The organism is Halomonas huangheensis (assembly GCF_001431725.1).
Classification (GTDB): Bacteria; Pseudomonadota; Gammaproteobacteria; order Pseudomonadales; family Halomonadaceae; genus Halomonas; species Halomonas huangheensis.
Window position 1 is genome coordinate 3,568,528 of the sequence record NZ_CP013106.1, and the last position, 57,671, is coordinate 3,626,198.

The 57,671-nt window shown below is 59.2% G+C and carries 46 protein-coding genes (2 of these 46 only partly in view); 11 read left to right on the plus strand and 35 right to left on the minus strand.

What is annotated here, in order from left to right; genetic code table 11:
• Positions 1-516 carry the 3' portion of a DUF3047 domain-containing protein gene (locus tag AR456_RS15415; protein ID WP_021818450.1) on the plus strand. 153 nt of this gene lie to the left of the window's left edge, so 516 of the gene's 669 nt are visible here — the last part of the coding sequence; its start codon lies off the left edge, out of view; the stop codon is at positions 514-516.
• Between the two features lie 27 nt (positions 517-543).
• On the opposite strand, the gene AR456_RS15420 is transcribed toward AR456_RS15415, so the two are convergent.
• The 10 genes from AR456_RS15420 to AR456_RS15465 form a co-directional block, all read right to left on the minus strand.
• Positions 544-897: a TfoX/Sxy family protein gene (locus AR456_RS15420; protein WP_021818449.1), complete on the minus strand. Its 354-nt coding sequence runs from the start codon at positions 895-897 to the stop codon at positions 544-546.
• The gene (locus AR456_RS15425; RefSeq protein ID WP_021818448.1) at positions 885-1,568 is read right to left on the minus strand and encodes a haloacid dehalogenase type II; all 684 of its coding nucleotides are present in this window, start codon (positions 1,566-1,568) and stop codon (positions 885-887) included. The genes AR456_RS15420 and AR456_RS15425 overlap by 13 nt, the downstream gene beginning before the upstream one ends.
• A gap of 119 nt (positions 1,569-1,687) precedes the next feature.
• Entirely contained in the window at positions 1,688-2,572 is an 885-nt protein-coding gene (gene purU / locus AR456_RS15430; RefSeq protein WP_021818447.1) for a formyltetrahydrofolate deformylase, read from the minus strand.
• Positions 2,569-3,264, minus strand: coding sequence for a sarcosine oxidase subunit gamma (locus AR456_RS15435; RefSeq protein WP_021818446.1), 696 nt, complete (start codon positions 3,262-3,264; stop codon positions 2,569-2,571). Before AR456_RS15435 ends, purU begins: the two co-directional genes overlap by 4 nt.
• A complete protein-coding gene (locus AR456_RS15440; protein ID WP_021818445.1) occupies positions 3,257-6,295 on the minus strand; it encodes a sarcosine oxidase subunit alpha family protein in 3,039 nt (1,012 codons plus the stop codon). Before AR456_RS15440 ends, AR456_RS15435 begins: the two co-directional genes overlap by 8 nt.
• Complete coding sequence (locus tag AR456_RS15445) at positions 6,292-6,645, minus strand: sarcosine oxidase subunit delta (protein ID WP_021818444.1); 354 nt, start codon at positions 6,643-6,645, stop codon at positions 6,292-6,294. The genes AR456_RS15440 and AR456_RS15445 overlap by 4 nt, the downstream gene beginning before the upstream one ends.
• A gap of 20 nt (positions 6,646-6,665) precedes the next feature.
• Complete coding sequence (locus tag AR456_RS15450; RefSeq protein ID WP_021818443.1) at positions 6,666-7,916, minus strand: sarcosine oxidase subunit beta family protein; 1,251 nt, start codon at positions 7,914-7,916, stop codon at positions 6,666-6,668.
• A 115-nt stretch (positions 7,917-8,031) separates the two neighbouring features.
• The gene (gene glyA / locus AR456_RS15455) at positions 8,032-9,330 is read right to left on the minus strand and encodes a serine hydroxymethyltransferase (RefSeq protein ID WP_021818442.1); all 1,299 of its coding nucleotides are present in this window, start codon (positions 9,328-9,330) and stop codon (positions 8,032-8,034) included.
• 431 nt (positions 9,331-9,761) lie between these two features.
• Entirely contained in the window at positions 9,762-10,817 is a 1,056-nt protein-coding gene (locus tag AR456_RS15460) for a GlxA family transcriptional regulator (RefSeq protein WP_021818440.1), read from the minus strand.
• 259 nt (positions 10,818-11,076) lie between these two features.
• Positions 11,077-12,183 carry an FAD-binding oxidoreductase gene (locus AR456_RS15465; protein ID WP_031207488.1) on the minus strand — a complete coding sequence of 369 codons (1,107 nt, stop codon included), beginning with the start codon at positions 12,181-12,183 and terminating at the stop codon, positions 11,077-11,079.
• Between the two features lie 450 nt (positions 12,184-12,633).
• Between AR456_RS15465 and AR456_RS15470 the strand changes: the two genes are divergently transcribed.
• Positions 12,634-13,917 (plus strand): aromatic ring-hydroxylating oxygenase subunit alpha, encoded by a 1,284-nt coding sequence (locus tag AR456_RS15470; RefSeq protein WP_021818438.1) that lies wholly within the window; start codon positions 12,634-12,636, stop codon positions 13,915-13,917.
• A 27-nt stretch (positions 13,918-13,944) separates the two neighbouring features.
• Here AR456_RS15470 and AR456_RS15475 read toward each other — a convergent pair whose 3' ends face one another.
• The 3 genes from AR456_RS15475 to fdhA all read right to left on the minus strand — a co-directional run bounded on the left by AR456_RS15475 (position 13,945) and on the right by fdhA (position 19,428).
• The gene (locus AR456_RS15475; protein ID WP_081694622.1) at positions 13,945-17,430 is read right to left on the minus strand and encodes an EAL domain-containing protein; all 3,486 of its coding nucleotides are present in this window, start codon (positions 17,428-17,430) and stop codon (positions 13,945-13,947) included.
• Positions 17,431-17,825: 395 nt separating this feature from the next.
• Positions 17,826-18,065 carry a hypothetical protein gene (locus tag AR456_RS15480; protein WP_021818436.1) on the minus strand — a complete coding sequence of 80 codons (240 nt, stop codon included), beginning with the start codon at positions 18,063-18,065 and terminating at the stop codon, positions 17,826-17,828.
• 169 nt (positions 18,066-18,234) lie between these two features.
• Positions 18,235-19,428, minus strand: coding sequence for a formaldehyde dehydrogenase, glutathione-independent (gene fdhA / locus AR456_RS15485; protein ID WP_021818435.1), 1,194 nt, complete (start codon positions 19,426-19,428; stop codon positions 18,235-18,237).
• Positions 19,429-19,800: 372 nt separating this feature from the next.
• Between fdhA and AR456_RS15490 the strand changes: the two genes are divergently transcribed.
• The gene (locus AR456_RS15490; RefSeq protein ID WP_021818434.1) at positions 19,801-21,372 is read left to right on the plus strand and encodes a BCCT family transporter; all 1,572 of its coding nucleotides are present in this window, start codon (positions 19,801-19,803) and stop codon (positions 21,370-21,372) included.
• Between the two features lie 310 nt (positions 21,373-21,682).
• On the opposite strand, the gene AR456_RS15495 is transcribed toward AR456_RS15490, so the two are convergent.
• The 10 genes from AR456_RS15495 to AR456_RS15540 form a co-directional block, all read right to left on the minus strand.
• Positions 21,683-22,564 carry a hypothetical protein gene (locus tag AR456_RS15495; RefSeq protein ID WP_021818432.1) on the minus strand — a complete coding sequence of 294 codons (882 nt, stop codon included), beginning with the start codon at positions 22,562-22,564 and terminating at the stop codon, positions 21,683-21,685.
• Positions 22,554-23,900, minus strand: a complete 1,347-nt coding sequence (locus AR456_RS15500; protein ID WP_021818431.1) for an electron transfer flavoprotein subunit alpha/FixB family protein — start codon at positions 23,898-23,900, stop codon at positions 22,554-22,556. The genes AR456_RS15495 and AR456_RS15500 overlap by 11 nt, the downstream gene beginning before the upstream one ends.
• Positions 23,897-25,897: a (Fe-S)-binding protein gene (locus tag AR456_RS15505; protein ID WP_021818430.1), complete on the minus strand. Its 2,001-nt coding sequence runs from the start codon at positions 25,895-25,897 to the stop codon at positions 23,897-23,899. The genes AR456_RS15500 and AR456_RS15505 overlap by 4 nt, the downstream gene beginning before the upstream one ends.
• Before the next feature lie 168 nt (positions 25,898-26,065).
• Positions 26,066-28,138 (minus strand): dimethylglycine demethylation protein DgcA, encoded by a 2,073-nt coding sequence (gene dgcA, locus AR456_RS15510; RefSeq protein WP_021818429.1) that lies wholly within the window; start codon positions 28,136-28,138, stop codon positions 26,066-26,068.
• Between the two features lie 24 nt (positions 28,139-28,162).
• Positions 28,163-28,723, minus strand: a complete 561-nt coding sequence (locus AR456_RS15515; protein ID WP_021818428.1) for a 4-vinyl reductase — start codon at positions 28,721-28,723, stop codon at positions 28,163-28,165.
• Positions 28,724-28,825: 102 nt separating this feature from the next.
• Positions 28,826-29,857 (minus strand): dipeptidase, encoded by a 1,032-nt coding sequence (locus AR456_RS15520; protein WP_021818427.1) that lies wholly within the window; start codon positions 29,855-29,857, stop codon positions 28,826-28,828.
• Between the two features lie 303 nt (positions 29,858-30,160).
• Positions 30,161-30,859: a monofunctional biosynthetic peptidoglycan transglycosylase gene (gene mtgA / locus AR456_RS15525; RefSeq protein WP_021818426.1), complete on the minus strand. Its 699-nt coding sequence runs from the start codon at positions 30,857-30,859 to the stop codon at positions 30,161-30,163.
• 162 nt (positions 30,860-31,021) lie between these two features.
• A complete protein-coding gene (gene gbdR / locus AR456_RS15530) occupies positions 31,022-32,158 on the minus strand; it encodes a choline metabolism transcriptional regulator GbdR (protein WP_021818425.1) in 1,137 nt (378 codons plus the stop codon).
• A 392-nt stretch (positions 32,159-32,550) separates the two neighbouring features.
• Positions 32,551-33,408, minus strand: a complete 858-nt coding sequence (gene fghA / locus AR456_RS15535; RefSeq protein ID WP_021818424.1) for an S-formylglutathione hydrolase — start codon at positions 33,406-33,408, stop codon at positions 32,551-32,553.
• A gap of 37 nt (positions 33,409-33,445) precedes the next feature.
• Positions 33,446-34,555 carry an S-(hydroxymethyl)glutathione dehydrogenase/class III alcohol dehydrogenase gene (locus tag AR456_RS15540; protein WP_021818423.1) on the minus strand — a complete coding sequence of 370 codons (1,110 nt, stop codon included), beginning with the start codon at positions 34,553-34,555 and terminating at the stop codon, positions 33,446-33,448.
• Positions 34,556-34,886: 331 nt separating this feature from the next.
• Here AR456_RS15540 and AR456_RS15545 point away from each other — a divergent pair, with 331 nt between their 5' ends.
• Positions 34,887-35,789, plus strand: coding sequence for a LysR family transcriptional regulator (locus tag AR456_RS15545; RefSeq protein WP_021818422.1), 903 nt, complete (start codon positions 34,887-34,889; stop codon positions 35,787-35,789).
• Positions 35,790-36,024: 235 nt separating this feature from the next.
• Here AR456_RS15545 and AR456_RS15550 read toward each other — a convergent pair whose 3' ends face one another.
• From AR456_RS15550 to AR456_RS15575, 6 genes are all read right to left on the minus strand, one after another.
• Entirely contained in the window at positions 36,025-37,008 is a 984-nt protein-coding gene (locus tag AR456_RS15550; RefSeq protein ID WP_021818421.1) for a branched-chain amino acid ABC transporter permease, read from the minus strand.
• 4 nt (positions 37,009-37,012) lie between these two features.
• Positions 37,013-37,900 carry a branched-chain amino acid ABC transporter permease gene (locus AR456_RS15555; protein ID WP_021818420.1) on the minus strand — a complete coding sequence of 296 codons (888 nt, stop codon included), beginning with the start codon at positions 37,898-37,900 and terminating at the stop codon, positions 37,013-37,015.
• A 52-nt stretch (positions 37,901-37,952) separates the two neighbouring features.
• Positions 37,953-39,170 (minus strand): ABC transporter substrate-binding protein, encoded by a 1,218-nt coding sequence (locus tag AR456_RS15560; RefSeq protein ID WP_021818419.1) that lies wholly within the window; start codon positions 39,168-39,170, stop codon positions 37,953-37,955.
• 81 nt (positions 39,171-39,251) lie between these two features.
• On the minus strand, positions 39,252-39,998 hold the full coding sequence (locus tag AR456_RS15565) for an ABC transporter ATP-binding protein (protein ID WP_021818418.1): 747 nt from the start codon (positions 39,996-39,998) through the stop codon (positions 39,252-39,254).
• On the minus strand, positions 39,995-40,768 hold the full coding sequence (locus AR456_RS15570; protein WP_021818417.1) for an ABC transporter ATP-binding protein: 774 nt from the start codon (positions 40,766-40,768) through the stop codon (positions 39,995-39,997). Before AR456_RS15570 ends, AR456_RS15565 begins: the two co-directional genes overlap by 4 nt.
• A gap of 345 nt (positions 40,769-41,113) precedes the next feature.
• Positions 41,114-42,493: an L-serine ammonia-lyase gene (locus AR456_RS15575; protein ID WP_021818416.1), complete on the minus strand. Its 1,380-nt coding sequence runs from the start codon at positions 42,491-42,493 to the stop codon at positions 41,114-41,116.
• A gap of 264 nt (positions 42,494-42,757) precedes the next feature.
• Here AR456_RS15575 and AR456_RS15580 point away from each other — a divergent pair, with 264 nt between their 5' ends.
• Both AR456_RS15580 and AR456_RS15585 read left to right on the plus strand, forming a co-directional pair.
• A complete protein-coding gene (locus AR456_RS15580; RefSeq protein WP_021818414.1) occupies positions 42,758-43,684 on the plus strand; it encodes a LysR substrate-binding domain-containing protein in 927 nt (308 codons plus the stop codon).
• Between the two features lie 116 nt (positions 43,685-43,800).
• Positions 43,801-44,451 (plus strand): hypothetical protein, encoded by a 651-nt coding sequence (locus AR456_RS15585; protein WP_021818413.1) that lies wholly within the window; start codon positions 43,801-43,803, stop codon positions 44,449-44,451.
• A 379-nt stretch (positions 44,452-44,830) separates the two neighbouring features.
• On the opposite strand, the gene rpoD is transcribed toward AR456_RS15585, so the two are convergent.
• The 3 genes from rpoD to rpsU form a co-directional block, all read right to left on the minus strand.
• Entirely contained in the window at positions 44,831-46,675 is a 1,845-nt protein-coding gene (gene rpoD, locus AR456_RS15590) for an RNA polymerase sigma factor RpoD (protein WP_021818412.1), read from the minus strand.
• Between the two features lie 318 nt (positions 46,676-46,993).
• Positions 46,994-48,829, minus strand: coding sequence for a DNA primase (gene dnaG / locus AR456_RS15595; protein WP_021818411.1), 1,836 nt, complete (start codon positions 48,827-48,829; stop codon positions 46,994-46,996).
• 186 nt (positions 48,830-49,015) lie between these two features.
• Positions 49,016-49,231 (minus strand): 30S ribosomal protein S21, encoded by a 216-nt coding sequence (gene rpsU / locus AR456_RS15600; protein WP_013333229.1) that lies wholly within the window; start codon positions 49,229-49,231, stop codon positions 49,016-49,018.
• A 280-nt stretch (positions 49,232-49,511) separates the two neighbouring features.
• Between rpsU and tsaD the strand changes: the two genes are divergently transcribed.
• From tsaD to AR456_RS15620, 4 genes are all read left to right on the plus strand, one after another.
• Complete coding sequence (gene tsaD / locus AR456_RS15605) at positions 49,512-50,552, plus strand: tRNA (adenosine(37)-N6)-threonylcarbamoyltransferase complex transferase subunit TsaD (RefSeq protein WP_021818410.1); 1,041 nt, start codon at positions 49,512-49,514, stop codon at positions 50,550-50,552.
• A gap of 291 nt (positions 50,553-50,843) precedes the next feature.
• Positions 50,844-52,052, plus strand: coding sequence for an amidohydrolase family protein (locus AR456_RS15610; RefSeq protein WP_051995715.1), 1,209 nt, complete (start codon positions 50,844-50,846; stop codon positions 52,050-52,052).
• Positions 52,049-53,257: a cyanate transporter gene (locus AR456_RS15615; protein ID WP_021818407.1), complete on the plus strand. Its 1,209-nt coding sequence runs from the start codon at positions 52,049-52,051 to the stop codon at positions 53,255-53,257. Before AR456_RS15610 ends, AR456_RS15615 begins: the two co-directional genes overlap by 4 nt.
• A gap of 4 nt (positions 53,258-53,261) precedes the next feature.
• Positions 53,262-54,110: a LysR family transcriptional regulator gene (locus AR456_RS15620; RefSeq protein WP_021818406.1), complete on the plus strand. Its 849-nt coding sequence runs from the start codon at positions 53,262-53,264 to the stop codon at positions 54,108-54,110.
• 149 nt (positions 54,111-54,259) lie between these two features.
• Here AR456_RS15620 and AR456_RS15625 read toward each other — a convergent pair whose 3' ends face one another.
• Genes AR456_RS15625 through zwf form a run of 3 tightly spaced genes read right to left on the minus strand, consistent with a single transcriptional unit; the run spans position 54,260 to position 57,120 of the window.
• Entirely contained in the window at positions 54,260-54,922 is a 663-nt protein-coding gene (locus tag AR456_RS15625) for a bifunctional 4-hydroxy-2-oxoglutarate aldolase/2-dehydro-3-deoxy-phosphogluconate aldolase (RefSeq protein ID WP_021818405.1), read from the minus strand.
• A 19-nt stretch (positions 54,923-54,941) separates the two neighbouring features.
• Complete coding sequence (pgl, locus tag AR456_RS15630; protein WP_021818404.1) at positions 54,942-55,619, minus strand: 6-phosphogluconolactonase; 678 nt, start codon at positions 55,617-55,619, stop codon at positions 54,942-54,944.
• Between the two features lies 1 nt (position 55,620).
• The gene (zwf, locus tag AR456_RS15635; RefSeq protein WP_021818403.1) at positions 55,621-57,120 is read right to left on the minus strand and encodes a glucose-6-phosphate dehydrogenase; all 1,500 of its coding nucleotides are present in this window, start codon (positions 57,118-57,120) and stop codon (positions 55,621-55,623) included.
• Between the two features lie 291 nt (positions 57,121-57,411).
• Here zwf and AR456_RS15640 point away from each other — a divergent pair, with 291 nt between their 5' ends.
• A protein-coding gene (locus tag AR456_RS15640) for a MurR/RpiR family transcriptional regulator (RefSeq protein ID WP_021818402.1) crosses the window boundary here: on the plus strand, positions 57,412-57,671 show its start. 598 nt of this gene lie beyond the right edge of the window; the window shows 260 of its 858 coding nt (coding positions 1-260); its start codon is at positions 57,412-57,414; the stop codon falls past the right edge of the window.

Sequence of the window (57,671 nt, forward strand, 5' to 3'; positions counted from 1 at the left end):
GTCCAGCGTGATGGTGTCGCGGTCCTGCAGTCACGCGCCAACGGTCAGGCCTCGGCGCTCTACCTGGAGCGCGAGATCGATCTTCAGCGTACGCCCTGGTTGAAATGGTGTTGGCAGATCTCCGGCGTTCACCCCCAGCTCAACGAACGCACCAGGGCCGGCGATGACTACCCTGCGCGGGTTTACGTTGCACGCAGCACAGGGTTACTGCCGTGGCAGGTGGAGTCGGTCAACTACGTCTGGTCTTCCAACCAGCCCAGCGGTACCAGCTGGCCCAATGCCTTTACCGATAAGGCACAGTTGCTGGCGGTGGAAAGTGGCAGCGAGCGTGTCGGTCAATGGATGTCAGTGGTGCGCGATGTCAGGGCTGATTTCCGCGCCCTGTTCGGTAGCGATCCGCAAACCATTGACGGTATTGCACTGATGAGTGATGGCGACAACGCTGGTGTGGATGCCAGCGCCTGGTTCAGCCGATTGGCCTTCTCATCCGATGCCAGACCTCTGAGCTGCCCCTGATATGAAGACAGGACCAGCAACAACCAGCTAGCCCCCGACATTGCGCGAAGATCGAGTCTCGGGCGCGCGAGCTGCGGCCTCCAACCCCTGACGCGCCCAATCGAGCAGCTCATCCTGATCGTCGAATACCGTTTCCGGTGGTTCGTAATACGACAGTGCGACCTGTCGTCCACGAGTCACATAGGTAAAGGGAGGGCAATCATGCTCGGCAAAGCGAGCGACGTTATCCGCGTCCGCCTTGACATAAAGACGTCCATCGCCACTGATCAAGGCAAACATGCGTCCGTCCTGAAACAGCCCCGCGCAGCCGAACATACGCCGCCTCGAGACAGGGCCCAGCGGCGCCAGTTGGTCAATGAGGAAATCGGCTAGTTCAGACATTCCGCCAACTCCACCAGATTGGCCACCGTCATATCAGGCTCGATCCCCCAGGGATCAAAGGGGGCATCCAACGAACGCCGTACCCACACCGCATGCAGCCCGGCATGACGTGCACCGATCACATCGAAGGGATTACTGGAGATCAACCAGCAATCTCCCGATGCGACCTCCAGCCGCGTGCGCAACAGCGCGTACACGGCAGGGTCTGGTTTGAAGCGTTTAACTTCCTCGACGCTGATGATGTCGTGGAAATAGTGGCGAATACCGGCCTGCACCAACAAGCCATCGACCGCGGCAAAACCACCGTTGGAGAAGGCAACACAGGTCACACCCGCTTCGCGCAGTTGCTCGAGCGCCTGCTTTACCTCGGCAAAGGCCGGCAGACGCGCATATAGCGACATCAGGTGTTCCTTGTCGGTTTCGGACAACCAGGTCTGCAAGGCGCGGTCGGTGAACTCCAGTGCTGCACGGGTGCACTCGGAGAAATCCACCCAGGCGCCCATCAGCCCTCGGCGAAAGCTATATTCGAGCTGGCGTTCACGCCAGCGTCGCGAAAACTCCTGCGCCAGCCCCTCCGGGCCATCGGCAGGCAAACGCTCCTCCAGTTCCGCCACCACGCCATGGGTGTCAATCAGCGTGCCATAGACATCGAATGCCAATACCGTCGCCATCGTCCTCTCCCGGTCTGCATGAAAGTGCACATGACTTCACTATACCAGGAGTAGATTAGACGGCGACGGAGCTCAACCCACACCTGGCTTTCGTTGTGCCTCTCGCGCCAGGCATGGCATCAACGCTGGAACACCACCGTCCGTGCCCCGTTCAGAAACACCCGACGCTGAACATGCAGCGACACCGCCCTCGCGAGGGTCAGGCACTCGATATCCCGACCCCGTGCGACGAGATCATCTGCTGAATCAGCATGACTGACCGGCTCCACCCCCTGGCTGATGATCGGGCCTTCATCCAGGTCATCGTTGATGTAATGCGCGGTGGCCCCGACCAGCTTGACGCCTTTCTCGAAGGCCTGATGGTAGGGTTTGGCCCCCTTGAACCCCGGCAGTAGCGAGTGATGGATATTGATCGCCCGCCCCGACAACCGCTCGCACATCTCGCTGGACAGCACCTGCATATAGCGGGCAAGGATCACCAGCTCAGCGCCACACTCCTCGACAATGCGCCATACCGCCTGCTCCTGCTCGGGCTTGGTCTCGGCAGTAATCGGCAGATGGTGATAGTCGAGACCATGCCATTCGGCCAGCGGCGCCAGGTCAGGGTGGTTGGACACCACTGCCTTGATGGTGATCGGCAACTGCCCTGTGCGATAGCGATACAGCAGATCATTGAGGCAATGGTCGGCCTTCGACACCATGATAACCACCGGGGTCAGACGCCCCGGCGGAATCAGTTCAAATGTCATGCCGAACTCACTGGCTCGAGGTGCAAAACCGGCCTCGAAGCTGGCGATGTCCAACGCTTCATCGCCTTCGGGACGAAACTCGACGCGGATGAAGAACTGCTGCGATGCTCGGTCATCGAAAGACTGGTGCTCGGTGACATAGCAGTTACGCTCACGCAGATAGCGCGTCACCACATCCACAGTGCCCAAACGGCTTGGGCACTGTGCAGTCAGAATCCAGTTTTCGGTAACGGAGGGAACACAGGTCATGCTCATGCCGCCGCTCCCCGCTGTTCACCACCTTTCACGACACCGATGGCAAACTCATCACCGGCATCCAGCAACCAGCGATAGACATAGTCAGCAAAGCTGCGCCGTACCACCAACTCCCAGCGTGCTTCATCGGGGCGACGCAGAATCACGTTGGTCTTGGCAAACACGGTTGTTACACCCTTGCCAGGCGTGAAGTGCTGCGGATGCACGTCGTAGATCACCGACTTCATCAGTAGTTCCTGCAATGCTTGCGCATTACCTTCCAGCTCAAGCAATGTCTGGCCGCCACTGACTTCGCTGATGGCTACCGAGGCATCTCCCAACGCACTACGCAACTCATTCTCGATGCGGAAAGCTGTACCGAACGGCAGGATCACCAGCCATTCATCCGGCGATAGCCACTGCACGCTGCTGATGCCATCCTCGCACAGCGTCAACTGCTGAGGACGTGCAGGCAAGCCCACATCCAGCACCTGGCGTACGGCTTCATCAAGGACAATCGCTCCACCACGCAGGATCAGGTGGTCACGATCGGACAGCTCACGCAGCGTCACCCGACTATTGGGTCCGGGAGCCGGAGCCCCCACATTGTGGTATGACCAGGCCAGCGGCGACTCCAGAGCGATCCCGGTATCCGGGCAGGCGTCCCAGGTATTGGCACGCCCGGTGTTATCGGCGATGTGTTGTTCAGACATTCTGACGCTCTCCCTTGGGATCGACGAAGATCGGGCTGACGATCTCGGCTTCGTGCACCTTGCCATCGACCATCGGCAGATAAACGGTCTGGCCCATGCGCTCATGACCACCCTTGACTACCGCCAGGGCAAAACCGGATTCCAGAGTCGGGCTGTAGTAACTCGAGGTCACATGCCCCACCATCGGCATCGGAATCGCATGCTGAGGATCGAGAACGATCTGCGCCCCTTCCTCCAGCACCACACTGGCATCCTTCGGCCGCAGGCCCACCAGTTGCTTGCGATCCTTGCGTGACGTGTCAGAGCGAGTCAGGGCACGCTTGCCAATCCACGAGAACGGCTTGTCATACCCCACTGCCCACTGCATGCCAAGATCTTCAGGTGTCACCGAGCCGTCGGTGTCTTGACCGGCAATGATGAAGCCCTTCTCGGCACGCAGTACGTGCATGGTTTCGGTGCCGTAGGGCGTCAGATCATATTTCTCGCCATGTTCGAACAACGCTTTCCACACATGCATCGCTGCACGAGCCTGGACATTGATCTCGTAGGCCAGCTCACCGGTAAAGGAGATCCGGAACACCCGCGCCGGAACACCCGCGACCTTACCTTCACGCCAATCCATGAAGCGGAACGCCTCACGATCGAGATCGATATCGCTCAGTTCACTGAGCAGGTCCCGAGCCTTCGGCCCAGTAATGGTCATGGTCGCCCAGTGGTCGGTGACCGAGCTGAAAGTCAGATCGAGTTCCGGCCATTCAGTCTGGTGCCACAGCTCCAGCCATTCGAGTACCGCTGCGGCGCCGCCGGTCGAGGTGGTCATCAGGAAGTGGTCTTCGGCGAGGCAACTGGTGGTACCGTCGTCCATCACCATGCCGTCGTCCTTGCACATCAAGCCATAGCGAACCTTGCCAACCGGCAGTTTGGCCCACTTGTTGGTGTATACCCGGCCCAGGAATTCGCGGGCATCCGGCCCCTGGATATCAATCTTGCCAAGGGTCGAGGCATCGAGAATCCCGATCCCTTCGCGCACCGCCAGACACTCACGAGCCACTGCCTCGTGCATCGTCTCGTGCTTGCCATTGATGGTGCGTGGAAAATACCAGGGGCGCTTCCACTGCCCGACGTCCTCGAACTCAGCCCCATGCTCCATATGCCACTGATGCAGTGCGGTGTAGCGCTCAGGATCGAACAGCTCGCGACAGTGGCGCCCGACGATGGCACCGAAGGTCACCGGTGTGTAGTTGGGACGGAACACCGTGGTGCCGACTTCGGGAATCGAGCGGCCCAGACAACGCGCAGCAATCGCCATGCCGTTGATGTTGCCGAGCTTGCCCTGATCGGTACCGAAGCCCATGGCGGTGTAGCGCTTGACGTGCTCGATGGACTCGAAGCCCTCACGCGTGGCCAACTCGATGGCCGCCGCGGTGACGTCGTTCTGCAGATCGACGAACTGTTTAGGCGCACGCAGGGTCGGCTTGTCGTGGGGCACCTGGAACAGTGCCATCGCTGCGCCCTCGTACAGAGATGCCACCTGAGGTACCTCAAGCGGCTCAGCGTCAAGCTCCAGCTCACGCGCCGCACGAATACCCGCTTCCGCGCCATCGCGCAGCACCGCACCCAGCTCGTAGATGCCCAGCGCACCGCCGGCAGCCAGCATGCCTTTCGGAAAACTGGGTACAAAGCCGATGATATCGTCACTCCAGCTGGGGCGAGAGCCGGTATGCGAAGCCAGGTGGATAACCGGGCTGAACCCGCCGGAGCTGGCCACGGTATCGCACTTGAGCATCTCGATATTGCCGCTGATACGGAATGCCGAGGCATCGATCGGCGCAACGCGTACCGAAGACACGCGATTCTCGCCGTGTGCTTCGATCACCGCCGCGCCTTCGATGATGCGTATTCCGCGACTGCGTGCCGCTTCGACCAGCGCCCCGTCGGGTGCGTGGCGTGCATCGGCGATGGCCACCACTTCACGCCCCGCATCCAGCCAGTCGAGCGCGGCACGATAGCCATCATCGTTGGCGGTGGACAGCACCAGTTGATTCCCCGGCACCACCGCATAACGACGGATATAGGTGGAAACGGCACCGGCGAGGAAGTTGCCGGGAATATCGTTGCCCGCATACACCAACGGACGCTCATGAGCGCCGGTCGCCAGAATCACCCGGCCGGCACGCACCCGATGCAGGCGTGCGCGCACCTGGCGACGGCCATTTAGGGCAGGCGCGGTATCGGCAAGATGCTCGGTGCGGCGCTCGTGCAGCGTCACAAAGTTGTGATCGTGATAGCCATTGGCAGTGGTGCGCGGCAGCAAGGTCACATTGGCATTGGCTTCCAGTTCGGCCAATACATCGCGCACCCAGTCGCTGGCCGGACGCTCATCCAGCGTCTGGTGACTGGCGAGCAGCGAGCCACCCATCTCTTCCTGCTCGTCGCAGACAATCACCCGCGCTCCGCTGCGAGCCGCCGCCAGCGCACTGGTCAGTCCCGCAGGGCCAGCGCCGATGACCAACACATCACAGTGGCGATTGAAGTGATCGTAGATATCCGGATCCGCTTCGCTGGGACTGCGCCCTAAACCTGCGCTCTTGCGGATATAACGCTCATAGGTCATCCACATCGAGGCGGGAGCCATGAAGGTCTTGTAGTAGAAGCCGGGTGGCATCATCTTGCCGCCCAGCTTGCCGATCAAGCCCATCAGGTCGCGCTGGACATTCGGCCAGCCATTGGTCGAACGCGCCGTCAACCCTTCGTAGAGTGCCTGTTGGGTGGCACGCACATTGGGTACCTGAGCGGCTTCCGTCGCCCCCAGCTGCACTACCGCATTCGGCTCTTCGGCACCGGCAGCGACGATGCCGCGCGGGCGTGAATACTTGAAGCTGCGATTGACGACATCCACGCCATTGGCCAGTAGTGCCGCGGCCAGGGTATCTCCGGCATAGCCTTCATAGCTGTTGCCATTGAAGGTGAACGTCAGGCGACGGGAGCGTTCGACGCGTCCGCCCTGCTTCAGACGATTGGGCTGTCTCATGCGCGAACCTCCTCGGTCTTTTCATTGGCTACACTGGCTTCCGCGGTGGCAGCACTCGGCAGCACCGACTCTGCGGTCACCGAAGGCAGCTCACCCATACGGTAAGTCTCGAGAATCTCGTAGCTCTGGGTATGGCGAGTAATGTTGAAGAACTTGCGGCAACCCACGGAGTGAACCCACAGCTCGTGGTGGATACCGCGCGGGTTGTCGCGGAAGAACAGGTAGTCCCCCCACTCTTCATCGGAGCAGGTTTCCGGATCAAGTGGCCGCTGAATATGCGCCTGGCCCCTGGCATGGAATTCCTCTTCCTCACGCCACTCTTCGCAGTAGGGGCAATAGATATGAAACATTCAGGTTCTCCTCTGCGAACTCAGTGGGCGACGCCAGCTGCGCCGTGCTCATCCACAAGCGCGCCGCTGTGGAAACGATCGATCGAGAAGGGAGCAGCCAGCGGGTGCATTTCACCCTTTGCCAGACTGGCAGCAAAAACATGCCCAGAGCCCGTTGTGGCCTTGAACCCTCCGGTACCCCAACCGCAGTTGAAGAACAGGCCCTTGACCGGCGTCTTCGACAGGATCGGACAGGCATCCGGGCAGGTATCGACGATGCCGCCCCATTGGCGATTCATGCGCACCCGCGAGAAGATCGGGAACATCTCGACGATGGCCTGCAGAGTGTGCTCGACGGTCGGGTAGCTGCCGCGCTGACCATAACCGTTGTAGCCATCGATACCGGCACCGATGACCAGATCGCCCTTATCCGACTGGCTGATGTAGCCGTGGACATGGTTGGACATCACCACGGTATCGAGAATCGGCTTGAGCGGCTCGGAGACCAGCGCCTGGAGCGGATGTGATTCCAGCGGCAAACGAATGCCCGCCATACCGGCCAGCACACCGGAGTTACCGGCAGTGACACAGCCAACGGTCTTCGCTTCGATATCACCACGATTGGTATGCACACCGAGAATACGGCCGTCACGAATCTTGAGGCCGGTCACTTCGGTCTGTTGCAGGATATCAACGCCCAGTGCATCGGCACCGCGCGCGTAGCCCCAGGCCACCGCATCGTGACGAGCGACACCGGCGCGCGGCTGCCAGGAGGCACCCATCACCGGATAGCGAGCACGCTTCGAACAATCGAGAATCGGCACAATTTCCTGCACACCGGCAGCGTCCAGCACTTCACCGTCGATACCGTTCAGACGATTGGCGTTGACCCGACGCTGAATATCGCGCATGTCCTGCAGCGTGTGACCGAGGTTAAGCACGCCACGCTGGGAGAACATCACGTTGTAGTTGAGGTCCTGGGAGAGTCCTTCCCAGAGCTTCATGGCGTGCTCGTAGAGTGCCGCCGCCTCATCCCACAGATAGTTCGAGCGCACGATGGTAGTGTTACGCGCGGTATTACCGCCGCCCAGCCACCCCTTCTCGATCACCGCTACATTCCTGACGCCAAACTCCTTCGCCAGGTAATAGGCCGTGGCCAGGCCATGACCGCCGCCGCCGACGATGATGACGTCATAGGCCTTCTTCGGCGTTGGATTGCGCCACTGGCGTTGCCAGTTCTCGTGATGGCTGAGTGCGTGCCGTGCCAGAGCAAAGCCGGAATAGCGTTGCATAGTGCTGCCTCCCCTCCTCGATGGCTCGGCAGCCTTGCTGCCGAGCCTCTTGTTCATGCTTGTCGTTTCGCATGCCCGTATTTCATTTGTCCGAGCATGTCACTGTAGAGTGGAGTCAGGCTGTTTCAGCCGCGCTCTGCTGCTGAGCTACCTGCGGATAGACCGGATGACGGCCACACAGTGTGGCAACCTGCTCACGCACGCGGCCCTCGATGTCGGTGGTATCGCGTCCTGCCGCCAGTTCATCGATAACATCGCAAATCCAGCCCGCCAGCGCCTCACAGTCATCGCCATCGAAGCCTCGAGTGGTAACGGCAGGAGTGCCGATCCGCAGGCCTGAAGTGACGAACGGGCTCTGCGGGTCGCCCGGCACAGCGTTCTTGTTGACAGTGATATGGGCGCGGCCCAGCGCGGCATCCGCATCCTTACCAGTGACACCCTGCTGGATCAGCGACACCAGGAACAGGTGGTCCTTGGTGCCGCCGGAAACCACGTCATAACCACGCTCGAGGAACACTTCAGCCATACGCTGGGCGTTGGAGACGACACGTTCCTGATAGCGCACGAACTCCTGGCTCATCGCCTCACGGAAAGCCACAGCCTTGGCGGCGATCACATGCATCAGCGGCCCCCCCTGCTGCCCGGGGAAGACTGCGCCATTGAGCTTGCGGTAGAGCGTTTCATCACCCGAGGCAGACAGGATCAATCCGCCACGCGGACCGCGCAGGGTCTTGTGAGTGGTGGTGGTAACCACATGGGCATGGGGCAGCGGGCTGGGATACAGACCGGCAGCCACCAGGCCTGCAACGTGGGCCATATCGACCAACAGCCAGGCACCCACGCTATCGGCAATGTTGCGGAAGCGACGCCAGTCGACAATCTGCGAATAGGCGGAGAAACCGGCGACGATCAGCTTGGGCTGATGCTCATTGGCAAGACGCTCAACCTCGGCGTAATCGATTTCGCCAGTGGCTTCGTCGAGACCGTACTGGATAGCGTTGTAGTGCTTACCGGAAAAGTTCGGCGCGGCACCGTGGGTCAGGTGGCCGCCATGGGCGAGGCTCATACCAAGCACGGTATCGCCTGGCGATACCAGCGCCATGAAGGCTGCAGCATTGGCCTGGGCGCCGGAATGAGGCTGCACATTGGCGTAATCACAGCCAAACAGTGCGCAGGCACGATCCATGGCCAGTTGCTCCACCACATCCACATGCTCACAACCACCGTAGTAGCGCTTGCCGGGATAGCCTTCGGCATACTTGTTGGTCAACTGCGTGCCCTGCGCCTCCATCACGGCCTGGCTGGCATAGTTTTCTGAGGCAATCAGTTCGACATGCGCCTGCTGGCGGTCTTCTTCGTCCGAGATGGCTGCAGCGACCTGCGGGTCAAACTTGGCGAGGCGGGATATTGTCATGGGGAAGTCTCCACGGTTGTCAGCTTATGTTGTTGGCTTGCAGGGCTGGCGGTTCGAGGACCCGCTCATCACCGAAAGTCCGGTTTCCGGCAATACCGCTGCCGAGAACGCTGTTGTCAGGCTGCTGAATTGTTGGGCTATTGGATTGTTGGTGTCAGTTCACTGAACCGCTGGCGCCGGCTACTGAAAAAGGATCCGATACTGCCTTGCGGTAATGTCTGCCACGTTAGGCAAATTGCGACAGAGGGACATTCTGGAAACGACATCAACATCACCGGTGAAGACATGCCCAGACCATTTCACTGCGGTCTTTTCAGCACAACGCCATGCACGCCCTCATTCAAGCGCCTTCTTGCGGCCAACGCTTGAACAAATGCGACAGATTTGTTGGATGATTTCGCTGTGAGCGCTATTTCAGTCAGCGGCTGACGTCAGTTCTGACGTGCTTCAACGTAGAGAAAGAAGGGATCAACCAGCCGTTCATGCAGCGTGTCGGGGTGACGTCGCAATTCAGAAGGCGCCGCACCGAAGGCGGTGCGAAAGTGACGAGAGAAATGCGCAGTATCTGCGAAGCCACAAGCTTCGCCGATCTCGGTGATGCTGCGCTCGGTGTAGTGCAGTAGCCACAGGCCGTAGCGCAGGCGTAGATCGCGCTGGAACTTCTGAGGGCCAACGCCCAGCGTGGCCCGAAAGCGACGCTCCAGACCACGGCGTGAGGTGCCGACCCGCTCGGCCAGAGCATCGACGCTCAGTGGATCGCCGAGCTGTTGCTCCAGAACCCGGATGGCCTTGCGCACCAGGCGATCACTGACCCGATCAAATACCACTGGCTGCGGCTGGCCACGCTCACCGCCACGATGCTCATCGAACAGCATGATCGCCAGGCTCTTGCGCGCCCAGGCGCGCCCCAGATGACGCTCGACCAGATAAGCCGCCAGGTCGGCGGCTGCCGCGCCGCCTGCGCAGGTCAAACGGTCGCCATCATCGAGATAGAGACGATCCGCCACCGGTTCGATATCGCTGAAGCGGCTGGCCAGATCGCCATGATGGTACCAACTGACGCAACAGCGCCGATGGCGCATCAACCCCGCCTGAATCAAGGAGAACACCCCGGTACAGACACCTACGAGAGGAATCCCCTGGTCGGCAGCACGACGCAGGTAGTCGATGGCCGCCTGGTCGGCATCGCCAGGTTCGTGCAGCACTCCACCGATTACCACCAGATAATCGAACTCCGAGGGATCAGCAAAGGGCTCACAGGCTGTCATCACCGCCCCACAGCTGGAGATGGCATCGCTACCATCATGGGTCATGAAGCGCCAGCGACAGCGCAACTGGCGACTGCGGTCGCCATCATCCGCTGCCAGTCGCAGGCAATCGACAAAGGCGGCAAAAGGCATCAACGTGAACTGTGGCAACAGCACGAAGCCTACCGACAGCGCGGGGGCTGTCGGCAGCACAACATCAGGAGACAGCGCTGGCGCCATGGGACCGGAACCGGATAGAAAACCAGTCGTCAGCATAACAGGGAAAAAGAGCGAGGAAAGAAGCGCGAAGAAGACAGAAACAAGCCATATGATTCAAGCACGTCAGACTTTCCCTGCTATGTCCCCGATTCCGTAGACTCGGGGACCATGAGTTAGCGGCTTGAGCCGGTGTCTACTTTTTCAGGGGCACACCACCTCTTCCCTCTTCCCTCTTCCCTCTTCCCTCTTCCCTCTTCCCTCTTGATTTTTGATTCTTGAATCAAAAATCAATCACCACATCCCCCAGCGGCCGGCTACAGCACGAGAGGATATAACCTTCCTCGATATCATCGTCAGTAATCCCGCCATTATGGTCCATTTCCACCTGGCCAGAATTCAGTGCTACGCGACAGGTGCCGCAGATGCCCATACCACAGGCCTTGGGAATGTGAAGGCCGAGCTTGGCTGCTGCGGAATGTACGGTCTCACTGGGCTGGATACGCACGCTCTTGCCCGAGGCAATGAACTCGACACTGTGCATCTCCTCGGTATCGACCTCATTGGCGGCGACCTCCGCCTGCTCGGCCAGCTCCCGTACATCTTCCTGTACCGCACGTGGCGTCGCACCAAACGACTCCTCATGATAGTGATCCATGTCGAAGCCGCGCTGCTCAAGAATGCGCTTGATCGCTTCCATGTAGGGCGTCGGTCCACAGCAGAAGATTTCTCGCTCCAGGAAGTCCGGCACCATCATCTCGAGCATTGCCTCGGTGAGGAAACCTCGATATCCGGACCAGGCCTGATTCAGTTCTCCATCCCGCTCACAGACAATATGCAGGTTGAAGGACGGAATACGTGAGAAGACATGCTCCAACTCGCGGTGATAGATGATGTCACGTGGGGTACGTGAACTGTGGATGAAGTCCAGGTCTACACTAGCATTGGTGTCAAAGAACCAACGAGTCATCGACATCAGTGGCGTGATACCAACGCCTCCAGACAGCATCAGCACCTTGTCGGCCGGGAAGTCGATGGCATTGAAGTTGCCAACCGGACCATGCACCGCCAACTCATCACCCTCACCGAGGTTGTCATGTAGCCAGTTGGAAACCCGCCCGCCGGGCACGCGTTTGACAGTGATCGAGAAGCTATAGGGAATCGAAGGTGAACTGGAGATGGTGTAGGAGCGCATCACCTGTTCGCCATTGATATCCAGCTCCAGAGTTACGAACTGACCGGGCTTGAAGAAATACAGCACCGGTTGTTCGGCCATGAAGCAGAAGGTACGCACATCCCATGTTTCCTGAATTACCTTGACGCAGCGCACCACGTGCCGGCCGTTGGTCCAGGTCTGGGTAGTCACCGGATTGAGAAAGTTCATGGACATGGCAGTATCGCTCGTCAGGGTCATTCATCAGAAAAATCTGGGCTGGGTTCACGGCACGTACCGTGATTGCCCGCATTCTGCCCAGTGCCAGAAGCAGGCCACTTATCTGATCACGACATCAGCATGCCCAAATTCCCCGCCATCGCCCCTTTCTCCTGCCTTCAAGTCGCAACGACATCATCCAGTGTCGCCAATGGATATCTCACGGCGCAGTGCTTGCCGCAGAATTCGCCCATAAATTCGAGGAGTTCTGTTCCTTCAGGTTGAGCGGAATTCCCATAACCAGCCTCTGATGGCGTGCCATATAGGCCGGAGACCAGTCGTCGCCTTCAGCTGGCTTTGAAGATGACGATTGCCACTATGGCAACCGGCTAGCTGTGAGGCGCTACAAGACCACCGTTGACCTGCCGTTGAGCCAGTGCTCACCGCCACAATGATGAGGAACCCCCCATGGATGCCGTGAAGAACCTGAGTCTGGATGACCCACTGGGAGCAGCCCGCGAGGCAACTCTGGAAATGCTGGCCCAACACCCCCAGGGGATGTCGTTGCCACAGCCGTTCTACAACGATGAACGCCTCTTCCAGCTCGATATCCAGGGCATCTTCGAGCGCGAATGGTTGTTTGCTGCCATGAGCTGCGAGATCCCCGCCAAGGGCAATTTCATCACCCTCTCCGTCGGTGATAACCCGATCATCATCGTGCGCGGCGATGGCGGAACCATCCATGCCTTCCACAATGTCTGCCGTCACCGCGGCTCACGTTTGTGTTCAACCGAACGTGGCAAGGTCGCCAAGCTGGTCTGCCCCTACCATCAATGGACCTATGAGCTGGATGGGCGCCTACTGTTCGCCGGAACAGATATGGGCACCAATTTCGATCTGAGCCAGTATGGGCTCAAGCCGATAGCCATCACCGAAGCTGGCGGTTTCCTGTTCATCTGTCTGGCCGAAAACCCACCAGCCATCGACGAACTCAAGGCCACTTTCGACCATTATCTGGCACCCTACGATGTCGAGAACCTCAAGGTAGCGGTGACTTCCTCGATTGAGGAACAGGCCAACTGGAAGCTGGTCATCGAGAATAACCGCGAGTGCTACCACTGCAATGGAGCTCACCCGGAGTTGCTCAATTCGCTGCAGGAATTCGATGACTCCGATGACCCGCGTGCCACCCCGGCCTACCGCGAACTGGTTGAACGCAAGCAGGCCGATTGGGACGCAATGAATGTTCCCTGGCAATTGACCCGTATCGGCAAGCGTAACCGTCTAACCCGCACCCCACTGCTGCATGGCACAGTATCAATGACCATGGACGGAAAGCCCGCCTGCAAGCGCCTGATGGGACGACTGACCAGTGCCGACATGGGGTCATTGCGCATCCTGCATTTGCCGAACTCATGGAATCACTTCATGGGCGATCATGCGGTGGTATTCCGAGTACTGCCGCTCGGCCCACAGCGCACTCTGGTAACCACCAAGTGGCTGGTGCACAAGGATGCAGTGGAAGGTGTCGATTACGACCCGGAACAGATGCGTAAGGTATGGGACGCCACCAACGACCAGGACCGCCGTCTGGCCGAGGAAAACCAGCGTGGCATCAATTCACAGGCCTACCAGCCAGGTCCCTATTCTGCGACCTACGAATTCGGCGTGATCGACTTCATCGACTGGTACAACGAGACCCTGCAGAACAACCTCAGCAACGCACCCAACCTGTCCCTGGCACAGGCCTGAGCGACACAACGCAAGAGCCGCTTCAGCTCACAGTCTGGGCTGAAGCGGTTTTCCAGGACCATCCTGCAGCAGCTTGCAAAGCGCCGAGAACGGCATCGGACGAGCAAACAGGTATCCCTGAAACTTCTCGCAACCGAGACCAAGCAGGCACTCATACTGCGCCCGAGTCTCAACGCCCTCTGCCAGTACCTCCAGTTCAAGCTCCCGCCCAAGCACGATCACACTCTTGCACACCGCCGCATTGCAGTCCCCATGATCGATGGCATGAACGAAGCTCTTGTCGAGCTTGATTCTGGTCACCGGCAGGCGTTGCAGATAATCCAGACTCGAGCAGCCCTTGCCGAAATCGTCGATGGCAGTGGTGATTCCCATCTCCGCCAGGCTGTTGAGCGTATCAATCGAACTTCGAGTATCACGCATCAGGGTGCCTTCGGTCAGTTCCAGCTCCAGCCAGTGAGCGTCCAACCCCACTTCTTCCAACACTGAGCCCAGGTCCGCGAGAAAGTCGGAGCGATAGAACTGCAGTGGCGACAGATTCACCGCGACCCGCCCCGGCATCAAGCGGGACTGGACCAGGCACTGCGCATCATTGCAGGCGCGCCACAGCACCCAGCGACCAAGCTCGACAATCTGCCCGGTCTGTTCGGCAATGGTGATGAAGTCTTCTGGTGATACCCAACCCAGGTCGGCATGCAGCCAACGCAGCAATGCTTCGCAGCCACAGATATGACCAGACTGATTGATGACCGGCTGGTAGTAGAGCTGCAGATCATGCTGGTCCATAGCGATCCGCAGTTCGTTGCGCAATGTCAGGCGCCGGTGGAGTTTCTCATCGAACACTTCACTGAAACGCTGATATTGATTGCGGCCCTTCTGCTTGGCCCGGTACATGGCGATATCGGCACGCTGCATCAGCAGACCCGGGGACTCGGCGGTTTCGCTGTCGAGCTCTGCAATACCAATGCTGGCGGTGACATGCAGCTGCCAACCATCCATCATATGTGGTCGCTCGAGGGCTCCGAGAAGACGTAAAGCCACACGCTCCACGGCTTCCCCGTTCTCCAGTCCGGCAAGGATCAGGACGAACTCATCTCCTCCCATCCGTGCCAGACTATCGCTGTCCCGCAACTCCTGTTCCAGACGCCGGGCCACACTGACCAGTAGACGATCTCCAACCTCATGCCCAAGGCTGTCGTTGACCGATTTGAACTCATCGAGGTCAATGAACAACACCGCCAGAATCCCCGGCTGACATCTAGCCTGACGTATCGCATGACTCAAACGTTCAGCCAGCATCGTGCGATTTATCAATCCGGTCAGCGCGTCATGGGTCGCCTGATAAGCCAGTCGCTGTTCATGCTGCCGGCGCAGGGAAATGTCATCGATGATGGCCACGTAGTGGGTGAGTACTGCATCTTCATCCCGCACTGGTGACAGGGATATCTGGCACCAGAAGGTGTCGCCGTTACGACAGCGCGCCTGAGTAGTGACCGAACAAGGGCGATGCTCGGCCATTGCACGATGCAGCCTCACCAACTCAGGCACTATCGTGCCTCCTTCCGCCAGCAGAAACAGTGTCTTTCCCGTCAACTGTGATGAGCGATAACCGGTCATCTCGCGAAAGGCGACATTGGAGTACAGAACGGGATTTCCCGGCAGCGTTGCGTCCAGTATCACCACTCCATTGCTGCTTTCCTCCAGGCAGCGCTCCATGATCGTTAGACGCACCAGGGTTTCTGTCCAGGCCGAGACATCCTCGAAGACGGCAAACACTCCGACGATGCTGTCATCGACCACAATCGGCACCATGCGCACGTTGTAACAACGCGCCTCGCTCCCCCTTCCGGCAACACGACAGCAGCATCCGCGCCCCCCAGATATAGCCGTACGCCAGGTATGCAAAAGCTCCGCGCTGAGACTCAACCAACCCAGCAGACGGCAGGCCAACGCAGAGAACTCCATACCAGCAATGTCGTCGACCTTTTCCTCCAGCAAGGCCTCGGCGACGGCATTGACCTCGCGCACGGTGCCATCGGGCAGCACATGAAACACCGCTGCTGAGCTATGGCTGAACAGCGAGCGATATTGCTGTTCGCGGACTTCCAGCACAAAAGCGTGCCGAGTGCGTCTGCGGGGCAGCGATACCCAGATCGCCAGTTGATAGGTTGCGAAGAGCCCCACAAACACCAGCAACAACGGCAAGAGGGCACCGGGTGACATCAAGCCACCGACCATCAGACGCGCCTCAAGCACCAGTCGGGTACCATCGGCCAGCACCAATGAGTCACGCCGCAGCGCCGTTACCTGATGGTCCTCTACGACGCCAGCCCGCCCGACTCTGGCCAGTTCGCGCCCTTCATGCAACAGATACAGGGTGGTCTCACTCGGTACCGAACCACTGACCTGCTGTAACCAGCTCTGTACATCAATCAATGTCAGCAGGCGACCATCGGGCTCGGCATCCAGCATGATCGCCAGGATCGCGTAGACCTTCCCCTCCTCGGTCATGAAATGCCAGGCAACGGATGAGGCCTGACCCGCAGCCAACCAATTCCGAACACCCGGCTTGTTCAGCAACTGCTGCAGCCGTGGTGCGCCATCCGCTGTCAGCCCCGGATAGTTGCGCAGCGGATTCATGCCACGCAACAGCGCCAGCGCTTCAATTTCATTGAGGTGCCACAAACCATCAGAGTCGCCATTGGGATCAATGAGCCTGTCGGCCTCCAACAAGCCAGCCACCGTCATACCACTCCAGCGAGCACGCCAGGTGCGCTGCCATTGTTTCACTGCCGTCTCGACATCAATGAGGTGACGCAATGCCGTATCGCGTAGCTGACTCTGGTAAAACATGGTGACGCTGAACCAGATCAAAAGACTGACCGCCAAACCAATCACCGCGACTCGTATGCTCCCTCCCTCCAGCCGCGGCGGGTCCATTTGCCATTGCCCCACCAGTGCAAGCACGATGCCATGGATAAAGATCCAGAGGGCACCACCAACGCGAATTTCGACTAGAGCAGGCCACCACGCCGATCCCAGCATGGCCTTGATGACCAACATCACCAGCAATCCCAGGCCTGCCGCCATCGCCGCCCAACCCAGACACTCCCAATATCGGCGGCCACCTGCTGAAGCTGTCCCCACCCAGCAGCACAAGGCAAACCAGCCGAGCAGAAAAGTCGACGGCAGCGACATGCAGCCTGATGCCATAGTTACCTGCCACCAGCTCCAGCCACACATGGCCAGCTGATAGAGGGCGACCAGCAGAATAGCGATCGCCAGCATCCTGAGTGCAACTCGAAGCTGAAGGCAGTTAGCGAGAATTCCTGCGGCAACCAGCAGCGTGGCGTATGCCTCCTGTCGGTTCAATATCAGGACGCCGAGCTGCCATGCCTCAAAGACATAGGATACGAGCAGCGTATTGAGTGCCATCAATACGTTACAGACCATCAGCAGAACAAGGATGACAGGAAGCACTACTCCATATCGCGCCGAAACCAAAAGGGACATCATCACCTCACCGACTGCTCAAGCAGTGAATGACCGAGCGGCACCAGCGACCTGATCCACTGATCCTGTTCAGCCGTGGTAAGGCGCCATTGTCAGAGTCGCACGCGAGTGACGTCAGGAAACGGCACGAACCACCTCGTGCGTCTTCGCACAGCATGCATAACGCAGCAACCACCAGGCATCGGCATATTTCGTAAATTAATGTAAGAAATATGCCAAATATGTAACAACAAGTATTCTGCAGAGTATGGGTTGTCCAGCAACCGGCTTGTCCACATACCGCAAAAACGCCTGTCCAGCACATACGAAGAAAAGCCGCTGACGTATACGTCAGCGGCGATGGGCTGTCTGGAGTTCTGGAAAGTAGCGCACTTCTGGAAAGTGACGAACTCTCGGTATCAGTCAGGTAACGACGATAGGTGATCCTGAATGGCGCGGTGCACCGACGGTAGCAACACATCACTCTTGTCCATCAATTCCTGAACAAGCTCGGCAAGGCCCGGCACCCCGGTCTCCCGGGCTTTGAGACGTGCCATACGCGCACAGGTTTCCGGGCAGGCATCATCGGGAATGCGCACCCCCAGAGCAACAAGACGCTCGCGAAAGTCGGCACCATCGATCAGTTCGGCAATCATCATGGTGATTATCTCCTCCGGCAATGGCATCTGATGATACCCATGCTCGCTACGAAACGGACATGTCCACTCAACAGAGCATAGTTCGATTCGGTGGCGAAAGGGGCAACGAGCACTCAGTACGGTAATACCATCGCTTCGCAAAGGCCCCGCTTACGCGGGGCCTCCGTCATCAGGCGGCCACACTGCCGTGGGGGTCAATGACGAATTTCTTCGCCGCACCGCCGTCGAAATCTGCATAGCCCTGCGGGGCCTGGTCAAGGTTGATCATCTGGACGTTGATCGCATCGGCGATATTGACCTTGCCGAACAGGATCGCCTGCATCAGCGGACGGTGATACTTCATCACCGGGCACTGGCCGGTATGCAGCGAGTGAGACTTGGCCCAGCCGAGTCCGAAACGCATACTCAGCGCGCCCTGTTTGGCGGCGTCATCGGCGGCACCTGGGTCTTCGGTCACGTACAGCCCCGGGATGCCGATCTGGCCGCCGGCACGGGTCAACGCCATCGCGGAATTGAGTACGGTGGCAGGCGCTTCCTTGCCGTGGTTGCAGCCACAGGCATGGGCTTCGAAGCCGACACAGTCAACGAAGGCATCGACTTCACGCTCACCGAGGATCGCCTCGATTCGGTCAGCCATATCGCCTTCCTGGGTCAGATCGATGGTTTCGCAGCCGAAACTACGCGCCTGAGCCAGACGGTCCTCGATCATATCGCCAACGATGACACAGGCCGCGCCCAACAGATGAGCGGAGACTGCTGCAGCAAGGCCAACAGGTCCGGCACCGGCGATGTAGACGGTGCTGCCCGGACCTACGCCAGCGGTGACACAGCCGTGGAAACCGGTAGGGAAGATATCGGACAGCAGCGTCAGGTCACGAATCTTCTCCATGGCCTGGTCGGCGTCCGGGAACTTGAGCAGATTGAAGTCAGCGTAGGGCACCATGACATATTCAGTCTGACCGCCACCCCAGCCGCCCATATCGACGTAACCGTAGGCCGCACCCGGGCGAGCCGGATTGACGTTGAGGCAGATACCGGTCTTGCCTTCCTTGCAGTTACGGCAGCGACCACAAGCGATATTGAACGGTACTGAGACCAGGTCACCAGGCTTGATGAATTCAACATCGCGACCACACTCGATCACCAATCCGGTGATCTCGTGACCCAGTACCAGGCCAGAGGGTGCCGTGGTACGGCCACGCACCATGTGCTGGTCACTGCCGCAGATGTTGGTGGTGACAACTTTCAGGATCACTCCGTGATCGCACTTGCGATCACCAAGCGCGAGTTCAGGATACTCGATTGACTGAACCTCAACCTTGCCGGGGCCCATATAGACCACTCCGCGATTGGTACTACCCATGGCGGAAGACCTCCTCTTGCCGTGCTGGCGATATGTAGTGGCCACCGTTTCGAAACGTCCGGCAGCCTTGGATGCATCTTTTATTCGAGTACTTCTCTTGCCACGAACATAACGCGTCGAGCCTTGCCGACTGTTCTGGTTGAGGCATCGACGTATCTGATCAAGACACAGCCGCACTCCACGCCCCGTAGCGGGGGCAAGCAGACAGTTGGAGGTCGCTTTCACGACAGCCGTTGCTCCAATAGCGCCGAAAAATGATCGCGGCGCTCTCACTGCAGAACCGAGCCGCCACCCCACAACAACATCAGAACCGTGACTCCACTCCATCCTTATACGACCGGAGCGGCGAGTTGCGGGCGTGAGGAAAACGCAATGAGTCATGAGCAGGAACCGGTACTGACTCCGGGCCAGGACAATACCCAACGCTGGGGCCTGGATTTCCATTCCCCTGTCTTTCCACTGTCGGCGTTATGCATCCTGGGTTTCATCATCTATGCATTGATCGCACCACAAACCGCCAATACCCAACTTACTGCCGCGCGCGGCTGGGCTATCACTCACTTCGACTGGCTGTTCATGGCCGCCGGCAACTTGTTTGTACTGCTGTGTCTGATACTGATCGTGTTGCCCCTCGGACGCATTCGTCTCGGTGGTGCCGACACTCGCCCAGAGTACTCAACGCTATCGTGGTTCAGCATGCTGTTTGCCGCAGGCATGGGCATTGGCTTGATGTTCTGGAGTGTCGCCGAGCCGGTGGCCTACTACACCGACTGGTACGGCACCCCTTTGAATGTTGCTGCCAACACTACCGAGGCAGCACGTGCGGCGATGGGGGCCACGGTATTCCACTGGGGACTGCATCCCTGGGCGATCTATGCGGTGGTCGGACTGTCGCTGGCATTCTTTGCCTACAACCGTGGTCTGCCGCTGACGCTGCGATCCGCCTTCACCCCGTTATTCGGGCAGAAGGTCCGAGGCTGGCCGGGGCATATCGTGGATATTCTCGCGGTACTGGCGACGATCTTCGGGCTCGCCACATCGCTTGGACTCGGTGCGACTCAAGCGGCCACCGGCTTGAACTATCTGTTTGGCCTACCCAATACCATCGTCACTCAAGTGGCGATCATCGTTGTGGTCACCGTCATCGCGCTGTTCTCGGTATGGCGGGGCATCGATGGCGGCGTCAAACTGTTCTCCAACATCAATATGGTGATTGCCCTGGCGCTGTTGCTGTTCGTGATGATCGCCGGCTCGCTGACCGTGTTCATGCATCACTTGGGCAGCGCCAGCCTGGCCTATCTCGAATACCTGCTACCGCTGTCGAACTGGATAGGCCGTGACGATGAGAGCTGGTACCACGGCTGGACGGTGTTCTACTGGGCCTGGTGGATTTCCTGGTCACCCTTCGTCGGCATGTTCATCGCGCGGGTGTCACGCGGGCGGACCGTACGCGAGTTCCTGATCGCAGTACTGATGGTCCCCACGCTGGTAACGCTGGTATGGATGGCCGCCTTCGGTGGCAATGCCATCGATCAGGTGCAGATGGGCCTTGGTGGGCTGGCTTCGGGGATCAGCGATGTTTCACTGGCGATGTTCCAGATGCTCGAACAGTTGCCACTGACGACCCTGACCTCCAGCTGTGCCATTGTGCTGGTACTGGTGTTCTTCATTACCTCCTCGGACTCCGGATCACTGGTCATCGACAGTATCACCGCTGGCGGCAAGACCGACGCCCCCAGAGGGCAACGTGTGTTCTGGGCAACACTCGAAGGTGCCATCGCCGCCATTCTGCTCTACGGCGGAGGCAGTGAAGCTCTCACGGCCCTCCAGGCCGGCGCCGTGGCAACAGGTCTCCCCTTTACCCTGGTGCTGGTGGTGATGAGCGTGGCGCTGGTCAAGGGATTGGTCGAGGAAAGTCGTCGGCCAGGCCTGTCCCGCGCCTGATTCCTCTTTAGCGCCCATACGTTCCACTGAAACAAACACAGCCGCCCTTCTGGCGGCTGTGTTTGTCTATCGTGATATCAAGCATCAGTCGTGCCACATATCATCAACAAGCGCCTGCAGACGACGATCGCTGGCCCCAACGCTATTCGAAGGCATGATCATCGGCCATGGCCATCGGAACCCATCTGCTCATGGCGATCACCACACCCCTTCCAGAAAGCGACGAGCCCAGCCCAGTACGCAATGGTACCGGGCTGGGCATCGGAGTCATCAACTTGAATACAGCAACAACACTTTCCACGTCCCAGCGCTATTGCGACCGGCTCGAGCCTCCACGCCATACCCCTTCTTCCCGCAGCAGAGCAAGGATCGCTTCGGCGCCCTGCTGTGGAGTGACGTCCTTCAGCAACTTGCCACCACCACTGTCGGCCTTGGCCGCAGCGGCCTTGAAACGATCCCGCGCATTACTGGCGGTGACAATCTTCAAGCGCTTGGGACGAGGCCTGGCTGGCATCAGCGGCCACTCGAGCAGGTTGGCATCGGGCTGCAATTCTCCGACGGGCTCAAGCCGCTCAAGGCGTCCTCGACGAGCGGGACCAAAAGCACTTTGACGAGGCGTTGGTGCCGCAACATCGACGCTCAGCACAGCCGGTAACCGAACCTTGAGACGCCGCCGCTGACCACGTGGCAACGCCTGCAGCAATTGGGCATACCAGTGATCCGCCTCACGCTTTATCGACTCCACCGCCACCACACCGGGCACACTCGCCCAACCCAGCTCGTGGGCCAACGCTACGGGCACCAATCCAGAGCCTTCACCTTCTTCGGCACGCATGCCGCACAGTACCAGGCGAGGGCCGGAGGACACGTCATGTTGACGCAGGTAATCTCGCAGCAGGGGAAGCACATCTGTGCTGCTCTCGGTCTGAATCCAGTTGAGCGCATTCAGCCCCATGCCCAGATAATCGCGCAGCGCGCCTTCGGTTTCCGAATTGTCACAACCGGCATGGCAGGCCTCAAGAATCAACTGACGACCGCCTTCACCCAATCCCAGAGCCAACTCCAGTGCCCGAGCATCCAGATCGGCTCGCCGTGCTCGTTCGGTGAGGCCATGTCTTCCCACTGATACCAGCACATCGACCCGCAGTGCTCCCTTGGCCGAATCACCGGCACTACGCTCATCAAGCGACATCTCGGCTCTCCTCGGAAGTATCTCCACGCTCGGCTCGCGCCAGTTCCACCAGCGCGTCGAGCACAGCAGCAGAATCGGCGATCACCGACAGATCGGCGCGCTTGACCATATCGCACCCGGGGTCGGCATTGATCGCCACCACTCGATCACAGCGCTGTATTCCCTGCAGGTGCTGGATAGCCCCACTGATGCCCACAGCCACATAGACTCTGGCACTCACCCAGGTGCCGGTCGCCCCAACCTGGCGATGGCGTGGCATATGGCCGTCATCTACCGCTACCCGCGAGGCCCCTTCTGTCGCCCCCAACACCTCGGACGCCAGATGGAAACCATCCCAGTCACGTACACCGTTGCCCGCCGAGAGGATGAACTCGGCTTCGTCCAACGCAATGGCGGCAGGATCCACAGCCACCGCTCCCAGATCCTCGATGCGCGTCAAGGCAGATGGCAACTCACCACCCAGCACCTCGGAAAGCGCCAATTGCCTGGCCTCGTGACGCGTCTCGACGACCGGCTCACCACATTCGGCAAGGGCCAGTACGACCCTCGGCAACGAACGTGCCTGATCACGCCGACCGGAGCCGGACCGACACAGGCATTGCCACCCGGAGTCATCATCCGGATCAGCTCGCCAGACACCACAGGCCGGGCGTTCACCGAAGCTGATTGCCATGCGCCGCCCGAGATCTCCGCCACCAAGTGCGGTATCCGGCAACAGCCAATGCTGCGGTACTAGACTCGCATCCAGCGCACGCAAGGTGGACAGTCGCTCTTCCGGGACATAGCCATCACCAGACATCGGCAACAGAATGACTCTGTCTACACCGGCCTCATCCAGTCCCGGTGGCGGCTGATCGGCGAAGATCACCGCCAGGACCGCGCCCTGTCGCTTGAGGTCAGACTGCTGCGGATCATGGTCCGCCAGACGCCGCGCCAGGCCAAGCAGGTCACGATCATGAGACGTCAGGCGACCGCCGGAGGTGTCTGGCACTACTGCGATATGGAAGGCCGGGGCCTCGATGTAAACCTGGCTACGGTTATCCTTGACCGCCTTATGGTTCGTTGCGCTGGCCGCTCCGGTCTGCGCGCCACTGCGATCAATACGCTTGCGGCCATTGGCACCGACAAAGCCAATAGCGCGGGGATTGCGGCGAATACGGCCATTGGGGCCCATCCACTCGGCCTGAGCCTGTTCGCTCTGACCCAGGCCATTCAACCCCTGCTTTCCCAAACCCAGTGCCGCCAATGCCTGGGCATGCTCCGGATGCAAGCGATTGCGCGCCATCCACTCCAGGCGTGGATTACGGCGATTGAGCTGGGATTCTCCATGACTCATGTCGTCACCTCCACAGCAAGGTTGTCAGCCGACCGACCAGCGGCACGAACCGGAGTGGCCCGATCGCCGATCACCAGTGCATCGGCCACCAACTCGGCGATGTCACGTACCTCAGCAGTGGCATCAACCACACCTTCCAACATGGCAGTACACTGCGGACATCCGACTGCGACCAATTCCGCACCGCTTTCACCAACATCCTGCATACGCATATCGGGAATCCGCCGTTCGCCGGGGATATCAGTGATGGGCGCCCCACCACCTCCACCGCAGCAGCGCGAACGGAAACCGGAGCGCTCCATCTCACGCACTTCGATACCCAGTGCCGCAAGCACCTTGCGTGGCGCTTCATATTCACCGTTGTAGCGGCCCAGATAACAAGGGTCGTGGTACGTCACTGAGCCACCGTTCCAACCGCCCAGCGTCAAATATCCCGCATCCAATAGTTCGCTGATGAAGGTACTGTGATGACGCACGCGATAGTCGCCTCCCAGCGCGCCATACTCATTGGCTAGCACATGGAAACTATGGGGGTCGCAGGTAACGATGGTCTGGAAACGATACTGGGACAGGGTAGCGATATTGGCCCGTGCCAGGCGCTGGAATGTCGCCTCGTCACCAAGACGTCGCGCTACATCACCACTGTCGCGCTCTTCATCTCCCAGCACCGCGAAGTCGACACCACCGGCACGCAGTACCTTGACCAGTGCACGCAGGGTACGTTGGTTGCGCATGTCAAAGGCGCCATCACCCAACCACAGCAACACGTCCACCTGTATCAGGTCACGCATCAGCGGCAACTCAAGATCCGCCGCCCAATGCATGCGGGCAGCCGGGGCGTAGCCATTGGGGTTGTCGGTGGCGATCAGATTGTCGATCACTTCCGCACCCTTGCCCGGTGTCTTGCCCTGCTCCAGGGTCAGATGACGACGCATATCGACGATGGTATCGACATGCTCGATCATCATCGGGCACTCCTCGACGCAAGCCCGACAGGTCGTGCACGACCACAGCGTATCGGCATCCAGCAGCGCGCCACCGGCCTCGACCACAATCGGCCCGCCGGGTTGCCCTTGATGCTCACCCAGCGGCTTGCCGGGATATGGCGATCCAGCGAACTGCGCATCGCTGTTGCCGGTCATGCCCAGCACCATGTCCTGAATCAGCTTCTTGGGATTGAGCGGCTGCCCCGCAGCAAAAGCTGGGCACACAGCTTCGCAACGGCCGCACTGCACACAAGCGTCGAAGCCGAGACGCTGGTTCCAGGTAAAGTCCTCGGGGTTGGCCACGCCCAATGGCGCCTGAGGATCATCCAGATCCAGTGCCTTGAGGCCGGTCGAGCGATGTACCTTCCCCTCGCGATCGGACTGACTGGTGGAGAAGCGTTCAGCACGGCGGTGGAATGCAAGGTGCAAGGCTCCGGCGAAAGCATGCTTCATCGGCCCGCCCCAGGTCATGCCGAAGAACATCTCGCCGAGGCCCCAGACCAGCACCACAACCAGTACGATGGCCAGGATCCAGCTACCGAAGTCTTCCGGCAACAGACCGACCGTCGGCAGCGTGATCAGGAAAACGCTCAGCGAGAAGGCCATCAGGCTCTTCGGCAGGCGCATCCAGGGGCCCTTCGACAGCCGCGCCGGTGGGTTGCGCCGACGCCGGGCCACGAACAGGCTGCCCACGAACATGCAAGTGCTGGCCGCCAGCAACAGCCAGCCGAGCACGCCCTCGGCCAGGCCCAGGCCATGGACCAGGATCATCAGCACCGCCGCCGCGACGAAGCCGCCAGCGGTGGCCACGTGGGTATTGGACATCACCTTGTCGCGGCCGACCACATGGTGCAGATCCACCAGGTAGCGACGCGGCATGGCGGCGAGGCCCTTGAGAATGGGTACGGGCGAAGGTCGCCCCTGGCGCCACAGGCGGACACGCCGCCCGGCGCCGATCACCGCCAGCGCGAGCGCGGCGAAGATCAGGATCGGCAATAGCGTCTCGAGCATGGTACTCACCTCTCCTCGATGAGGAGCCGTAAGCCTCGAGCTGTAAGCGGTAAGTCACCTCACCCCTCCTGGAAACCCGGTCGACGAGATGAGCCGCTCCAGTGCTCATCTCGCCATACGTTGGGAAAGAAGTTCCTACAGCTTCCGGCTTACAGCTTATGGCTGGGGTTAAAAATCCTTGCAGAGGCGCAGGGCGTCGTAGATCGCCGCGTGGGTATTGCGCGGTGCGGTGCAGTCACCCAGCCGGAACAGCAGCGGTCCGTCGCCTTCCTCGGCGAGGCAGGGCTGGGGCTCGATGGCGTAGAGAGCCTCCAGGTCCATCTGTCCCTTGTTGCGAGACCCGGGCTTCAAGGCGTAATAGAGTGCCTCGTCGGGACGCACGCCGTTCTCCACCACCACCTGGTCGACGACCCGCTCCTCCTGGACACCGGTGTACTCGTTCTCGAGCACCGCCACCAGAGAGTCGCCCTCCCGGTAGACCTTGTGCAGCATCAGGTCAGAGGTCATGATCACCTCCTTCTCGTAGAGGCTACGATAGTAGGTCGGGAAGGTGGTGCCCCCCACCGCCGCACCAGGCTTGATGTCGTCGGTGACGATCTCGACCTTGGCGCCCTTGTCGGCCAGGTAGTCGGCCGCAGACATGCCTGAGAACTCACACGGGGCATCGTAGATCAGCACGTTCTTGCCAGGCTCCACCTTGCCGTTGAGCACGTCCCAGGTGCTGACCACCAGACTCTCCTCGGGATTCTCCGAGTAGCCCCACTCCGGGTACTGGTCCAGGTATGGTCGGCCACCGGTAGCCAGCACCACGATGTCCGGACGCAGGTCGAGGAGAGAGGCCTCGTCGGCTCGGGTGCCGAGGCGCAGATCGACCTTGAGGCGCGTCAGCTCGAGCTGGTACCAGCGGGTGATACCAGCGATCTGATCACGCTGCGGGGCCTTGGCAGCGGTGGTAATCTGTCCGCCCAGCGCCTCATCCGCCTCGAACAGCGTCACATCATGACCGCGCTCGGCGGCCACCCGCGCCGCCTCCATGCCACCGGGACCGCCACCAACCACCACCACCTTGCGCCTGGGTCCCTCAGAACGCTCGATGATATGCGGCAGGCCCATGTATTCCCGGGAGGTGGCAGCGTTCTGGATGCACAATACGTCCAGACCTTGATACTGGCGGTCGATGCAGTAGTTGGCACCCACGCACTGCTTGATCTGGTCGATCTGGCCCATCTTGATCTTGGCGATCAGGTGCGGGTCTGCGATATGCGCCCGGGTCATGCCTACCAGATCCACGTAGCCACCCTCCAGGATACGTTCGGCCTGATTGGGGTCCTTGATGTTCTGGGCATGGATCACCGGGACGGAGACCACTTCCTTGATGCCCGCCGCCAGGTGCAGGAAGGGCTCCGGCGGGAAGGACATGTTAGGGATGACGTTGGCCAGGGTGTCATGGGTGTCGCAGCCTGAACCCACCACACCGAAGTAATCCACCTGACCGGTGGCGTCGTAGTAGGCGGCGATCTGCTTCATATCCTCGTGGGACAGGCCGTCCGGGTGGAACTCGTCGCCACAGATGCGCATGCCGACCACGAAGTCGTTGCCGACTTCCTCACGTACGGCCTTGAGCACTTCCATGCCGAAGCGCATACGTTTCTCGAAGCTGCCGCCCCACTCGTCCTCACGCTTGTTGACGCGCGGACTCCAGAACTGGTCAATCAGATGTTGGTGTACAGCGGACAGCTCGACGCCGTCGAGGCCGCCCTCCTTCGCCCGCCGCGCGGCCTGGGCGAAGTCACCGATGATCCGCCAGATCTCCTCTTCCTCGATGGCCTTGCAGGTGGAGCGGTGGACCGGCTCGCGGATGCCGGAGGGCGACAGCAGGGTCGACCAGTCGTAGCCGTCCCAGCGCGAACGACGCCCCATATGGGTGATCTGGATCATGATCTTGCCGCCATGCTTGTGCACGGCATCGGCCAGATTCTGGAAATGGGGGATGATGCGGTCAGTGGACAGGTTGACCGAGCTCCACCAGGCCTGAGGACTGTCGATGGAGACTACGGATGAACCGCCGCAGATGCACAGCCCGCAGCCACCCTTGGCCTTCTCCTCGTAGTACTTCACGTAGCGGTCGGTGGTCATGCCGCCATCGGTGGCATAGACCTCGGCATGAGCGGTACTTACCACTCGGTTGCGAATAGTCTGGCTGCCGATCTTGATCGGCTGGAAGATCGCGTCAAAGGCCATGATGAGACTCCTCGGTCCGGTGGATCAGCCCTGATGAGGGGCGCTGCTGGACACAGATTGCGGGTGGACTTCGAAACGGCCCACATCGCAGCCTTCCTCGGCAGCACTCTGAACCTGCACGGCAACCGTGCGTAGGTCTGTTCCGCGTGCGGAGAGAATCTGATCCATGGCTCCTGCAAACCAACCGGTGAACATATACTCGACCTTGCGTCCGACCTTGCCCAGTTGATAGACGAAGGCGCTGTGTTCGAGGCGCACACTGGCGGTGCCGGCATCGAGGTCAATCGACTCGGTGATGAAGTGTCCCCAACCACGCTGAGACAGACGTTTCATGTAATGTTCGAACACTGCCTCACCTTCGAGCCCGTGGCACTCGGCCTCCTTCTCACACCAGTGCCAGGCACTCTTGTAGCCCGCGTGATAGAGAATGTCGGCATAACGCTCGGCGCCCAGCGCCTCTTCGACGGCAACATGGTTATTGATGAAGAAGTGCCGTGGCACATACAGCATCGGCAGCGCATCGGTCGTCCAGACGCCAGTCTCAACGTCCACTTCGATCGGTAGTTCGGGGGCCATCTTGGTCACGGTTGGTACCTCGGAAACTTGTCGTTATTGCGGAATCGGTCCTGCCGGGCGCTTATAGTCGCGCCCAGCATGGAGCTTTCCGTGTCATAAGAGTGAGGGGGGTCAGGCTCCCCAGACGTCCTTGAGCACTCGCACCCAGTTCTCGCCCATGATCTTGCGCACCTGCTGCTCGCTCAGGCCGCGCTTGAGCAATGCCTCAGTGAGGTTGCCGAACTCGCCGATGGTGCGAATGCCTCTGGGGTTGATGATCTCGCCGAAGGAGGTCAGGCGGCGTGCATAGCCCTTGTCATGGGTCAACCACTCGAAGAACTGCTGATCCTGGCCCTGAGTGAAGTCGGTGCCGATGCCGATGGCATCCTCGCCGACGATATTCATCACGTACTCGATGGCCTCGACGTAGTCGTCGACGGTGGCGTTGACACCAGCACGCAGGAAGGGAGTGAACATGGTGACACCGACGAAGCCACCGTGGTCGGCGATGAACTTGAGTTCCTCGTCGGACTTGTTGCGTGGATGCTCCTTGAGTCCTGACGGCAGGCAGTGGGAGTAACACACAGGCTTCTGCGACTCGAGAATCACCTCCTGAGAGGTGTTGCTGCCAACATGCGACAGGTCACACATCACTCCGACCCGGTTCATCTCGGCGACAATCTCGCGACCGAAATCAGACAGGCCACCATCGCGCTCATAGCAACCGGTACCGACCAGGTTCTGGGTGTTGTAGCACATCTGAACAATACCCACGCCGAGCTGCTTGAAGATCTCGACATAGCCGATCTGATCCTCGAAGGCATGGGCATTCTGGAAACCGAAGATGATGCCGGTCTTGCCTTCCTGTTTCGCACGACGGATATCCTCGGTCGTGCGTACCGGCAATACCAGATCGCCACACTCCTCCATCAAGTGGTTGGAGGCGACGATATTGTCGACCGTGGCCTGAAAGCCTTCCCAGACGGATACGGTACAATTGGCAGCGGTCAGGCCGCCGCGCTGCATATCCTCGAAGAGCTCGCGGTTCCATTTGGCAATGACCAGGCCATCAATCACCGTCGCTTCACGGTGAAGCGCGGAAGCATCCGTAGTGCTCGGCTCTTGATGAGGGGCACTGGGCGGATGGGTAAAGGGAGTGTTCATCGCGTCGATCCTCACCGGTAGCTGGACAGCACGCTCGAAAGCGCGTCATGCCGGCAGGATAGCGCTGCATCCATAGCGCCCGTCGCCTGATTACGACGACGAGAATTCCAAAAGCGTCATGCTCAGTCTGAATGCGACAGACAGGTATTCGGGGAGGAGCAAAGAGCAGTCTCACAACAACCTGAGTTCCATCGATAAAAGCCCGCAGGGTTTGGGGTTCAAGCTCGAGCATAGCGTTCTCGTCACTCGACGCTCACCATTGCGGGTACGTACAGCTTATAACTTACCGCTTACAGCTCATCGTTAAAGCCTATCCAGATACCTCACTCCGAGATTATTCATCTGTCGCTGTATCCATGCAGCGTGGCGGGCAGTGACAGGGCCTGGACTCGATGCACTGCGTTCCAGTGGATTGGGGAGGACCGCGGCAAGACGCGCAGCCTGGGCCTGGCTCAACTGATCAGCATCAACGCCAAAGTAGTGCTGGCTGGCCGCCTGGATACCGAAGACCCCACGATCAAACTCGACGATATTGAGATACACCTCAAGAATTCGCTCCTTGGACCACAGAATTTCGATCAGCAGAGTGAACCAGGCTTCGAAGCCCTTGCGAATCCAGTCACGGCCAGTCCACAGAAACAGGTTCTTGGCGGTCTGCTGAGAGATGGTACTGGCGCCGCGCAAGGAGCCGCCATTCATGCTGCTCTCAATGGCTCGGCGCAATTCCACGAGATCAAAACCGCCATGGTCAGGAAAGCGCTGATCCTCGGCGGCGATCACCGCTAGCCGAGCATAGTCGGAAATCTCCCTGTCAGGACGCCACTGCTGCTGGATGTTCAGCGGCTCGCCGGAGAACCACGAACTGATTTCGCGCTCCAGCATCACCATCGAGCCGAACACCGGTACCACGCGAAATATCAGCACCAGCAATACCGAGCCGAGAGCAAATGCCAGCGCCACGCGCAGCGCAATTCGTGAAGCGGGACGCCACCAATCAGCCATGCCACAGATTCCAGACGGGAAATATATCGATGCAGTATACCAATCCACAGACCGACTGCCTGCGATCCTGCATTCAAGCCATCACCGCAGCATAGCGACACCTCCCACTACCGTTATCGGTAGAGGAAGGTGATAGCAGGGTTTTTCTCTCAGAGGCGAGTCTCAGGGGCGCGGGGCGATACGCAAGCTCCCGTAGGTGGGTTCTCCCCGGGCACGGTCAAGCGCTGCCATGGCTCGCGAGACCGGCTCCATGGTCAGACTGTCATCCAGTAGTGGCACAGGCCCAGGGGTGGGGGAAACCACTGGAGAAAAGCTACTCCAGCCGAGGCGTTCCTCCCGTGGAGGGATACCAAAACACTCGCGGTAGCACTTGGAGAAATGAGGCGTGGAGACGAAGCCACAGGCCGCCGCGATGTCGATGATCGATAGCGAGGTCTGCTTGAGCAGTTGCCGTGCCCGGTTGAGGCGCAAGCGCATGTAGTAACGCGAGGGCGAGCAATGCAGATTACGCTGGAACAGGCGCTCAAGTTGTCGTCTGGAGAGACTAACGTAGCTCGCCAGTTCGTCGAGATCGATGGGCTCCTCGAGGTTGGCCTCCATCAGCGCGACGATCTCCTGTAGTCGCGGCTGGGTGGTGCCCAACACATGCTTGAGCGGCACCCGCTGCTGATCCTGCTCACCACGCACTCGATCGTAGATGAACATATCGGAGATGCCGGCCGCCAGTTCACGTCCGTGATCACGACCGATCATGGTCAGGATCATGTCCATCGGCGCCGTACCACCGGAAGCCGTACAACGCTCCCGGTCAATGGCAAACAGCTTCGGGGTCAGACGGATACCCGGATAGGCTTCCTGGAGTGCCGCCTGACACTCCCAATGGGTGCTCACTTCATAGCCATTGAGCAAACCCGCTCGGGCCAACGCCCACGCACCGGTACACACCGCACCGAAACGCTTCACCTGGCGGCTCTGAGCTCGTAGCCAGCTGACATGGCCATTGGCGACTGTCTGTGTCGGCGCAATACCTCCGCAGACCACAATCATATCCAGCGACAAGGGCACCGTCGTCGAGGTGTCCGGTGTCACCGTGAGCCCGTCACTGGCCTGAACTTCCGAGCCATCCAGACTCAGCGTGAACCAGCGGTACAGCTCCTGGCCGGACAGCTGATTGGCCATACGCAACGGCTCGATAGTCGAGGCCAGGGAAATCAGGGTGAAATTATCAAGCAGCAGAAAACCTATAGTCTGGGGAGCGGTGCCGCCAGGCGTCACCGGAGGTTTCACGGTCATAGTCATGGTCATCTCCATCGTGGTCGGTGCCGCTGCTGAACGCCGAACCGCGCGCCAGATCAAGTCCCGTGCCACCATGCTTGCTTTATTTTTGGCATTGCCTGGAGTAAGGAAGCGTTTCTTTCATCCTTGAGCTGCCACTTTATGACGCTGTTGCGAAACGCGCATTCAAATATTCTCTATCACCCCCCCCCTACATAGTTGTTTGCGACAATGATGTCGCAAACAACTATGTCACAAACAACCATGTCACAAACAACCATGTCGCAAACAACCATGTCGCAAACGACATTGCCACCCCGGCTTCCATTGCGTCGCCAGCGTACGCCAGATATGCAACAGGCCAGTTCCGAGAACGGAACTGGCCTGCCTGTCGACGCTTGTTTGCCGCACAGCTTTCAGCGTTTGGCGTAGAGCCGCTCGGCGTGATAACGAAGGTGATCCTCGATGAAGCTGGCGATGAAGTAGTAGCTGTGGTCATAGCCCGGCTGGCGACGCAGCGTCAGCGGGTGATCATGCTCGGCACAGACTGCCTCCAGGCGCTCGGGGCACAACTGCTCATCAAGGAAGTCATCGGCATCGCCCTGGTCGATGAACAATGGCTGACGAGATGCACCGCGCGCCACCAACTCACAGGCATCGTACTGCGTCCACGCGCTGACATCGTCCCCCAGGTAGGCGCCAAGAGCCTTGCGTCCCCAGGGGCACTGGGTTGGATTGACGATCGGCGCAAATGCTGACACTGAGCGATAGTGTCCTGGGCGCCGCAGCGCCAGAATCAAGGCACCGTGACCGCCCATGGAGTGACCACTGATCGATTCACGTCCGTTGAGCGGAAAATGCTGACGCACCACCGAGGGCAGTTCCTCGGTCACGTAGTCATACATCCGGTAGTGCGCCTTCCAGGGTTCGCGGGTGGCATTGACGTAGAATCCCGCCCCGGAACCCAGATCATAACTGTCATGCTCACCAGGCAGATCAGTGCCACGCGGACTGGTGTCCGGACACAGGATGGCCACCCCCAGTTCTGCCGCCAGGCGGTGAGCACCGGCCTTTTGCATGAAGTTCTCGTCAGTACAGGTCAGGCCAGACAGCCACCACAACAGTGGAACCTTACCGACCTCCGCCTGAGGTGGCAGAAAGATGGCAAAGGTCATTTCGCAATCCAGCGCACGCGAGCGATGGCGATAGCGTTTGTGCCAACCGCCATGGCTGCGATTGGCACTGACCAGTTCCAGCTGTTCAGACATACTCATGGGCGACTCCCCTGCGACTCTCGGCGATGACCTGTGGTCAGTAATGCAGCACGGTACGGATGCTCTTGCCGGCGTGCAATAGTTCAAACGCTTCGTTGATCTGCTCAAACGGCATGTTGTGGGTGATGAAGTCGTCAATCTTCAGCTCACCGTTCATATAACGCTCAACATAACCCGGCAGCTCGCTGCGCCCCTTGACGCCACCGAAGGCAGAGCCTTTCCATACGCGGCCGGTCACCAACTGGAAGGGGCGTGTCGAGATTTCCTGACCAGCGCCAGCGACACCGATAATCACCGATTCACCCCAGCCCTTGTGGCAGCACTCCAGCGCCGAACGCATCACATTGACGTTACCGATACATTCGAAGGAGTAATCCACACCGCCATCGGTCATATCGACGATGACCTGCTGGATCGGATCACTGTAATCCTTCGGATTGACGAATTCGGTAGCACCGAACTGGCGCGCCAGCTCGAACTTGTCGGGATTGACGTCGATGGCAATGATGCGCGACGCCTTGGCCATCTGTGCGCCCTGAATAACGGCCAGACCAATCGCGCCCAGACCGAAGACAGCCACCGTGGAGCCCGGTTCGACCTTGGCGGTATTGAGCACCGCACCGATCCCGGTGGTCACACCACAGCCCAGCAGACAGACCTTGTCGAGCGGAGCCTCCTTCGAGACCACGGCCAGCGAAACCTCCGGCACCACGGTGTACTCGCTGAAGGTCGAGGTGCCCATGTAGTGATACAGCGGCTTGCCTTCCAGCGAGAAGCGTGAGGTGCCATCCGGCATCACGCCCTTGCCCTGGGTGGCGCGCACGGAACCACAGAGGTTGGTCTTGCCGGAGAGGCAGAATTTGCACTTGCCGCATTCGGCGGTATACAGCGGGATCACATGATCCCCCGGCTTGACGCTGGTCACGCCCTCGCCCACTTCCTCGACGATACCTGCGCCTTCATGGCCCAACACCGCAGGGAACAAGCCTTCGGGGTCATCACCGGAAAGCGTATAGGCATCAGTATGACAGACACTGGTGGCCACAATCCGAACCAGTACCTCACCGGCCTTCGGCCCAGCCACGTCAATTTCGGTCAGGGTAAGGGGCTTGCCGGCTTCCAATGCAATCGCAGCGCGAGACTTCATGTTCGACTCCTTGACGGATCAGCGCCGCGCACAGGCGACGCCAGAGAAAAGAGGGGCTATCGATTCCGATGGCTCATATCTCAAAGGCTCGGATCTTGAAAGCGCTAAGTGAAGTCTAGTCGCCAGAACGTACTGTAATAAACCGCACCAACGGAATAACATTGTTGCCATACTGCAATAATGAAGGAAACAGGAAAACCAGAAGGAAGAGAGAAGATACCAGAAGGAAGAAAGTTCGGCTGCAGGCGACAAGCTGTCAGATGTCATCCCAAGAGCTATTGCTTCTTCCCTCTTCTCCCTTCTCTCTTGCAACTGATCAGGAGTCGCATCCATGCATCCCTGGGAAGGAATCGAGGCATTTATCGAGGTCGTGCGCCAGGGAAGCTTCGCCGGTGCCGCGCGACGGCTCGATGTATCCAGCTCGCATGTCAGCCGCCAGGTTGCGGCTTTGGAACGCCGCCTCAATACCACGCTGCTGTATCGCACCACCAGACGCATTCGGCTGACCGAAGCGGGGCGCCTCTATCATCAACAGTGCGATGCGCTGATTGACGGATTCCGGGATGCCGACTCGGCGGTAAGGGATCTCGAGGCCAAGCCCCGCGGCGAGATCGCACTGACCTGCGCCACTACCTTCGGTGAGCGCTTTGTGGCGCCGTTGATCAATGATCTACTGGCCCAGCACCCTCTACTCAGCCTGCGCCTGTATTTCACCAACCGCCAGGCCGATCTGCTCGAGGAAGGCTTCGATATTGGTATCCGCATGGGAACGCTGGAAGACAGCTCCATGATTGCTCGACGGTTGGCTGACCGGCGCGAATATGTGGTCGGTTCGGTGGATTACTTCCAGCGCCACCCGCAGCCGCATACGCTATCGGAACTGCGCCACCATCGCTGCCTGCATGGGTCTCGTGATCGCTGGCGATTTGCCGTGAATGGGGTAGCACGCGAGGTGACCGTCAAGGGTCCCTGGCAGGGCAACTCGGGGCCGGCGCTGCTGGATGCGGCCCTCAAGGGGTTGGGGCTGGCCCAGTTACCGGATTACTACGTAGAACAACACCTGGCAACCGGCGAACTGATCTCGGTACTCGACAACCACCGTCACGGTGATACAGGTGTCTGGGCTGTCACCCCTCACCACCGACATCGTTCGCCTCGAGTCAGGCTGGTCATCGACTACCTCGCAGAGCATCTGGGATCGCGGCTTCCCCATCGAACGCCGGATCGGCAGTAGACTCGCGGAGCCATACCGCTCATCCCGATACAACGGTCGAGCGCGGGACCACTGTCACCCACCAATGAGTGTGCGACACCACGGTCACTGGCAACAGCTGCGTCAGGCGAAAGAATGTCGTCCTGAGATGCCCGGCGGAAGACTCCAGACAGACGCAGCTACGCCCGCTCGAGCATAATCTCGGGCGGGCGCTGGTGTCACACGGAGCAAGGGCACAAAGCCGATCACGACTCGCTCACTTGAAGTTCTTGCGCACGATCAGACCTATCTCTCCGACGATACCACTGCGGAAGCTCAGCACACAGATCACGAAGATTGCGCCAAGAATCACGCTAACCCAATTGCCCAATGGTGACTGCGCCAACTGTGTCTGCAGCCCGACCACCAGACCGGCACCCACCAATGGGCCGAATAGGGTGCCCACCCCACCGAGCAGGGTCATCAGGATCACCTCGCCGGACATGTGCCAGTGAGCGTCGGTCAGCGAAGCGAGTTGAAAGACGACCGACTTGGTAGCACCAGCCAATCCTGCCAGGCCAGCGGAGATCACGAAGGCTACCAGCTTGTAGGCGTCAACGTTGTAGCCCAGCGACAACGCCCTGGGTTCGTTCTCACGGATGGCCTTGAGTACCTGACCAAAGGGTGAATGGACCGTACGCTGGATGATGGCAAAGCCGATCAGAAACACCGCGAACACGAAGTAATACATGTTGAGGTTGTCACGCAGATTGATCAGTCCGAACAACTCTCCACGCGGCACCCCATGCAACCCATCCTCACCACCGGTGAACGGCGCCTGAACAAAGAAGAAGTACACCATCTGCGCCAGCGCCAAAGTCACCATGGCGAAGTAGATTCCCTGGCGACGAATCGCCAGGGCTCCGAACAGGATTCCCAGCACGACCGCCGCAACGGTGCCAAGCAGGATACCGAGCTCTGGAGTCAGTCCCGGATGGTTGGCCAGCAAAGTGCCCGTGACATAACCACCGGTGGCCAGGAAAGCGGCGTGCCCGAAAGACAGCAAACCTGCAAAGCCAAGCAGCAGATTGAAGGCACATGCGAATAGTGCAAAACACAGCACCTTCATCAGGAATACCGGATAGGCAACGAACGGTGCCGCCAGGCCAATGGCAATCAGCACCATGTAGAGCGCGCAGCGACGCCGTTGCGCCTTGCGACGGCGCTGCATTGCTGGAGTCAAGGTTTGAGTTATTGCCATGATGTCATGCCTCCTTGCCGAAGAGTCCCGCAGGACGCAGCATCAAAACCACTACCATCACCAGGAAGATCACGGTATTGGCTGCCTCGGGGTAGTACACCTTGGTGAGCCCCTCAATCAGCCCCATGCCCAGGCCGGTGACAATCGCTCCCAGAATGGAACCCATGCCGCCGATCACCACCACGGCAAAGACCACGATCAAAAGGCTCGACCCCATGGTGGGCGAGACCGGATAGAGCGGCGCGGCCAGCACACCAGCAAAGGCCGCCAGCGCCACACCGAAACCGTAGGTCAGCGTAATCAGTTGTGGCACGTTGACACCGAACGCCTGCATCAATGCTGGATTCTCGGTGCCGGCACGTAGGTAGGCACCGAGACGAGTCCGCTCGATGATGAACCAGGTCGCAAGGCAAACGCCGAGCGCCGCCACCAGCACCCAGCCACGATAGGTCGGCAGAAACATGAAGCCGAGCTGAAAGCCTCCCTGAAGTGACGCCGGAATCGGATAGCTGGAGCCCGAAACCCCGAGGAAATTGACCAGAACTCCCTCGAAGATCAGTGCCAAACCGAAGGTGAGCAACAATCCATAGAGGTGGTCGAGATGGGCAATGCGCCTCAGAATGAGGCGTTCGATCAGCGCACCCAGACCACCAATCACCAGTGGTACCAGCAACAACGCCACCCAGTAGTTGATGCCCAGATACTGCAGCCCCAGCAAGGCGGCAACAGCACCCAACATATATTGAGCACCGTGGGCGAAATTGACGATCTTCAACAAACCGAAGATCACAGCCAGTCCCAGGCTCAGCAGGGCATAAAAGGCACCGTTGATCAGGCCCAGCATCAGTTGCCCGATGAATACCGCCAGCGGTACTCCGAATATCATCGTCATAGCATGAAGCTCCCCTCAACTTGGCGGCGGCCGTGGCCGCCGCCGGCTCCGCTCAGTTCTGCACCAGCTTGCACTGGCTCTCGGAAAGCGGTCGGAACGCGTCCTCGGCGGGAATGGTGGAAAGGATCTCGTAGACGTCCCATTCACCTTCGGAGTCGGCCGGAGCCTTCACCTGGGCCAGGTACATGTCATGGATCATTCGGCCATCCTCACGAATACGGCCATTGCGAGAGAAGAAATCTTCTACCGGTGTCGCCATCATCTGTTCCTTGACAGCCTCTGGGTCGTCGCTCCCTACCTCAGCCATGGCATTGAGGTAGTGCTGAGTGCTGGAATAAACGCCTGCCTGGACCATGGTTGGCATCCGCCCTACCCGTTCGTAGTAGCGCTCTGCCCACTCACGGGACGCGTCATCCATGTCCCAGTACCACCCCGTGGTGAGCAGCAGCCCTTGGGTAGTATCGATCCCCATGGCATGAACGTCGTTGAGAAAGATCAGCAAGCCGGCGAGTTGCTGTCCAGATTGGGTCAGGCCGAACTGACTGGCCGTAGTGATGGCATTTACGGTATCCGAGCCAGCGTTCGCCAACCCTATGATCTTCGCCCCGGACCCCTGGGCCTGGAGGATATAGGAGGAGAAATCACTGGTCGGAAAAGGATGATGCACTCCGCCAACGATCTCGCCACCGTTGTCTTCCACCACCTTGGTGACATCCTCTTCCAGCGCGTGACCAAATGCATAGTCGGCGGTGAGCAGGAACCAACTATCGCCACCCTGCTCCACTACCGCCCTGGCAGTTCCATTAGCCAGTGGATAGGTGTCATAGACCCAGTGAATATGGTTCGGTGTACAGTGTTCGTTGGTGATGCTGGACGCCGCTGAGCCGGAGACAATCCCCAGGCCACCGGCTTCCTCGAGCACTTTGGTCACGGCAATGGTCACCGAGGACGCGACAAGGCCAGCCACCAGATCAACGTCCTGCACATCCAGCCACTCGCGCACGGTATTGGCGCCTACATCTGCGCTGTTGCGGTCGTCGGCGCTGATGATCTCGATCGGAGCACCGTTTACCTCACCACCAAAGTCTTCCACGGCCATTTCCAGAGCGGCCAACCCACCAGGCCCAGCGAGATCGCGATAGGTGCCTGACATATCCGCCAGGTAACCGATACGTACTACATCATCACTCATCTGTGCCTGGCTTCCTGAAGCCATCAAGGCGGTAGTCAGCGCGATACTGCTGGCAAGGCTCTTGCGACAGAACGTCATTGTCATCTCCGTTGCCCACAAGGGGCCGTTTGTTGTTGTCAGTACGGTTGCTGCCTGATACCGGGAGTAATATCTGGTTCGTCACACTCCCAGCCGTGCATTGAGATCCTCGCGCCGTGAAGGCAGCTCGGCGGCGCTGATCTCTTCGATGACGCGGCCATGTTCCATGACAAAGTGGCGGTCGGCGAGCGGGGCAGCAAAACGAAAGTTCTGCTCCACCAGCACGATCGTCATGCCGCGCGATTTGAGCTTCTCCAGCACCTCGCCCAGCGCCTGAACAATCACCGGTGCCAATCCTTCGGTAATCTCATCGAGCAGCAGCAAGCGTGCGCCGGTACGCAGGATGCGTGCCATGGCCAGCATCTGCTGTTCACCTCCGGACAGTCGGGTCCCCTGGCTGCGGCGCCGCTCCCAGAGGTTGGGGAACATCTCGTAGATCTCGTCGATGGACATCCCGCCCGAGCGCACTGTCGGTGGCAGCAGCAGGTTTTCCTCAACATCGAGGCTGGCGAAGATGCCGCGCTCCTCAGGGCAGAAACCGATGCCAAGGCGCGGAATTCGATGCGGTTTCATGGCCAGGGTCTCGGTGCCGTTGACCACGATCGAGCCGGTACGCCGACCTACCATGTTCATGATTGCCTTGAGCGTCGTACTACGACCGGCACCATTGCGCCCCAGCAGGGTGACCAGTTCACCGCGCCTTACATCAAAATCAACGCCATGGAGAATATGCGACTCGCCATAGAAAGCGTGAAGGTCGCTGACCCGCAAGAACTCGCTGCCTTCCTGCCCTTGATATTCAGAGAGCGCTTCGGCTGTCTGGTTCATGCGCCACCCTCCTCTACCACCGCCTCGCTCCCCATATAGGCTTCGCGGACCAGCGGGTCACGAGAGACACTCTCGTAATCGCCCTCGGCAAGCACACTGCCACGAGCCAATACGGTAATACGGTCGCACAGCCGACTGACCACACTGAGGTTATGTTCCACCATCAGCACAGTGCGCCCGGCAGAAACTCGACGAATCAGTTCAACGATGCGGTCCACGTCCTCGGCCCCCATACCCTGGGTGGGTTCGTCCAGCAGCATCAGCGGCGGCTCCAGTGCCATGGTGGTCGCCACTTCAAGTGCTCGTTTGCGGCCGTAGGGCATCTCCACTGTAAGCACATCGGCATAGCCGCGTAGTCCTACCTCTTCGAGCAGTGCCATCGCCTGCTCGTTGAGCGGTTCAAGAGAACGTTCGGACTTCCAGAAATGAAAGGAAGTGCCCAGCCGACGCTGTAGTGCCACTCGCACATTCTCCAATGCCGTCATATGGCCGAACACTGCAGAAATCTGAAAGGAGCGCACCATCCCCAACCGGGCAATATCGCTGGCCTTTCTGCGGGTGATAGGCTTGCCTCGGAAGAGAATCTCGCCGCGGGTCGATGGCAGGAATCTGGTGAGCAGATTGAAGACCGTCGTCTTGCCGGCCCCGTTGGGGCCGATCAGGGCATGGATGTGTCCTTCACGGACCTTCAGGTTGATGTTGTCTACGGCAGTGAAGCCGCGAAACTCCTTGGTCAACCCACGAGTTTCCAGGATGTACTCTTCGGTCATGCGATGTCCTCTCTGGATCACCGCCCGGGTGATCCACCTTTGGTACATTTATGCTTGTTATACGCCGCTGCTGTAGTGGCCCGATCAGCATTGGAGAGACCGAGGTGATAATCAGCGGCTTACATGACACTTTACGTAAACGTAAGCTAGAAGAGTGAGAGAGAGTCGGCAATAGCGGCATTGGTCGAACTCGACCAATGGTGTAGATGCAGCATATTCAATAGCTTGCAAACGAAACATGCCGATTCAAACAGAATCGGCATCGCCATGTCTTGAAATATGCAGTCGCCATAACCTGCGGCGAAAAATCTCATGCAACGCGGAAGGAGAACAACACACCGGGGATCAACACTCGATAGCGTTGACCGCCAGACCACCCTTTGAGGTTTCCTTGTACTTTTCCTGCATGTCGGCACCGGTATCACGCATGGTGCGAATTGCCTTGTCCAGCGAGATGAAGTGCTCGCCGTCGCCGCGACAGGCCATCAGTGCAGCATTGATCGCCTTGACGGAAGCGATGGCATTGCGCTCGATGCAGGGCACCTGCACCAGGCCGCCAACCGGGTCACAGGTCAGGCCAAGGTTGTGCTCAAGGCCGATCTCCGCAGCATTCTCAACCTGAGGCACAGAGCCGCCCATGACTTCCGCCAGGCCAGCCGCCGCCATTGCGCAAGCCGAGCCGACCTCGCCCTGACAGCCGACCTCGGCGCCGGAGATCGAAGCATTCTTCTTGCACAGGATGCCTACTGCGCCTGCGGTCAGCAGAAAGCTCACCACATCACGTTCCGAGGCATCGCGCTGGAACTTCATGTAATAGTGCAGCACGGCAGGGATGATGCCTGCGGCGCCATTGGTCGGTGCGGTAACCATGCGCCCACCGGCAGCATTTTCCTCATTCACCGCCAGTGCAAAGACATTGACCCAGTCCATGGCCGAGAAAGTCGAGGCAATCAGGCCGGTGTCCTCACCCATGGCTTCCAGACGACGATGCAAGGCGGCTGCACGGCGCTTGACGTTCAGTCCACCGGGTAGGATACCTTCGGTCTCGAGACCACGATTGACGCAATCCTGCATCGCTTGCCAGATATCCCACAAACCTGCACGCACCTCCGCCTCGGAACGCCATGCCTTCTCGTTTTCCATCATCAGTTCACTGATGGAGAGGTCATGCAGACGGCACAGCGCCATCAATTCTGCAGCGCTATTGAAATCGTAAGGCAGTGCCGTGGTATCGGAATCCAACGAACCTTCACGCGCCTGAGCCTCGTCAACGACGAAGCCGCCACCGATGGAGTAATACGTCTCACGGGCCAGCTCTTCGCTGTGCCCTTTTGCTATGAGAGTCATGGCATTGGGGTGATAAGGCAGACTCTCGTCGTGCCACTGCAGGTCACGCGCCCAAATAAAGGGCACGGCTACACGGCCATCGAGCATCAGAGTCTGGCTCTCGAGCAGTTCTTCAACGCAGGGCGCAACCATCGCCGGGTCAATCCGGTCTGGGCGCTCGCCCATCAGCCCCATGACGGTGGCGAAATCGGTGGCATGCCCCTTACCGGTGGCCGACAACGAGCCGTAGAGATGGATTTCCAGACCGGCAACTCGCTCAATCAGGTCATCACGCTGTAGAGCCGCCACGAAGTCATAGGCAGCGCGCATCGGCCCTACGGTATGAGAGCTCGATGGACCGATACCAATCTTGAACAAGTCGAACACACTGATGGCCATGGGGTTTTGCCTCTTGCTGTCGGTCACTGCGGCCCGGGCCGCTATTGTCATGATCACGGCGACACGAATCGCACGCTCATGACCTTGTTGTCTGTGTGGCCTGCGTCAGACCAGCTAAAGCCACAGCATCAAATGGATGCCTACGACACTATGCTGTCCCCCATGGACAGGCTAGACAACGCAGAATATCTGTTTTTCACTATAGCTCAGCTAAACCATAAGCTCAGTTGAACCCTCCACCCTCCTGAACAGGTTGCCACCTCCATGAGCCGACTGCTCAACGCTCAGACCCACGCCTGGCTGAAGGGCTTCGCTGTCAGCGCTCGCCATCTCTCCTTTACTCGCGCCGCGGAGGAGCTTCATGTCACCACGGGAGCGGTCAGCCAACAGATCAAGCAGTTGGAGGACCGGCTCGGTTTCAAGCTGTTCCGACGCCTGCCTCGCCGTCTGGAACTGACCGAGGAAGGCAAGCGTCTTGCAGCAGTTGTCGATGATGCCTACCAGGCTGTAGGACTCGAGGTCCGACGCCTACGCAGCGGCGTCATGAGTGGTGTGATCCGTTTGCGCTCGGTACCTTCATTTCTCAACAAGTGGTTGATGCCGCGCCTGCCCCGTCTACAGGCGAGATTTCCCGATATCGAGCTGCATATCACCGCCGAAGACAGCAACATATCGCTGCGCGATGGCGACTTCGATATCGCCATCGACCTCAATGATGGCCACTATCCAGGACTCATCATTACGCCATTGATGGAAGAGCGAATCTTTGCGGTGTGCTCACCAAGCCTGCTCAAGGGCCGTCCCCCCTTGCGCCGCCCTGAGGATCTCGCCTGGTACCCGTTACTGCATGACATCACCGCCTGGCGCGGCAGCCAGGAGTACGGCGAGTGGCGCCACTACCTGGCCGCTGTCGGAGCTCCGTCAATCAACCTCGAACGCGGCTATACCTTCAATCGTAATCACCTGACGATGGATGCCGCCATCGCCGGAATGGGCGTGGCGATTGCAAGGGAAACGCTGATCACCAGCGAACTGGATACTGGTGCATTGATTGCACCCTTTCGAGCCCGCGTCGATACCGGCAAACACTACGGCATTGTGTACGCTGGCGGGGCTCTCGATGATCGACGCGTCAAAGCGGTACACGACTGGATTGTCGAGGAGGTCAATCGGGCCACGCTGCCCACATAAGCAGCAAATGACTCACAGAAATTGTGTAAATCTCCGTAGGAAACGTCGATAAAGAGACAGGAAAACGCCACTTTGGTATTATTCCGCGCTTCCTGTTTTACCGAGGAGATTACGGGATGCGCGACACCTCCCCCGATGTACCACCTGTTATCAGCTTCCGCGCGACCTGCGTCAGGGCTACTCTTTACATTCTGACCATCGGTGCGGTAATGCAGGGGGTGCTTTGGGAGGCGAGCCTGCCCGATGCCCTGCGCTTCACTGAAATCGGGTTTACCGAGTCCATGCAGTCGCTGTGCCTGCTGATCAGTTGCGCCTTGTTGATCTATGCTCGCCAGGTGCTCAAGGGGCTACCACACGTCACCCTGCTGATGTTTGGTCTGCTCGGCTCCGCCATCATTCGCGAACAGGATTTCTTTCTCGACGCTTATGTCTTCGACGGTGCCTGGCAAACCCTGGTCACACTGCTGTTGATGCCGATCCTGTACTGGGTCATCCGCCATCGCCACAGCTTTGTACGTGAGTTCGAGAGCTTCGCCGAGAGTTTCTCCTTCGGCTTTTTTGCCTCAGGCTTTCTGTGCACCTTTGTCTTCTCGCGCCTGTTTGGCCGTGGTGAGTTATGGGAAGCGCTGCTCCACGACAACTATGTGCGCGTCTTCAAGGATGCCGCAGAAGAAGTCACCGAACTGTTCGGTTACCTACTGTTGCTCTACGCGATGATCGAACTGGTGCTATGGATTCGTCGCCATCAACTGGCACGTAAGCCGTAAGCCGTAAGCCGTAAGCCGTAAGCCGTAAGCCGTAAGCCGTAAGCCGTAAGCCGTAAGCCGTAAGCCGTAAGCCGTAAGCCGTAAGCCGTAAGCCGTAAGCCGTAAGCCGTAAGCCGTAAGCCGTAAGCCGTAAGCCGTAAGCCGTAAGCCGTAAGCCGTAAGCCGTAAGCAACGAGTATCGGGCTGCGAGCCACGAGCTGACAAGCGCCGCTCTGCGGTTCATAGACAAGGCCCGGGACTCGGGGTTACTTACTTCTTACCTCTTGCTTCTCACCTCTCACAGCTTACCGCTCGAACTACTTACAGTTAGCTCATCAGCATAAACAAAAGCCCGCAGAGCTCAGCTCTGCGGGCTTTCTGTTTGCAGCCGACGGGAGAGTTACTCGTCGAGGAAGGATCGCAACGGTTCGGAGCGCGTTGGATGACGCAGCTTACGCAGCGCCTTGGCCTCGATCTGACGAATACGCTCACGGGTTACATCGAACTGCTTACCGACTTCCTCGAGGGTATGGTCGGTATTCATGTCGATACCGAAGCGCATACGCAGCACCTTGGCCTCACGGGCGGTAAGGCCACCCAGCACGTTACGCGTTGCTTCGATCAGGCCTTCACCGGTGGCCGAGTCGATCGGCAATACCATGGTTGAGTCCTCGATGAAGTCACCCAGGTGTGAATCATCGTCATCACCGATGGGCGTCTCCATGGAGATCGGCTCCTTGGCGATCTTCAGCACCTTACGCACCTTGTCCTCGGGCATTTCGAGGCGCTCACCCAACTCTTCCGGTGTCGGCTCACGGCCCATTTCCTGGAGCATCTGCCGTGACACACGATTGAGCTTGTTGATGGTCTCGATCATGTGTACCGGAATACGGATAGTCCGGGCCTGGTCGGCGATAGAGCGCGTGATCGCCTGGCGAATCCACCAGGTCGCATACGTCGAGAACTTGTAGCCACGACGGTACTCGAACTTGTCCACTGCCTTCATCAGACCAATGTTGCCTTCCTGAATCAGATCCAGGAACTGCAGGCCGCGGTTGGTGTATTTCTTGGCGATGGAAATAACCAGTCGCAGGTTGGCCTCGACCATTTCCTTCTTGGCCCGGCGAGCCTTGGCTTCACCAATGGAGAGCTTGCGATTGACTTCCTTGATCTCGCTGACCGGCAGACGAACCATCTCTTCTTCGAAGGAGATCTTGCGCTGGGCACGCTGTACGTCGCCACGCAGATCCTTCATGCGCTCGGCATAACGCTCGTTGGCGGCCATGAAGTCATCGAGCCAATCAAGGCGTGATTCGTTACCGGGGAACGCCTTGATGAAGGTCTTGCGGGGCACCTTGGCCTGCTTGACCAACAACTGCATCACAGATTTTTCCTGCGCCCGCACCTGCTCGACACTGATCCGGACCTGACCAACCAGGCGCTCGAAATGCTTGGGCACCAGTTTGATCGGCGAGAACAATTCGGCAAGACGCGCCAGCTCTTCCTGGGCCTGTGCAGACTTACGACCATTTGCCTCGATTGCCGCATCAGCAAGAGCGCTCTGCTCACGAATCTGCTCGAAACGAGCGCGCGCCTCTTCGGGATCGGGACCACCGCCGCTGTCATCTTCCTCTTCAGCGTCGTCATCCTCATCGCCTTCACTATCGGCGCTGGTGTCTTCCTCGACCTCGGGCACATCAGCCTCGGCGACGCCAGGAATGCCCTCATCAGGGTCTATAAAACCGGAGAACAAATCAGACAAACGGCCCGGAGCCTCTTCATCCTGAGTCGCGTCATAAGCTGCGAGAATGGAATCGACGGCACCTGGCAGATAGGCAAGCGCTGACATCACCTCTCGGGTGCCTTCTTCGATGCGCTTGGCGATCTCGATCTCGCCTTCACGGGTCAGCAGTTCCACTGTTCCCATTTCGCGCATGTACATACGCACCGGGTCCGTGGTACGCCCCACATCACTCTCGACCGCAGCCAGCGCAGCAACAGCTTCTTCTGCGGCGCTTTCATCGGTTGAGTGATCGGACATCATCAGGGTATCTTCATCAGGAGCCTCTTCGACGACGCTGATACCCATGTCATTGATCATGCCGATGATATCTTCGACCTGATCGGGGTCGGCAATATCTTCGGGAAGGTGGTCGTTGACCTCGGCATAGGTCAGGTAACCCTGTTCCTTGCCGCGCGCGATCAACTCCTTCAGACGTGACTGCTGCTGCGCATTTCCAGCCATAGAAACCCTATCTCGACGAAGAAGAATGAAGCACCTGTAGTACGAAGGCGGAGAAAACTCGGTAAGCCGAACAGTATAGCGGATTTTGTCACTATTCTGCCAGCCAGGAGTGTTTGCGCGGTCACTCAGGTGTGTTAGTTTGTCTGGTTACGCCTCTGGCAAGCGCATGACTCTTAAATGGTGATGGTAGGAGAAAAATCAACCCCCTGCCCAGCGTTGCCTTTCCTTTAGTCGCCATTTCACTGCCAGACCTTACCGCCAGAGGCAACATCTGCCAGAGGCAACATCGCTGGCTGAAATCATATTCCATTCTGATTCCTATCCACGCACTTCGTTCAGTAGCGTCACCAGGCGGAGTTTCTCCTCGCTACTGAGGCGTTCGCCGCTACGATCCTTCTCCAGCAACGACTCGAGCTCTTCTTCGGGCGAACGCTGCCGCTGCCGCCGCCGGAAGTACTCGATCAAACCATCCAGCTCAGCGCCACGCGACGCCGGTGGAATCAACAGCTCACGCCGTGCCAGCGTGGCCAGCCGCTCGCCGTCCTGACTGCCGTGAAAGTGCATCAACAACACCTGAGCGCTGGTATAACCACCTGCACGTAACAGGGCGATCACATCACAGCATAGGCGACTATCATCATCGACTGCCTGACACCAGCCGTCATCCTCGGGAAGACGCTCCGCTAGACGCGGCTCGTGCACCAGCAAGTGCAGCACTCGAGTCATCAGGCCAGATGATGCCGCCCGACGCGGTCGACCAGCATTCGAGCTCGATGGACTATCCTCATCAAACCCCGCCTCGCTCATGACCTCCGGAGGCATCAATGGAGGCTCTTCCACCACCGGCGCATGACGCGCCATCAGCGCCTCGAAACGCGACTGCTCGACACCGGTGCGCCGCGATAACTCGCTAAGCATCAACGACTTGAGCATTCCTTCCGGCAGCTTCTCGATCGCCGCCAGTATCTGACTGGCATAGCGCTCCCGGGCCTCCACCTGGGATAGATCACGCCCCTGGGCAGCATGGTCGAAGAGAAACTCCGATAATGGACTGGCACAGGTTACCCGGTCCTCGAAGGCCTCGGCCCCTTCCTTGCGCACCAGAGTATCGGGATCCTCTCCATCGGGCAGAAACAGGAACCGCGCCTGACGACCATCGATCATCTGCGGCAACACCGTTTCGAGCGCGCGAGCCGCCGCCTGACGACCGGCATTATCGCCGTCGAAACAGAACACCACTTCGCCCACCACGCGGAACAGGCGCTGCAGATGATCTTCGGTGGTCGCCGTGCCCAGGGTCGCTACCGCGTTACGGATACCGAACTGCGCCAGTGCCACGACATCCATGTAGCCTTCGACAATCAGCAGGCGTTCGAGTCGATGACTGGCCTGGCGCGCCTCATAGAGCCCGTAGAGTTCACGCCCCTTGTGAAATACCGGGGTTTCCGGCGAGTTCAGATACTTGGGCTTGGCATCACCAAGAACCCGACCACCGAACCCAAGCGTCCGCCCTCGAATATCACGGATCGGGAACACCACACGATCGCGAAAGCGATCATAGGTGCGCCCGCTCTCCTCGTGCTGAACCAGCAGGCCATACTCCACTTGCACGGCTTCGGCGACGCCCTGACCTGTAAGGTGCTGCTTGAGCGCCTCCCACTGGCCCGGCGCATAACCGATACCAAAAGTCTTCTGGACCTCCGGCGATAACCCCCGCCGCTCAAGATACTCGCGTGCCATCTGCGCTTCGGGCATTTTCAGCCGCTCGCGAAAGAAACTGGCAGACATCTCGAGAAGGTTGACCCCTTCCTTGCGCTTGCGCTCACGCGCCTGAGCCCGAGGATCATCCGCGCCTTCACGCGGCACCTCGACGCCGACACGAGAAGCAAGCTGCTCGATCGCCTCGGGGAAGCGCAGCTTGTCATATTCCATCAGGAAACGTAGCGCGTTGCCGTGAGCACCGCAGCCGAAACAGTGATAGAACTGCTTGTCGGCGCTGACCGTGAACGACGGACTTTTTTCCTGATGAAACGGACAGAGTCCAGAATGATTGCGCCCGGACTTCTTCAGTTTGACCCGCTCGCCGACAATCTCGACAACGTCGACACGGGCCAGAAGATCGTCGATAAAACTCTGAGGAATCTGACCGGCCATGCGCTACTCCTCACACGACTGGCAACGGACACGGCCACTGTTACGGCCGAAGCGTCCCGACATGCTTCAGTGGTTGATGGCTGGCGTCATCACCCACATGAAAAAAACAAGCGGCCACCGAATGGCGGCCGCCTGACGTCCTCCTGAATCGACAACGGCAATCACCGTTACCGACTCAAGTACGGATCAATAGAGCCGTTCGAAACGCTTACGCTCACGCTGCAGCTTCTTGGCGTGACGCTTCACAGCAGCAGCAGCCTTGCGCTTACGCTCGGCAGTCGGCTTCTCGTACTGCTCACGACGACGAACTTCGGACAGAACGCCGGCTTTTTCACAGGAACGCTTGAAGCGACGGAGAGCAACGTCAAACGGCTCGTTATCACGTACTTTGACAGAAGGCATTAAGCACTCACCTACCTTAGGTAACTAGAGTTCGGTTAGTACGTACACCTTACAAGGCCAAAACGACCCTCGTTATTTCTACTGTGTATTGCTACACAGCAGCAGAAAACGCGGGGATATCGAACCCTGGATGCACGACCCAGTCTTACAGCGGACGGTATTTTAGACCCACATTGGCCGCCATGCAAATCTTCACCGGCCGGATCAGCGCAAACACCTGCCAACAGCTGCCAAAACAGCGTAAAATATAGCGCCCTGTCGCCTTACCGAGCCTCATTCCATGCGTGTACTTGGCATCGAAACTTCCTGTGACGAAACCGGCGTCGCACTCTATGACACCACACAGGGCCTGCTGGCCGACGCCCTGCATAGCCAGATTGCCATGCATGCAGAATATGGTGGAGTGGTTCCTGAACTTGCATCCCGCGATCACACCCGACGCCTGTTGCCGCTGATCGATAACGTACTCGAACAGGCAAGTGTCGGTCGTGCACAGCTTGATGCCATCGCCTATACCGCAGGACCCGGGTTGGTCGGTGCGTTGATGGTCGGCGCCAGCACTGCTCATGGCATGGCGCGTGCCCTGGGTATCCCGGTGCTCGGCGTCCATCACATGGAAGGCCATCTGCTGGCCCCGATGCTCGAGGACGACGCTCCCGACTTCCCCTTTGTCGCGCTGCTGGTTTCCGGCGGACACACCCAACTGGTGCGTGTCGATGGCATCGGCCGCTACCAGTTGCTTGGCGAGTCAGTAGATGACGCCGCCGGAGAGGCTTTCGACAAGGCCGCCAAGATGCTCGGCCTCGACTATCCCGGTGGCCCGCGAGTGGCCGCACTGGCCGAACATGGCGATCCGGGAAGGTGGCGCTTTCCCCGTCCGATGACCGACCGTCCCGGCCTCGATTTCAGTTTCTCCGGACTCAAGACTCACACCCTGACCACGATTCGCGGGCTGGAAAGCAACGCTCAGCTGGATGACCAGGCGCGTGCGGACGTGGCACGCGCCTTCGAGGAGGCCGTGGCCGACACTCTGGCCATCAAGTGTCGGCGAGCCCTGGAACAAACCGGACTCAAACGCCTGGTGGTGGCCGGTGGTGTCAGCGCCAATGTGCGCCTGCGCGCAAGGCTCGAGGACGCTACCCAGAAACGCGGCGCACGCGTCTATTACCCTCGCGGCCGTTTCTGCACAGACAACGGGGCAATGATTGCCTACGCCGGTGCTCAGCGCTTGCTGGCGGGGGAGCGCGACCAGGTCGGTCTGATGAAAGCGGTACCACGCTGGCCAATGGATCAGTTGTTGGCGCCAGCCGTAAAGCCGTAAGACTCGGCTGCAGGCGGCGAGCTGTCCAGCCTACAGATCTACCCACGTATGCGGTCAATTGATTGCGGCGGCGCCAGCACCTTCCTCTACCAGACCGATACTTCCTGACTCGCGTCAGCCCCGTGGTGCTTACCCGGCAAACACCACGGGGCTGTCTGAAGCGCCAATCCTGCATGATTCGATATACAGATGCTCTGCATCCATATATTTAATTGGATAACAGTTATCACCATCCCCTATCGTTGAGTCACACCCCCGCAAGGTCCAGCCCTTCATCATGCGAGGTCCCATGTGACTGAACGCCTCTTTGTCAATGCCCTCGCTGCCGACGGCAGCAGGATCCACATCTCGGTCAACAACGGCTACATTGTCGATATAAGCTCCACACGGCCCGAACACCTTCCCCCTGATATCATCGACCTCCAGCATCGCTTGGTGATTCCCGGCTTCGTCGACGGCCATATTCACCTCGACAAGAGCTTCGTCGGCGACCGCTGGCAACCTCATCAACCCGCTCATGACCTCAGACAACGCCTGGCTATCGAGAAGCGCCAACTGGCCCAGGCCAGTCCCATTGCCGAACGCGCCAGCGCATTGATTCAACAGGCAGCATCGTTCGGTACCGTCGCCATGCGTAGCCATGTCGATATTGATGCCACGACCGGCCTGAGCCACCTCCATGCAGTCATCGAGGCTCGCGAGAAATGGCGCGATAGCGTCGATATCGAGCTTGTCGCCTTCCCTCAGGCTGGAGTCATCTCCTGCCCAGGGACCGCGGATATTCTCGATGCCGCGATTCAGGAGGGTGTCGAGGTAGTGGGTGGTATCGACCCGACAACGCTGGATGGCGCCGCCGACAGTCAACTCGATGTTGTCTTTGGCATTGCCGAGCGGCGTGGCGTCAAGGTCGATATTCATCTGCATGAGCCTGGCCAGCAGGGCATCCAGCAGCTGTACCGCATCGCGGAACGTACCCGAGCTCTGGGTCTGGCCGGACGAGTGGCCGTCAGTCATGCCTACAGCCTGGGCGATGTATCAGTCGCATGTCTGGAGGGTATTGCACGGGCACTGGCCGATGCCGGGATCGCCATCATGACCAACGCACCAGGCGACCGAGCCTTCCCCCCAGTGCTGACTCTGCGCAATGCCGGGGTCAATGTCTTTGCCGGCAATGACAATATTCGTGACTCATGGTGGCCATATGGCAATGGTGACATGCTGCAACGTGCCATGCTGATCGCCTACCGTTCCGGCTTCAACACCGATGAGGAGCTGAATGCCGCATTCGACATGGTGACGCGGGCCGGAGCTCGGGTCATGGGGCAGGAGGGGTATGGTCTTCAAGTCGGCCATGAAGCGACGTTCCTCGTCCTTGACGCTGCCAATGTCGCTGCTGCGGTGGCAGAGGTCACGCCACAACGGGAGATTGTCCGCAAGGGGCAGTTCAAGACACCAGCGGCATGGGGCTCGGATAACAGACAAGTATCGGTAACAGCATGAACCAACAGGTCTGCAAGGAACTGCGCAATGAGCTGCAGCTCCCGCTGCTCATCCTCGTCATTTTCGTCGCTGTCAATCTCCGGCCGTTTCTGACCTCCCCGGGGCCGATCATAGAGACCATACGTGCCAGCACGGGGCTGACCTACACCGGGACCGCATTGCTGACGTTGATTCCGACCGTGGTCATGGGACTCGGAGCCTTTCTTTCCCCGACCATTCAGGCCTGGGTTGGAACACGACGTGGACTCCTGGGAGCGTTGCTCATCCTGACCGCCGGGTCATTACTGCGGCTCATTGTACCAGGTGGTAACACCTTGCTGCTCACCGCACTGCTGTGTGGCATCGGCGTGGCGTTTATCCAATCCGCGTTTCCAGGGGTCATCAAGGAGCACTTCCCCACTAGAGTCGCCATCATCACCGGCGTCTACTCCGCCACCATCATGATTGGCGGTGCATTCGGCGCCCAGATCACCCCGATGCTGATCAGCCATGGATACGGTTGGCGCGAGGCTCTCGCCTGGCTGGCCCTGCCCGGCGTGATTGCCGTGCTGTTCGCCTATCACACACTCGAAGACCACCCCAGCGAACGACCCGACGCCTCGATTACCCGCAAGCTGATACGCCTCCCCAGAACCTGGCTGCTGATTCTGACATTCGGCCTCGTCAATGCTGGCTACTCATCGACAGTCACCTGGCTCGCCCCCTTCTATCAGCACCTTGGCCTGAACGTAGCCGAAAGCGCCAACCTGGTTTCGGTCATGGCGATATGTCAGGCCTTGTCGGCCGTTGGCATCAGCTATCTAGCCTCCTTCAGCAAGGATCGGCGCTTGTTTTTATGCATTACGGCCGTTCTGCAGATACTGAGTTATCTGGGGCTGATCCTTGCTCCTCTGGCCTCTCCCGTCAGTTGGGCAGCCATCTGCGGCGTGGGCCTGGGAGGCAGTTTCGCCATTTCGCTGGTGACCGCTCTCGACCACCTGCCCTCTCCCCAGCAGGCCGGAGCCCTGACTGCCCTGATGCAGGGAGGCGGTTTCCTGATTGCTGCCCTTGGTCCGCTGGCGGTCGCCACCCTGTTGAACTGGAGTGGCAGCTACCAGCCGGGCTGGATCATGCACCTGTGTCTGGCGCTGATAGCCCTCATCCTGTATCTCAAGCTCGACCCAACCCGCTATCATCTAGCGATGAGACTCCGAGGCCGCGAGTAGCAATATGAATCCCCGGCTGTTTGACCTGGACCTTCTCCGAACCATCGTCATGGTTGCCGACAGCGGTAGTTTCACCGCGGCGGCAACACGCCTGCACTCGACCCAATCGACGATCAGTCAGAAGATACGCCGCCTGGAAGAGATCGCGGGGCACCGGCTCCTCGATCGCAGCCATCGCGAAGTGAAACCGACCGACGAGGGGGAAACCGTACTCGGATATGCCCGACGCATGCTGGCCCTGAATGAGGAGTTGCTCGACGTACTGGCGGGAGAAATAGACAGCACAATCAGATTGGGGCTACCCGATGACTTTGTCAGCGGCCCTACCACTCGGGTGCTTTCCTTATTCAGCCGACAGTACCCACAGATAAAGCTGGAAGTCACCAGCGGACTGAGCCGCGACCTATGTCAGAGCTACGATCAGGGCGAACTCGATCTGGTGATCATCAAGCAGCGCAGATACAGCCGCGCGGGTGTGGCATGCAGCTCCGAGACGCTCCGCTGGATAGACGGCCACAATGCGGCATCCTTGTTTCGGGATCCGGTGCCCATCGTGACCTTTCCTCCCAGAGGTCTTTATCGAGAAGAGATGATCAACGCCCTGGAAATGCTCGGTCGCCGTTGGCAAATCAGCTTCACCAGTTCGAGCCTGAGCGGTATACAGGCGGCAGTCGCCGAAGGCATGGGGTTGGGTTTACTCCCTGCACGCGCCGTCACCGACCAACATGTAGTATTGGATAACATCTGCGGCCTGGCCCCCGTCAACAGCATGGAAGTTGTGATACTGCACCGCCCGACGGCAGATGCCAGGATCCGGGAACTGTCCGAGTTGCTGGAGGGAATGTTGGAGTGAATCCAACGTCCGAGGCCGGCAGGCATAAAAAAAATCCGGCCAGAGGCCGGATCAAGGACAGCACCAGCTGTCGAGAGAGCACATGGAGTGGCATGAAGCCGTTCCGTGCAGAGAGCTCGGTTAGCGGGGGTGGTCACACACCCCGTGAATCAGTGATGGAAGCGGTCAGCCGCTTCCTTTGCCAGTAGGCGGATGCCATCCCAGTCACCGGCATCGACCAGTGACGATGGCGTCAACCAGGAGCCGCCTACGCACATGACATTGGGCAGCGCCAGATAATCGGCAGCGTTATTGAGGCTGATACCGCCAGTCGGACAGAAGCGGGCTTCACCGATCGGACCAGCAAAGGCCTTGAGGGCCTTGACGCCACCACTAGCCTCGGCGGGGAAGAACTTGAAGCGGCGGTAACCATACTGCCAGCCGGTCATCAGCTCGGAGATGGTGGCAACGCCAGGCAGCATCGGTACCGGACTTTCAACGCCATAGCGGTACAACGCCTCCGTGGCACCCGGCGTGACAATGAAGTCGGCACCGGCCTGCTCGACCAGCCGATACTGCGCCGGTGTCAGCACCGTACCCGCAGCGATGCTGGCGTGGGGCAGCTCCTTCTTGAGGCGTGCAATGGCTTCGATCGCGCAGTCTGTACGCAACGTTACCTCGAGTACGCTGAGGCCGCCCTCGACCAGTGCACGCCCCATCGGCACCGCATCCTCGATACGGTTGATGGTAATCACCGGGATTACTTCGGCCTTGAGGCAGATACTGTCGAGTTCCGTGGTGCGAGTGGATGGCAGCTGTTTTTCGATGGTCATGAGCTTTGCTCCAGAGAATTCAGGGGGCCCAATAAATGGCCAGCGGGCAACTGAGGAAGGCACGAATGGGTAGCTCGCGGACATCATCGCCGGACATCGCGCGCCCCAGCACCGTGCGTTTGTCGTCACCGGTGATATGCAGTACGTGACGCAGAGCATGATGCAGTCGCTCGGCGCTCAGCGTGATACGCGCCTGAGGCTGGCTGGGCGTACGCACAGCGACAACCGGTGCATCTGTGGCCAGTGCCAGATCCAATTCTCGGCTGTCGGGAAACAGTGAGGCGGTATGGCCATCACCGCCCATGCCCAGAATCACCACACTGGCTGGCCAAGTGAGTTGCAGGAGACGTTCAGTCACCCGCTCGACGCCTTGTTCAGGCGTGGCATGGTCGGTGGTCAGCGGCACGAAACGTGCCTGCTGAGCCTTGCCAACCAACAGATGCTCCCGCACCAGGCGTGCATTGGAGTCATCGGCCTCCTCCGACACCCAGCGCTCGTCGGCCAGAGTGATATCGACACGATCCCAGGCAAGCTCCTGACTGGCCAGCGCCGCGAAGAACGCGATCGGTGTCGAGCCACCGGAGACAACCAGCAGTGCGCGGGCCTGGCTGGCCAGATCTGCACGCAGCGCCTCGGCGACTGCTTCGGCCAGTTGGCGAGCCAGATGCTCGCGCGGCGTGGCAGCGTATTCGCTCATATCAATAATCCTCGTACCAGCTGCGTCCATCCTGGGTGATCATGGCAATCGAGGCCACGGGCCCCCAGGAGCCTGCCGGATAGCGACGCGGCGGCTCATTGCGGTCCTTCCAGGCAGCAATCAAGTCATCACACCACTTCCATGCGTGCTCCACTTCGTCACGGCGTACGAACAGGTACTGCTGACCCTTCATGACCTCAAGCAACAGACGCTCGTAGGCATCCGGGATACGCACCTGCGGGAAGGCACTGTTGAAGTCCAGTTGCAACGGACCACGGCGCAGGCGCATACCCTTGTCGAGCCCGCTGTCCTTGGTCAGCACCTCCAGGCGCATGCCTTCATCCGGCTGTAGGCGAATGATCAGCTTGTTGGCGGCCAACGCACGCTGATCAGGGTCGAAGATGTAATGCGGCTGCTGCCGGAAGTGAATGATGATCTGCGACAGCTTCTCGGGCATGCGCTTGCCGGTGCGTAGATAGAACGGCACCCCGGCCCAGCGCCAGTTGGCGACTTCGGTCTTCATCGCCACAAAGGTTTCAGTGTGGCTGGATACGTTGGCGTCGTCTTCCTCGAGATAGCCAGGTGCGCTCTGACCATCACTGGTACCAGCGGTATACTGGCCACGCACCACATCACGCCCGATCATGTCATCGGTGAACGGTTTGAGTGCCTTGAGGACCTTGACCTTCTCGTCGCGGATCGCATCGGCATCGAGGTTGGCAGGCGGGTCCATGGCGATCAGACATACCAGTTGCAGCAGGTGATTCTGTACCATGTCACGTAACTGACCGGCTTCATCGAAGTATCCCCAGCGTCCTTCAATCCCGACCTTCTCGGCCACAGTGACCTCAACGTGGGAGATATGGTTCTGGTTCCACTGGGTGCCGAACAACGGATTGGCAAAACGCAGAGCAATCAGGTTCTGAACGGTTTCCTTGCCGAGGTAGTGATCGATGCGGTAGACCCGTGACTCGGGGAAGACCTCGCCGATCGCATCGTTGATCACCTTCGATGACTCGAGGTCATAACCGATCGGCTTCTCTACCACTACACGGCTTTCCTCATCGAGGCTGCCACTTTCCTGTAGGTAACGGCAGATATCGCCGTAGAGGCTGGCACCTACCGCCAGATACACCACCAACGGCCGCTCATGATCAGCGGTCTCGCGCCATTCGCGAACACCGGCATAGCCATCGACGGTCTTGAAATCCACGCTCAGAAACGACAGGCGGTTCATGAAGCGCGTCAATGCGACCTCGACCAACTCGTCGGGCTTGACGTACTTCTTCAAAGCCCCTTCGATCTGCGCCTTGAACTCGTCCACAGAGATATCTTGACGCGCCAGACCAAGGATCCGGCAATCTTCATCCAGCAACCCTTCCCGATCGAGATGGAAAAGCGCCGGAAACAGCTTGCGCCGGGACAGATCGCCCAACGCGCCGAAAAGCGCCAGATCAATGTCGGTGCGCTCCGAGCTACCGGATCGGGTGTGTTGTGTCATAACGTCCTCGCATCCTCAAGGGAAGCACCTGGTTGGCAACGTTCCGCCTGACCATGAGTTCCTAAGTTTACAAAAAAATAGTGGAAAACTGACGTTCAAGGCAACCGTTATTTTGTAAACTTACATAAATACCGGCCATTTCGCGCTTATACATTGGCCGTAGTCGCCCGGCATGGCAGGATAGCCAACACCACGTAGTTAAATCACTACATACTGATTACATCATCACCTCATGGATGTCGCCCTCCTCGTTGCGGCGACTCCAGGCCTCGCAAGGGAGCGCCCACGACCATGGCCCGTCACGACCTTATCCAACGCATCCGCGACCGACTTGAAGAGCTCAATCGTTCCGAGCGCAAGGTCGCCGATGTCATCCTCGCCGACCCTTCAGCCGCTACCGGGATGAGCATTGCCAGCCTGGCCCAGGCGGCATCGGTCAGCGAGCCGACCGTCAACCGTTTCTGCCGCAACTTCGATGCCAAGGGTTATCCCGATTTCAAGATCCAACTGGCACAAAGTCTGGCAGGCGGTACGCCCTATGTCAGCCAGGC

Coding starts and splice junctions, on each gene's coding strand:
- AR456_RS15520 (WP_021818427.1), bottom strand. CDS start 29,857: ATGAACACTCCCTTTACCCATCCGCCCAGTGCCCCTCATCAAGAGCCG.
- AR456_RS15490 (WP_021818434.1), top strand. CDS start 19,801: ATGAGTCATGAGCAGGAACCGGTACTGACTCCGGGCCAGGACAATACC.
- AR456_RS15620 (WP_021818406.1), top strand. CDS start 53,262: ATGAATCCCCGGCTGTTTGACCTGGACCTTCTCCGAACCATCGTCATG.
- dgcA (WP_021818429.1), bottom strand. CDS start 28,138: ATGGCCTTTGACGCGATCTTCCAGCCGATCAAGATCGGCAGCCAGACT.
- AR456_RS15565 (WP_021818418.1), bottom strand. CDS start 39,998: ATGAACCAGACAGCCGAAGCGCTCTCTGAATATCAAGGGCAGGAAGGC.
- AR456_RS15450 (WP_021818443.1), bottom strand. CDS start 7,916: ATGCAACGCTATTCCGGCTTTGCTCTGGCACGGCACGCACTCAGCCAT.
- rpoD (WP_021818412.1), bottom strand. CDS start 46,675: ATGGCTGGAAATGCGCAGCAGCAGTCACGTCTGAAGGAGTTGATCGCG.
- tsaD (WP_021818410.1), top strand. CDS start 49,512: ATGCGTGTACTTGGCATCGAAACTTCCTGTGACGAAACCGGCGTCGCA.
- AR456_RS15550 (WP_021818421.1), bottom strand. CDS start 37,008: ATGGCAATAACTCAAACCTTGACTCCAGCAATGCAGCGCCGTCGCAAG.
- AR456_RS15440 (WP_021818445.1), bottom strand. CDS start 6,295: ATGAGACAGCCCAATCGTCTGAAGCAGGGCGGACGCGTCGAACGCTCC.
- AR456_RS15580 (WP_021818414.1), top strand. CDS start 42,758: ATGAGCCGACTGCTCAACGCTCAGACCCACGCCTGGCTGAAGGGCTTC.
- dnaG (WP_021818411.1), bottom strand. CDS start 48,829: ATGGCCGGTCAGATTCCTCAGAGTTTTATCGACGATCTTCTGGCCCGT.
- zwf (WP_021818403.1), bottom strand. CDS start 57,120: ATGACACAACACACCCGATCCGGTAGCTCGGAGCGCACCGACATTGAT.
- AR456_RS15435 (WP_021818446.1), bottom strand. CDS start 3,264: ATGTCTGAACAACACATCGCCGATAACACCGGGCGTGCCAATACCTGG.
- AR456_RS15575 (WP_021818416.1), bottom strand. CDS start 42,493: ATGGCCATCAGTGTGTTCGACTTGTTCAAGATTGGTATCGGTCCATCG.
- gbdR (WP_021818425.1), bottom strand. CDS start 32,158: ATGACTATGACCGTGAAACCTCCGGTGACGCCTGGCGGCACCGCTCCC.
- AR456_RS15585 (WP_021818413.1), top strand. CDS start 43,801: ATGCGCGACACCTCCCCCGATGTACCACCTGTTATCAGCTTCCGCGCG.
- purU (WP_021818447.1), bottom strand. CDS start 2,572: ATGAGCATGACCTGTGTTCCCTCCGTTACCGAAAACTGGATTCTGACT.
- pgl (WP_021818404.1), bottom strand. CDS start 55,619: ATGAGCGAATACGCTGCCACGCCGCGCGAGCATCTGGCTCGCCAACTG.
- AR456_RS15625 (WP_021818405.1), bottom strand. CDS start 54,922: ATGACCATCGAAAAACAGCTGCCATCCACTCGCACCACGGAACTCGAC.
- AR456_RS15460 (WP_021818440.1), bottom strand. CDS start 10,817: ATGGCGCCAGCGCTGTCTCCTGATGTTGTGCTGCCGACAGCCCCCGCG.
- AR456_RS15445 (WP_021818444.1), bottom strand. CDS start 6,645: ATGTTTCATATCTATTGCCCCTACTGCGAAGAGTGGCGTGAGGAAGAG.
- AR456_RS15500 (WP_021818431.1), bottom strand. CDS start 23,900: ATGAGTCATGGAGAATCCCAGCTCAATCGCCGTAATCCACGCCTGGAG.
- rpsU (WP_013333229.1), bottom strand. CDS start 49,231: ATGCCTTCTGTCAAAGTACGTGATAACGAGCCGTTTGACGTTGCTCTC.
- mtgA (WP_021818426.1), bottom strand. CDS start 30,859: ATGGCTGATTGGTGGCGTCCCGCTTCACGAATTGCGCTGCGCGTGGCG.
- glyA (WP_021818442.1), bottom strand. CDS start 9,330: ATGACAATATCCCGCCTCGCCAAGTTTGACCCGCAGGTCGCTGCAGCC.
- AR456_RS15465 (WP_031207488.1), bottom strand. CDS start 12,183: ATGTCCATGAACTTTCTCAATCCGGTGACTACCCAGACCTGGACCAAC.
- AR456_RS15480 (WP_021818436.1), bottom strand. CDS start 18,065: ATGATGATTGCCGAACTGATCGATGGTGCCGACTTTCGCGAGCGTCTT.
- AR456_RS15420 (WP_021818449.1), bottom strand. CDS start 897: ATGTCTGAACTAGCCGATTTCCTCATTGACCAACTGGCGCCGCTGGGC.
- AR456_RS15555 (WP_021818420.1), bottom strand. CDS start 37,900: ATGACGATGATATTCGGAGTACCGCTGGCGGTATTCATCGGGCAACTG.
- AR456_RS15545 (WP_021818422.1), top strand. CDS start 34,887: ATGCATCCCTGGGAAGGAATCGAGGCATTTATCGAGGTCGTGCGCCAG.
- AR456_RS15425 (WP_021818448.1), bottom strand. CDS start 1,568: ATGGCGACGGTATTGGCATTCGATGTCTATGGCACGCTGATTGACACC.
- AR456_RS15615 (WP_021818407.1), top strand. CDS start 52,049: ATGAACCAACAGGTCTGCAAGGAACTGCGCAATGAGCTGCAGCTCCCG.
- AR456_RS15475 (WP_081694622.1), bottom strand. CDS start 17,430: ATGATGTCCCTTTTGGTTTCGGCGCGATATGGAGTAGTGCTTCCTGTC.
- AR456_RS15570 (WP_021818417.1), bottom strand. CDS start 40,768: ATGACCGAAGAGTACATCCTGGAAACTCGTGGGTTGACCAAGGAGTTT.
- AR456_RS15560 (WP_021818419.1), bottom strand. CDS start 39,170: ATGACGTTCTGTCGCAAGAGCCTTGCCAGCAGTATCGCGCTGACTACC.
- AR456_RS15540 (WP_021818423.1), bottom strand. CDS start 34,555: ATGAAGTCTCGCGCTGCGATTGCATTGGAAGCCGGCAAGCCCCTTACC.
- fdhA (WP_021818435.1), bottom strand. CDS start 19,428: ATGGGTAGTACCAATCGCGGAGTGGTCTATATGGGCCCCGGCAAGGTT.
- AR456_RS15470 (WP_021818438.1), top strand. CDS start 12,634: ATGGATGCCGTGAAGAACCTGAGTCTGGATGACCCACTGGGAGCAGCC.
- AR456_RS15505 (WP_021818430.1), bottom strand. CDS start 25,897: ATGCTCGAGACGCTATTGCCGATCCTGATCTTCGCCGCGCTCGCGCTG.
- fghA (WP_021818424.1), bottom strand. CDS start 33,408: ATGAGTATGTCTGAACAGCTGGAACTGGTCAGTGCCAATCGCAGCCAT.
- AR456_RS15495 (WP_021818432.1), bottom strand. CDS start 22,564: ATGTCGCTTGATGAGCGTAGTGCCGGTGATTCGGCCAAGGGAGCACTG.